Here is a 57,671-nt window from a genome sequence, read left to right on the forward strand (position 1 = left end):
GGTTATTTCTCTCCACAAATAAAAAAACCAGGTCTATGGCCTGATTTCTGCATTTCGCTCCCTCAACTACTTATCCCTGCCATCTTATCCCGTCAATCACTGACAAATAATCCTGGCAGGGACACCTATCCAACTGACACGACCTGGAATGTTGTAGCAACCTTAGTAACAGGCACAAATAACATCACTGCTACTGCCACTGATACAGCTGGCAATGTTGGCACAGCCACAGCGACTATTGTTGTAGAAGTTCCTGTCACCAGCGTGACGGTAGCGCCGGCTGCAGCCACCATCAATGTCGGCGCCACCCGGCAGCTTACCGCCACGGTAGTGCCTGCGGACGCCACGAACAAGGCCGTCACCTGGACATCCGGCAATACAACGGTAGCCACGGTAGTTTACGACGGCGACGGCCGGCTCGCTACTGTCACCGGTGTTGCGGCCGGCAATGCCGTGATCACCGCCACTACGGTTGACGGCAACCATACCGCGACCAGTACGATAACCGTAACAGTTCCGGCTGCTGCCCCGCCCTCCCCGGGCGACTGGGGCGATGTAACCCCTGCCGTGCCGCTTGTTGTGCCGCCTGCCGCTCCGGCTGTTACCGCGACGGACGTCCGGGGAGCAACGGGCGCGGCCTTTACGGAGGACTTTTCCGCCGAGGAAGCCGAACAGGGCGTGACGGTGGGCGCGGACGCTCTTGAGGGAATGCGGGATCTTGGCCGCGAAGTGCGGATCAATACCCCGCAAGCCGCGGTTGTTCTCCCGCCCCGTCTGGCACAGGCCGTCCTGGAGCAAGATGCCGGCAGCATGATTGTCATTAGCGTTACTCCGGGCGTGGGTGATTTGCCGCCATCTCCGGCGCACCTCCGGCCGGCCGGTGCGGATGTGGAGGTTAGCGCCCGCGTAAAACAGGATAACCGCGAAGTGGGCCTGGAAGGAGAACGCCACCTGATTTTGCCTTACGACCCGCAGCGGGTGCAGAACCCCTCCCGCCTGGGGATCTACCGGTGGGAGAATGGAAGGTGGCGCTATGTGGGGGGCAGGGCGGACACCGCCACCAACACCGTCCGGGTCAGGCTCACGGGCTTTTCCCGCTACGCCGTGTTTGAAAATGTTCGTACCTTCAGCGACTTAGCGGTCCATTGGGCAACCAACGATATCCATGTACTGAGCACGCGGTATATTGTAAGCGGCCTGCCCGGCGGCAGTTTTGCCCCGGACAGAACCGTCACCCGGGCGGAGTTCGCCGCCATGGTGGTCAATGCCCTGGAGTTCGCCGGGCACAAAGCACAGGACGCGGTGGCAAAAACCTTCACGGACATACCTTCCGGCGCCTGGTACGCCCAAGCGGTGAGTACCGCCGCAGCGGCGGGGCTCGTGGGCGGTTACGCGGACGGAACCTTCGGGCCGGAGAGGAGCATCACCCGTGAGGAGGCCGCGGTTCTGACGGTCAGGCTCCTTAAGCGCCTGGGCGTCGAGGTGCCCCCGGCGCCGGAAAGCATCCTGGAATCCTACCGCGATGCCGGTGCAGTGGGTGCTTGGGCGCGCACCACAATGGCCGCGGCGGCGCAAACCGGGATCATCGGCGGAACCCCGGAAGGAAAGCTTGCTCCCGCCGACAGGCTCACCCGGGCGCAGGCCGCGGTGTTGCTCAAGCGGGCGCTGGCGAAGGCGGACCTGCTGTAAACCCTCACCGCTAAACAATGGCGGTTCGCCGACCGGCGAACAAGGTCACTGAGCTTCTTGGACAATAATCAGTTGGATTGGAGTTTCTAAAGATCAATGCAAGGGGCGGCCCTCCGGTCAGGGCGGCCCCTTTTTTACCGGTTGAGAAGGGGATGGGGCCGGGGCGCGTTTTCTGCGGCGTGAACAGTAGCGGGAGAACGACAGGATGAAAAGCAGAAGGGCAAGGCCGAACACGGTCCTGACCACCAGGGGAATTTCCGCCGGGGGGGCCGTATCCTTATAGCGTCCGTTCTCCCCATCCGCATCGACAAAAGGGGGGTTGTCAACCCTTTTTTCTCCCGGGGGAATCTCCGCTGGGGGGGCTGCTTCCAGACGGATGACGGCCCGGTGTCCCATCCCGTCGTCAACCACGGCCTTCGCCGCCGGAAACCGGGTGCGGTCATAGCGGAAAAACCCCTGTGCGTCCACCCGCCCCTCCAGGAGCAGTGCCTCCCCGGCATCGTACAGTTTCACCACGGCCGACGGGGACGGGATTTCACCTTCGTAATAGGTGCGCAGTACGCCCGGCTCTTCCTCTCGGATCAGTACGCGGTGGGCCCAGGCCGGGTCGGCGGCGGCCAGGGCGATCAGCAGCACCACTGCCAGCCGGAGCACCTTCCACCCCGCGTTTATACACCGGCTCGATCCCCTGCGTTCCACTACTTTGGCACACCTTTCTCATTAAGGAATTTCTTTGTCAACGCATACCACTCTTTCGGTTTAGTTGGTTTCACCACTTTGGCACAGCTTTCTAATTTAAGGATTTTTTTTCTGGCCCGAAAACAAAAGGCCACGAGATGCTGGCCCGCTTCGGCGGGCCGGAACCTTCGTGGTCCCTCCGTTTTTGCGCTTTTGCTTGCCGTCCGGGTGGGAGCGCTTTCCATGCACCGGGATGCGGCTTCGTGCCGGCATTTCACCCGGTCATTCCACATCCGGAACGCTGATTCCTTCTAAAAAATGAAGGTCAGTCGAAGGCGTTGATCACAAGCCCGGTGCTGAGCTTCGGGTAGAAGTAGGTGGACTTTTGGGGCATGCGTTCCCCGTCCTCGGCCACGGCCACCAGTTCCTCGACCCGGGGCGGGTTCAGGAAGAAGGCGAAATCATACTCCCCGGCGTCGACGCGGGCCAGTGCGCCCTCCTCCTCCCGGGTGTACTTGAGGTGGTCCCCGTGGGCGCGCTCAGCGCCGCCGATGCCCAGGAGCTTTTCCAGAACAAGGTGGTGCAGGACGGATACCTCCAGCCGCCGCCAGTTGGGCGAGCGGTCGGCCGGCATCAGGAGTTCCAAATCTAGTTCCGGTCTCAAGGTCACGAAGTGCAGGCGGCCGGCCCCGGTGTAGAGCCCGAAGGTGTAGGGCGGACGGCTTTCCAGCTCCGCCATGAAGACTCTGAAGTCGGCGGTTGCCGCCGGGTACGGTTGCACCTCGAAGTGGGTCTCCAGCGCAGCCGACAGAGTGGCCGCGTCCAGGCCACGCCGGTTCTTGACCAGGCGGTGGGTGGGGAGGATCACCAGCCCGGGGTCGTACAGGCTGACCAGCACGGTCAGCACGCAGTTGTGCAGGCCGGGGGCGCCGAGTTCATCACGGTAGGCCAGGGCGGTTTCGTACCGGTGGTGGCCGTCGGCCAAGAACACGGGGTGCTTTTCCAGCGCGAACAGCACTTGGTTGATGGCCCGGGGGTCGCTGACCGGCCAGAGCCGGTGCGTCTGGCCCTGCTCATCGCGGAAATCAGCGGCTGGTTCGGGTGCGGCGGCCTCCATCAGGGTCTCTACCGCAGCCAGTTCCTTTTCGGCGTACATACCGAAAATCGGACTGAAATTCGCCCGGCAGGCGCGCAACAGTTTCAGGCGGTCCTGCTTGGCTCCGGCCAGGGTTTCCTCGTGCGGGCGCACCGAACCGGTGCTGTAGGGCTCCAGATAGAGGGCACAGAAGAAACCGCGGCGTTTTAGCGTCCGCCCGCGCAGCGTGAATTCCTGTTCGTACAGGTACAGGGCCGGCTGCTCCTCACGCACCAATACGCCTTCGCGGCGCCACTGACGGAAGGTGGACGCGGCCCGGGTGTACCGGTTGTCGGCCTCGCTGTCCCCGGGATAAATGCGGTTGTATTCCAGCCGGATGATATTGTACGGGTTTCGACCGTAATAGCGGGTTTGGGCTTCCTCGTCGATTACGTCGTAGGGTGGCGTAACGACCAGGGACAGGTCTTCGACCACTGCCGGGTTGTAGCGCAGTCCCCGGATGGGCAGGATTCTGGGCAAGTCGCGGGACCTCCTCGTACAGATTGACTTCACGGCCGGAATTGTCCCTGTTCAATTATAACGCAAAACAACCGGCGGATAAAGGTGGCGCTTGTTGGACGCCCCGGCATATTCACCGCCCGTCCTGCGTATTTATGTCTAAGCCTTGAGCGCAGCAGGGCGCGCAAATTTCGGTGGGCCGGAGACTCAAACAGGTCAACCTCGTTGTCCGGGTCTAAGCCTTGAGCGCGGCAGGGCGCGCAAATTTCGGCGGGGGGTGTCCGGATGCGGTGGGTGGTGATGCCGCGGAAAAGGCTCTGGCTGATGCTGGCGGCGGCGGTGGCGGTGCTGATCCTGGCGTTCTGGGTGCTAAAGGGTTTGCTCCCGGCTTCGGGGCTGGAGAGAGAAGCGCTGCTGGCCGAAGCTCTGGAAAAGACCAGGGCCAGCGAATCGTACCGGTTCCGCATCGACTCCCGCCTTGAGACGCCTGGTGAAGAACCGCGTTACTTCAGCAAGGTTGAAGGGGCCACGGTCGTGCCCGGCCGGACCCAAATCAAGGGCACCCTGATCAACAGCCCGATTGAACTGGTTCAGATCGACGACACCACCTACATGCGGGACCAGATCACCGAGAAGTGGATGGTTTTGAAGGGCAACCGTCTGGCCCAGTCGGAACTCTTTATCACCGAACTGAACCCCCTAAGCCTGTTCAATTTCAAGGACGTGCTCGAAGTATCGTACGAAGGCCGGGACGGACGGATCGGCCGGACCAACGAAATTCTGACATTCAGCCCGACGGTGATGAACCCCTTCCTCGAGATGCAGTTTGTGAACTTTGACTACCGGCTGTGGATCGACTCCCGCGACCACCTGATCACCAAGGCCGAGGTCTCCGCGGAGAGCAAGAGCGCTCAGGGCCAACGGCTGCTGGTGGAAATTGAGCTCTGGGATCACAACGGCAAGATCGTGATTGAACCGCCTGATACGGCGCCCGAAGAGAAGAAAGAATAGACAACCATGCCGCTCTAGCGGCACCATCGGAAGGATGAAAATACCCCTCACCCTGACCCTCTCCCAGAGGGAGAGGGGATTTTCAGGGTAGGTGGGAATACGGCTCCTCAAGCGGTATTCCAGCTGCGCTGCTTCTCCGGCGCCCGGCGCCCGGTTGCGTTGACATCCGGGCGTTTTTCCTGCTATAATCAGGCCAGATTTTTCCCGTTATTTCGCGCGTGAACGGAGATGAACGCATGCACGCCGACCTGGACCGGATTCTGGTTCCGGGGCGGGATATCGAGGCCAAGGTCGCCGAATTGGGCTGGAGAATCTCCAGGGACTACGCGGGAAAGCGCCTCTTGACCGTCGGCATCCTGAAGGGTTCCACCATCTTTATGGCTGATCTGGTCCGGGCCGTTTCCATACCCGTCTCCTTCGATTTCATGGCCGTAGCCAGCTACGGCCTTTCCCCTTCCTCATCCGGGGTGGTTCGCATCCTCAAAGATCTGGATGAGAGCATCGAGGGCCAGGACGTACTCCTGATCGAGGACATCGTCGACACCGGCCTCACCCTGAACTACCTGCTGGAGACTCTCCGCACCCGGAGCCCGGCCAGCCTGCGGGTCTGTGTGCTGTTTGACAAGCCCGACCGGCGGCGGGCGGAGGTGCCGGTCGATTACCTGGGCTTTTCGATTCCTGATGAGTTCGTGGTCGGGTACGGGCTGGACTACGCGGGGCTCTACCGTAACCTCCCCGACGTCTGGGTGCTGAAGCCGGAGGTCTATGGGAAAAAGAAGTTGGAAGCCGGAAGTCAGAAGTCGGAATGAGAGCCGGAATGAATTCTATATTCTATCCCCCAAGGAGGTTCCCCCGTGCAGGCACCCGTTGATGAGTTTGTGCTGGTACTCGACTTCGGCGGGCAGTACACTCAGCTGATCGCCCGGCGGATTAGAGAGTGCCGGGTTTATTGTGAAATCCTGCCCTACCATACCCCCGTGGAGGACATCGTCGCCCGGCGGCCCAAGGGGATTGTCTTTTCCGGCGGCCCGTCGAGCGTCCACCAAGAGGGCGCGCCCCAGTGCGCGGTTTCGCTGTACCACGCCGGGATCCCCATCCTGGGGATCTGCTACGGCATGCAACTGATGGCCCGCCAGCTTGGCGGCACAGTGTCGCCGGCCCAGCAACGGGAATACGGGAAGACCGAGCTGGAGGTGCTGGCGCGCGCCGGCCTGTTCCGGGGACTGGAGGACCGTGAACGGTGCTGGATGAGCCACGGCGACCGGGTGGACGCGCCGCCCCCGGGCTTTGCGGTGACGGCGCGCACCGCCCACTCTCCCGTAGCGGCGATGGCCGATCCGGACCGAAAATTGTTCGGGCTGCAATTCCACCCCGAGGTGCGGCATACCCCCCGGGGCGTTCAGATTCTGCAGCAGTTTCTTTGCGAGGTGTGCGGTTGCCGTGGGGACTGGACCATGTCCTCGTTCTTGGAAGACGCGGTCGGTCAGATCCGGCGGGAGGCCGGTGACGGACGGGTATTGTGCGCCTTAAGCGGGGGCGTGGACTCGTCGGTGGCGGCGGCACTGGTGCACCGGGCCGTGGGGGACCGGCTGACCTGCGTGTTCGTCGATCACGGCCTGTTGCGGCAGGGTGAGTCCGAACAGGTGCGGGAGACCTTTGCGCGCCGTTTTGGGATGCGGCTGGTGCATGTGGAGGCCCGGGACCGTTTCTTGGGCCGCTTGGCCGGGGTGGAAGACCCGGAGGCGAAACGGCGGATTATCGGGACCGAGTTCATTCGGGTCTTTGAGGAGGAAGCGGCCAAGCTCGGCCCGATCGACTTTTTGGTCCAGGGGACCATCTACCCGGACGTGGTGGAGAGCGGGACGGCCACCGGGGCGGTGATCAAGACCCACCACAACGTCGGGGGGCTTCCCGAAGACATGCGCTTCCGGCTGATTGAACCATTGCGTTGGCTTTTCAAGGATGAAGTGCGAGTGCTTGGTGAAGAATTGGGCCTGCCGGAAGAGATCGTGTGGCGGCAGCCTTTCCCGGGGCCCGGGCTGGCGGTGCGCGTGCTGGGCGAGGTCACCCGGGAGAAACTGGAGCTTCTGCGGGCGGCCGACGCGGTTGTGGACGAGGAGATCCGGCGGGCCGGGCTGTACCGGCAGATCTGGCAGTCCTTCGCCGTCCTGCCTCCCATTCGGAGCGTGGGCGTGATGGGGGATGAGCGGACTTACGGCTACACGATTGTGATCCGGGCGGTGGAGAGTGTAGACGCCATGACCGCCGACTGGGTGCGGTTGCCGTACGAAGTGCTGGAAGCGATGTCGCGGCGGCTGGTCAACGAGGTGAAAGGCATCAACCGGGTGGTGTACGACATCACGTCCAAGCCGCCGGGAACCATAGAGTGGGAGTGAGGCGCCGGTGATTGCACGGTACACCTTGCCGGAAATGGACCGGATTTGGTCGGACGAAAACCGTTTCGCCAAGTGGCTGGAAATAGAGGTGCTGGCGGCCGAAGCCATGGCCGAACTGGGCCAGGTGCCCCTGGAGGCCGTGCGGGTGATCCGGGAGCGGGCCGGCTTCGACGCGGCCCGGATCTTGGAGATCGAAAAGACGACCCGCCACGACGTGATCGCCTTCCTGACCTGCGTCGGGGAATACGTGGGCGCTGAAGCCCGCTACCTGCACCTGGGGCTTACTTCGTCGGACGTGGTGGATACGGCGCTGGCCGTGCGGATGCGCGAGGCGGGCCTTTTGATCCGGGGGCGCCTGGAGAAGCTGCACGCGGTGCTCCTGCGGCAGGCCGCGGCGCACCGGGACACCCTGATGCCCGGCCGGACGCACGGCGTCCACGCCGAGCCGACCACGTTGGGCCTGAAGTTTTTGCTCTGGGCGGCCGAGGTGGAGCGGGGGCTGGAACGGATGGACCGGGCGGTCGCCGAGATCAGCGTGGGTAAGCTCGCCGGGGCGGTGGGCACCTACTCGACGGTCGACCCCTTTGTGGAGGAGTACGTCTGCGCCCGGTTGGGCCTGACTCCGGAGAAGGTGTCCACCCAGGTGGTCCAGCGGGACCGGCATGCCGCCTTCCTGGCGGCGTTGGCCGTCATCGGGAGCGGGTTGGAGAAATTCGCGGTGGAGGTCAGGAACCTGCAGCGCACCGACCTGCGGGAGGTGGAGGAGCCTTTCCGGGCCGGGCAGAAGGGGTCCTCGGCGATGCCCCACAAGCGCAACCCCATCGTTTGCGAGCGGATCTCGGGCCTGGCCAGGCTCCTGCGGGCGAACGCGGTGGTGGGGCTTGAAAACGTGGCCCTCTGGCACGAGCGGGACATCTCCCATTCCTCGGCGGAGCGGGTGGTGATTCCGGACAGCACCACGGTGTTGGACTACATGGTCTTCCGGTTCACGGACGTGGCCGCCGACCTCCTGGTGTACCCGGAGAACATGCGCCGGAACCTGGAGCGCACCCACGGGCTGGTGTTTTCCCAGCGGGTGCTCCTAGCCCTGGTCGAGAAGGGGCTTTCCCGGGAAGAGGCTTACGCGCTGGTGCAGGACAACGCCATGCGCTGTTGGGAAACCGGGCGCCCCTTGCGGGAACTGCTGGGCGAAGATCCCGGGGTGCGGGCCGTCCTGGAGGCTCACGAGCTGGACACGCTGTTTGACTACGGCTATTTTACCCGGCGGATCGGCCGAATTTACGGCCGGTTCGGGCTGTCCGAATAAACAACGATGAATAACGATGAGTATGGAGGATCGGCTTGGAAAAGGGAGAATTTCTGTACGAGGGTAAGGCCAAGAAGATCTACCGGACGTCCGACCCGGGGCTCTACCTGGTGGAATACAAGGACGACGCCACGGCTTTCGACGGCCTGAAGAAAGGCACGATCATGGGCAAGGGTGTCGTGAACAACCGGGTGTCGGCGCACTTGTTCCAGTTGTTGGAGGGCCGCGGAGTACCGACGCACTTCGTGGAACTGGTGAGCGACCGGGAGATGGTCGTCCGGGCGGTGCGGATCATCGCCCTGGAAGTGGTGGTGCGGAACATCACCGCCGGCAGCCTGGCGAAGCGCCTGGGGCTGGAGGAGGGCCTGGTCCTGGACCAACCGGTGGTGGAGACCTATTACAAGAGTGACGAGTTGCACGACCCGCTGATCAACGACGACCACATCCGGCTCCTGGGCTTGGCCGCGCCCGAAGAGGTCGAGGCCATGCGGGCCCAAGCGCTGGTCGTGAACCGGGTCTTAACGGAGTACCTGGCCGGGCGGGGGATCGACCTGGTAGACTTTAAGCTGGAGTTCGGGCGGACGCTGGACGGCGGGCGGCTGGTGCTTGCCGACGAGATTTCGCCGGACACCTGTCGGCTGTGGGACCACGACACCAAGAACAAGCTCGACAAGGACCGGTTTCGCCGTGACCTGGGCGGCGTGGAGGAAGCCTACGCCGAGATAATGAGGCGCCTGACCGGATAGGGGTGGGGTTTCAAGTTGCGCACCGAAGACCGGCCGCGGCACTACTGCGGTGTGTTCGGTATTTACGGGCCCGGACTGGACGTGGCCCGGTTGACCTTTTACGGGCTGTACGCCCTTCAGCACCGTGGGCAGGAAAGCGCGGGGATGGCGGTGGCCGACGGGTGGCGCATCGACTTGCACAAGGGGATGGGCCTGGTCCCGGAAGTGTTCAATGACCGGGTGATCAACGACTTGCGCGGGCACCTGGCCATCGGCCATGTCCGCTATTCGACCACCGGAGCCAGCCATCCGGTCAACGCCCAGCCCCTGGTGTTTCACTACGGGCGGGGCCAGATCGGGCTGGCCCACAACGGGAACCTCACCAACACCGAAACCCTGCGCCGCCGGCTGGCCGCCGAAGGCGCCGTCTTTCAAACGACCACGGACAGCGAGGTGATCGTCAACCTGATCGCCCGCAGCCGCGGGCACGACCTGGAAGAGGCGCTGGCGCAGTGTGTCCGCGAGATCCAGGGCGCCTATTCCCTGGTGATCCTGGCCGAAAACCAGTTGCTGGCCGTGCGCGACCCGTACGGCTTTCGCCCCTTGTGTCTCGGCGAGTTGGAAAACGCCGTGGTGGTCGCGTCCGAATCCTGCGCCCTGGACACCGTCGGCGCTCGTTTCGTTCGGGACGTGGCGCCGGGGGAGATCGTGGTCCTGGACCGGAACGGGATGGACTCCATCCAGGCCGCCGTACGGGAACGCCGGGCGCACTGCGTGTTCGAATACATCTACTTCGCCCGGGCGGACAGCTGCATCGACGGCTTCAACGTGAACCGGATCCGCCGCAAACTGGGCGAGCAGTTGGCCCGGGAGTGCCCGGCGGACGCCGACATCGTGCTCCCCGTGCCCGACTCCGGAATCCCGGCCGCCCGCGGCTACGCGGACGGTGCGGGCATCCCGCTGGAGGAAGGCTTGATGAAGAACCGCTACATCGGCCGGACTTTCATTCAGCCCTCCCAGAATCAGCGTGATCTGGGGGTCCGTTTGAAGCTGAATCCGATCCGGGAAGTGCTCGACGGGAAGCGGGTGGTCCTGGTGGACGACTCCCTGGTGCGCGGCACGACCAGCGGCAAGATTGTGCGGATGCTGCGGAAAGCGGGAGCGCGCGAGATTCACCTGCGCTTAAGTTCGCCGCCGATCACCCACCCCTGCTATTACGGCATCGACACTTCGAACCGGAAGGAGTTGATCGCCGCGGAGAAAGAGATGGAGGAAATCCGCAAGTTCACCGGCGCCGATACTCTGGCCTACCTCAGCCTGGAGGGACTGTTGGCGCCGTTCGGGGACTACGGGCGCAATTTTTGCGCGGCCTGCTTCGACGGCCGCTACCCGGTCCCGGTCGACGGCGGGGGCGGCTGTACAATCTACCAATGCAAATAGAGGCTGAGGCGCAAAATGAAAAAGAATGAAAAGGGTTTGACCTACGCCGAGGCCGGCGTGGATATCGCGGCCGCGAACCGGGCCGTTGAACTCATGCGCCAGGCGGTCCGCCGGACTTTCAGGCCTGGAGTCCTGACCGATATCGGGGGATTCGGCGGTCTTTTCGCGCTGGACACCGAGAAGTACCGGGAACCGGTGCTGGTTTCCGGAACCGACGGGGTGGGCACCAAACTGCGCGTGGCCTTTATGGCGGACCGCCACGATACGGTAGGCATCGACCTGGTGGCCATGTGCGTGAACGATATCCTGGTGCACGGGGCCGAACCGCTGTTTTTCCTGGACTACCTCGCCGTCGGCCGCCTGGAACCCGAAAAGGTGGCTGCGATTATCGAGGGCGTGTCGTGGGGCTGCCGCAAGGCCGGCTGCGCGCTTATCGGCGGGGAGACGGCCGAGATGCCCGGTTTCTACGCCCCGGACGAGTATGACCTGGCCGGCTTCGCGGTGGGCGTGGTCGAACGAAGCCGGGTGATCAGCGGGGCGGACATCCGTGCCGGAGACATCTTGATTGGCTGCGCCTCCGCCGGGCTGCACTCAAACGGTTACTCGCTGGCCCGGAGAGTGCTTTTTGACCTGGCGAATTACGAAATCGACAACTACCTCCCTTCCCTGGGCCGGACGGTGGGCGAAGAACTTTTAGTGCCCACCCGGATCTACGTGCGGCCCGTGCTGTCCGTCCTGAAGCGGTTCAAGGTGCGGGGCATGGCCCACATCACCGGGGGAGGGCTTTTGGAGAACATTCCGCGCATTCTGCCCCGGGGCGTGGCCGTCCGGCTGCGCCGGAGAGCTTGGCCGGTGCCGGGCATTTTCAACCTGATTCAGGAACTGGGCCGGGTTGAGGAATCCGAAATGTACCGGACGTTTAATATGGGAATTGGTTTCGTGCTGGTGGTGCCGCCCGCCGAGGCCGACCAGGTGATCGCGGCGTTGCGGGAACACCGGGAACCGGCCTTCCTGATCGGAGAGGTAGTACGGGGTCAAAACGAGGTGCAGTTGGGTTAGAATAACCGCCGGGTAAAAGCGTCCGGCCGGTGTTTTATCGGCCTGATTACCGCCCTCAACTTCTTGCCTTGCACCTCTCTAGAAGGGGTCACCGGCGATGAAACTCCGACGGCAGCGGCCGCAGCAGGGAGGAAGAGGAAATAGAAAACACCTCTCCAAGAGGGGGTTACCGGCGATGAAACGCTTCATACTGGTGCTGCCCGCGCACATGGATGTCAGCTTACACCTCTTTAGAGGGGGTTGCCGGCGATGAAACTGAGACTGGGAGTGTTGGCTTCGGGCCGGGGCACCAACCTGCAGGCGATGATCGACTCCACCAGAAGAGGCGATCTGGAGGCACAAGTCACCGTGGTGGTGGTCGACAAAGCCGGGGCGCAAGCCCGGGAACGGGCCCGCCAGGCCGGCATTTCCGAGTTCTTTGTCGATTACGGTGCTTTTCCGGATAGAGAGAGTGCGGAGCGCCGGATAATCTCCATTTTGGAGCGGTACGAAGTGGAATTGGTGTGCTTGGCCGGGTTCATGCGCATCCTGACCCCGGTCTTCCTGAACGCTTACAAAAACCGGATCATGAACATCCACCCTTCCCTGCTGCCGGCTTTTCCGGGGACTGAAGCCCAGCGGCAGGCCTTGGAGCATGGTGTGCGCTATACCGGCTGCACCGTGCACTTTGTGGATCAAGAAGTTGATGACGGCCCGATTATTATGCAGGCCGTGGTGCCCGTGCGCCACGACGATACGGTCGAGAGCTTGTCCGAACGGATTCTGGAGCAGGAACACCGTATTTACCTGGAAGCCGTTCAGTTGTACCTGGAGGGGCGCCTGGAGCTGGATGGCCGCCGGGTGCAGATCTATCCCAAGGAATTCGTGACGTTGCGGCGGGACCGCCGGTAATCATCAAGGAGGGTGGAAGCCAAATGGCGGCACAGCGGGCACTGATCAGTGTTTCCGACAAGCGGGGGTTGCTCGAGCTGGCTCGGGGCCTGAATGAACTGGGGATGGAGATCGTTTCCACCGGCGGTACCGCCCGGGTGCTCCGGGAGATGGGCTCCCGCGTGGTGGAAGTGTCCGAGGTCACCGGGTTTCCCGAGATCCTCGGGGGCCGGGTGAAAACGCTGCATCCCCGCATTCACGGGGGAATCCTGGCGCGGCGCACGCCCGAGCATTTGGGGCAGTTGGCCGAGTTCGGGATCGCTCCGCTGGACCTGGTGGTGGTCAACCTCTACCCGTTCAAGGAGACCATCGCCCGGCAGAACGTGACCCTGGAGGAAGCCGTCGAACAGATCGACATCGGCGGGCCGGCCATGCTCCGGGCGGCGGCCAAGAATCACCGGCACGTGCTGGTGGTCGTGAACCCGGACCGGTATCCGGAAGTGCTGGCCGCCCTCAAGGCGGGAACGGTCGACGACCGGATGCGCCTGACCCTGGCCCGGGAGGCCTTTGCCCACACCGCCCACTACGATGCCGTCATCGCCGCTTACCTGGGCGAGTTCGCCGATGAACAGGACCTCTTTCCGGCGGAGATCGCGCTGCCGTTTGAGCGAAAGGGGCTTTTGCGTTACGGTGAGAATCCCCATCAGGAGGCGGCGTTCTACCGCGACCCGCGCCGGCGGGGGGCATCGGTGACCTCCGCCGTGCAGCGGCAGGGCAAGGAGCTTTCGTACAACAACATCCTTGACCTGAATGCCGCCCTGGAGCTGGTCCGGGAATTCAGCCAACCGGCGGCGGTGATCGTTAAGCATAACAACCCTTGCGGAACGGCCTGCCGGCCGTCTCCGGCCGAGGCGTACCGCCGGGCCTTCGCGGCCGACGAGGTATCGGCCTTCGGCGGGATTGTCGCCTTTAACCGCCCGGTGGACGAGGAGACAGCGCACGAGGTGGTCAAGGTTTTCCTGGAGGCGGTCATCGCCCCGCAGTTCACGCCCGAGGCGCTGACGGTGCTGGGCGCCAAGAAGAACCTGCGTCTGCTCGAAACCGGGGACCTCACTCCGCTGACCCTGGATTGGATGGACGTCCGGAAGGTGAACGGGGGCCTTTTGGTGCAACAGGCCGACCGGCAGCTCTTTCCCTTCACCAACTTCCGGGTGGTGACCCGGCGTGCGCCGACGCCTGAAGAGCTGGCCGAGATGGGGTTTGCCTTTAAGATCGTCAAGCACGTCAAATCCAACGCCATCGTGGTGACCCGTGAGCAGACGCTTATCGGCGTGGGGGCCGGGCAGATGAACCGGGTCGGGGCGGCGCGGATCGCCCTGGAACAGGCCGGGGGCGAGGCTCTCGGCGCCGTGCTGGCGTCCGACGCCTTTTTCCCGTTTGCGGATACTGTGGTCGCGGCGGCCGAGGCGGGCATTACGGCCATCGTCCAGCCGGGCGGCTCGATGCGGGACCAGGAGTCGATCGAAGCCGCCGACGGCCGGAGGATCGCCATGGTATTCACCGGCGTCCGCCACTTCAAACACTAAAGGAGACTCGACGGTGAGGATTCTGGTGATCGGCGGGGGCGGGCGGGAGCACGCCCTGGTGTGGAAACTGAGCAAGAGTCCGCGGGTGGGGGAAATCATCGCCGCCCCGGGTAACCCGGGGATGGCGCGGCTGGCCGAGTGCGTTCCGGTGCCGGCCGGCGACATTCCGGGACTGCTGGCTCTCGCCCGCAAGCGGGGCGTCGACCTGACGTTTGTCGGTCCTGAAGCGCCGCTGGTGGACGGTCTGGCCGATATGTTTGAAGAGGCGGGCCTGAAGGTGTTCGGGCCCCGCCGCCAGGGGGCGGCGCTGGAGGGCAGCAAGGCCTTTGCCAAGGACCTGATGGCCGCCTACGGGATTCCCACGGCGGCCCACCGGACCTTTGAGGACCCGGCTTCCGCGCGCGCGTACGTCCACCGTCTGGACGGGCCGTGCGTGGTCAAAGCCGACGGCCTCGCCGCCGGCAAGGGTGTCATTGTGTGCGACCGGGTCGAGGAAGCGCTGGCTGCCGTGGAAGAGGTGATGGTGGCTCGGGCTTTCGGCGCGGCCGGAAACCGCGTGGTGGTGGAGGAACGGCTTTCCGGCGAGGAGGTCAGTGTCCTGGCGTTCACCGACGGGCAGACCATTCTTCCCATGCTGCCGGCTAAAGACCACAAGCCGGTGTTCGACAATGATCTCGGACCCAACACCGGCGGGATGGGCGCCTATGCCCCCGCACCGGTGTGCACGCCCGAAATCTGCGCCCGGGTGACCGAAGAAATCCTGGCGCCCACGGTACGCGCACTCCGGGAGACCGGTACGCCTTACCGGGGGGTGCTCTACGCCGGGCTGATGCTCACGCCCGAAGGACCGAAGGTGCTGGAGTACAATGTGCGTTTCGGCGACCCGGAGGCGCAGCCGCTGTTGGCCCTGCTGGAAACCGACCTGGTGGGTATCGCCGAGGCGGTGATTGAAGGCCGCCTGCACGAGGTCGACCTTTCGTGGCGTCCCGGCACGGCCGTTTGCGTCGTGCTCGCTTCCGGAGGGTACCCTGGAAATTACCGGAAGGGCCTGGTCATTGGGGGTCTGGAGGCCGCCGAACTCACCGGGACGCTGGTCTTCCACGCCGGTACGGCCGAGCGGGACGGGCGGCTGGTGACCGCCGGGGGCCGGGTGCTGGGAGTGACCGCCGTGGCCGGCGAGCTTCCGGAAGCCATCCGGCAAGCGTACGCGGCGGCGCGGCTGATCAGCTTTGAAGGAATGCATTTCCGGGAGGACATCGGCCGCAAAGCCCTCGGCAAAAACCGACGAGAGTAAAAAAGGGGGACAGTCCCCCTTTTTCAAACGAGGCGTTTCCCCGCTGTCTGCCTCAAGCCGGTGGAGACCGCCGCTTGGCTCCACCGGCTCATATTGGACCTCCTGCGGCAAGAACTCCGGCCACGACAATTTTCTCGCCTTTTTACGCCCGGGTATAGTAAAATGGTGCTATCGACGAGCCAAGGGGGCTTTTTGTGTTGCTCAAGACGGTGGCCGCGGGGGAAGCCGCCCTGAGAGGGTTTACCCGCGAATTCGTCGTGCCGGACGAGATTGCGCTCCGGGTGGACGAGATTATTCAAGCGGTCCGGGCGGAGGGTGACCAGGCCCTGTGTGCTTTTACGGCCCGGTTTGACGGTATCGAGCTTGAGCCCGCCGACCTGCGGGTGTCCAAGGACGAGGTGCGGTTGGCTTACCGCGAAGTGGACGACGGTTTTCTGGAAACCATCCGCCTGGCCCGGGACCGGATTCTGGCCTTTCACCGCCGGCAGCTGCCGTCTTCCTGGTTCGATGCCGGAGAGGGCGCCTGGCTCGGCCAGTTGGTGCGGCCCCTGGACCGGGTCGGCATCTATGTTCCCGGCGGCACGGCTTCCTACCCGTCATCCGTGCTGATGAACGCCATCCCGGCCGTAGTGGCCGGGGTGAAGGAGATCGCGATGGCGACCCCCCCGGCGCGGGGCGGCGGGATGCACCCGTACACCCTGGTGGCGGCCGCGGAAGCCGGAGTGGGGGAGATATACAAGGTGGGCGGCGCCCACGCGGTGGCCGCCCTGGCCTACGGGACGGCGAGCGTCCGCCGGGTGGACAAGATCACGGGTCCCGGCAACATCTATGTGACCGTGGCCAAGCAGCAGGTGTTCGGCCGGGTGGACATCGACATGCTCGCCGGCCCTTCGGAGGTGCTGATCATCGCCGACGCCGGGGCCGACCCGGTTTACGCGGCCGCCGACCTGCTGGCCCAGGCCGAGCACGACGTGCTGGCGCGCGCCGTGCTGCTCACTCCGAGTTGGGAGTTGGCCGGCAAGGTGCGCGACGAAGTGGTCCGCCTCCTGGACGGGCTGGAGCGGCGGGAGCTTCTGACGAAAGCCCTCGGCGACGGCGGCCTGATCGTGGTGACCCGCGACCTGGACGAGGCCTTCGGGCTGGCCAATTGCTTCGCGCCGGAACACCTGGAATTGATGGTGGCCGATCCGGAACAGTGGTTGGACCGGGTGAGGAACGCCGGCGCGGTGTTTTTGGGTCCCTACTCCCCGGTGGCGGTGGGGGATTACGTCGCCGGGCCGAACCACGTGCTGCCCACCGGGGGCACGGCGCGGTTCTTCTCCGGCCTCGGGGTGGATACTTTTTTGAAGCGGATCAACGTGATCCACTGTTCACGCCGCAGCCTGGAACACCTCGGCCCGAAGGCCGTCGAACTGGCCGGGGCGGAGGGACTGCCGGCCCACGCCCTGGCGGTCCGGGTCAGGCTTGGGGAACGGGGGAAATGAAATGGGTGGTCGGTGGTCGGTGAACGGGGAACGGGGGAATGAAGGCCATGCGTCCCATGGATGAACTGGTGCGCTCGGAACTGTTGGCTCTTAAGCCCTACCACGTTCCGGTGTATCCCGGAATGGTCAAGCTCGACGCCAACGAAAATAATTATGACTTTCCCGAGGAGGTCCTTGAAGAGATCCTGGGCAGCGTCGGGGGGCAAACCTTCGGGCGCTATCCGGACCCTTCGGCGCAGCAACTGCGGGAGCACCTGGCCCGGTACACGGGAGTGGACCGGAACCGGATCACGGTCGGCAACGGGTCGGACGAACTCATCCTCGACCTGATGCTGGCTTTCGCCGCCGGGGGCAAGGTGGTGATCTCCACGCCGACTTTCGCGATGTACGGGATTCACGCGGTTATCGCGGGAGCCGAGCCGGTGTTCCTGCCGCGCAAGGCTGATTTCGGCGTGGACCCGGACGCGGTTGCCGAAGCGGCCGCCCGGCCCGGAGTTAAAATGGTGGTGCTGTGTTCTCCGAACAACCCGACCGGCAACACGATTCCCCTGGAGGCGACGGAGAGAATTTTGGCCAACACCGGGACGGTGGTGGTGCTGGACGAGGCCTACTACGAGTTCTGCGGCGAAACGGCGGTGTCCCTGTTGGCGAAATACCCGCAGCTGGTGCTCCTGCGCACCTTTTCCAAGGCTTTCGGCCTGGCCGGGCTCCGGCTCGGCTACATGCTGGCCGGTCCGGAGGTGACCGGGATGATCCAGCGGATCAAGCAGCCCTTCAACGTAAACGCTTTCACTCAGCAGGCCGCCATCCGGGTCCTGGAACGGCAGCCGCTGTTCGAGCGCCGTGTCCGGCGGATCTGCGTGTCGCGGGACGAACTGTTCGCGGCGATGTCTCATTTGCCGGGGCTTACAGTCTACCCGTCCCGGGCGAATTTCCTGCTCTTCCGGACCGGGATACGGGCTCAAGCGGTGTTCGGCGGGCTTTTGCAGCGCGGCGTGCTGGTGCGCCTGCTGGACGGCCCGGACCTGCCGGGTTGCCTGCGGGTGTCGGTCGGCCGGCCCGAGGAGAACCTGCTTTTCTGCAACCAGTTGGCCGACGTGCTCAAGACCGGGTAGCAGCAACAGCCCGCCTTATTGGACCAATCGCGCTTCAGGGGGCCCGTGGCGAAATGTAAAGGAGATGGTTTTGGGTGTTGATCAGAAAGGCGGAAGTGCGCAGGCAGACCAGGGAGACCGAGATCCGGGTGCAACTGCAGGTGGACGGAACCGGAGAGTACGCTTTCGACACCGGAGTGCCCTTCCTGGAGCACATGTTGGCCCTGACGGCCAAGTTCAGCGGGTTTGACCTGCAAATCCGGGCGCGCGGGGACCTGGATGTCGACGACCACCACACGGTGGAGGACATCGGCATCTGTCTGGGTGAGGCTCATGTGAAGGCGCTGGGCGACAAAGCCGGAATCGGGCGGTTCGGGCACGCGATCGTGCCGATGGACGACGCCTTGGCGTTGGTGGTCGTGGACTTAAGCGGCCGGGGATACCTGGCCTTTGACGTGCCGATGCCCTCTCCCCAGGTCGGCCGGTTCGACACCGAACTGGTGGAGGAATTCCTGCGGGCGCTCGCCTATAACGGCCGTTTCAACCTGCACGTCCGCCTGCTGGCCGGGACGAACACTCACCACATAATTGAGGCGGTTTTCAAAGGCTTGGGCGTGGCTCTGGGAGCGGCGGCGCGGATCAGTCCCGAGCGCGGAATCCCGTCGACCAAGGGGGTTATCAATTAATTAAGTGACTGATGACTATATTGCGGTAATCGACTACGGTACCGGAAACCTGAGGAGTGCTTTAAAGGGCCTGGAAACGGCCGGATGGGCGGCCAGGATCACGTCCGACCCGCGAGAGGTGGACCGGGCGGCCGGGGTGGTGCTGCCGGGCGTGGGGGCGTTCGCGGACGCGATGGCCAACCTCCGCGCGGCCGGGCTGGATGAGGCCGTTTTGCGGGCGGTCTCCGCGGGAAAGCCCTTCCTGGGGATTTGCCTGGGGCAGCAGCTCCTGTTCGAGGCCAGTGAGGAGTGGGGCTTAACACCCGGTCTCGGGGTTTTCCCCGGCCGGGTGCGGCGGCTGCCCGCCGGAGTGAAGGTGCCGCACATGGGCTGGAACCAGGTTTTTTTCCGCGATTCGCCGCTCCTGTTCGAGGGGATTCCGGACGGCAGCCGTTTCTACTTCGTGCATTCCTACTACGTGGCGCCCGCCGACCCCGGAATCGCGCTGGGCGAGACCGAGTACGGCGTGCGGTTCGCTTCGGTGGTGGGGCGGGGCAAGGTGTTCGGCATCCAGTTCCACCCGGAGAAGAGCAGTTCCCTGGGGCTGCAGATTTTGCAAAACTTTGGAAGGATGATTGATTAGTGCTGATCATCCCGGCGGTAGACCTGCGCGGGGGCCGTTGCGTACGGCTTTTTCAGGGGCGCGCGGACCGGGAGACGGTCTACGGCACCGACCCGGTGGCCGTGGCCCGGACCTGGGAGGAGCAGGGCGCCCGTTGGCTACACGTGGTCGACCTCGACGGGGCGTTTACGGGCGGGCCGCAAAACGACGGGGTGGTGCTGGACATCGTCAACAGCGTCAACATCCCGGTGCAGGTGGGCGGGGGCCTCCGCAACCTGGAGAACATCAAGCTCTACCTGGACCGGGGGGTGGACCGGGTGATCCTGGGTACGGCTGCGGTGGCCGACCCGGGGTTTCTGGACGCGGCGGCGGCAACCTACGGGGAGCGGATTGTGGTGGGCGTCGACTGCCGGGACGGCCGGGTCTGTGTGCAGGGCTGGGAGCAGACGGCCGCCAAAGACGTTCTGCCTTTCCTGGAGGAGTTGGTCCGGCGGGGCGTGCGGCGGGTGGTGTTCACCGACGTGAAGCGGGACGGCACCCTCCAGGGCCCCAACCTGGAGGAGATCGCGCGCGTGGCGGCGCATACGCAATTGAAAGTCATTGCCTCGGGCGGGGTTTCCAGTTTGGAGGACATCCGGGCCCTGAAAAAGCTGGAGCACTTGGGCGTGGACAGCGTGATCATCGGCAAGGCGCTGTATGCCGCCGCGTTCTCCCTGGCCGAAGCCCTGGCCGTGGCGAAAGGAGAAGGATGATGTTGGCCAAGAGGATCATTCCCTGCCTGGACGTGAACCGCGGGCGCGTGGTTAAGGGCGTCAACTTCGTGAATCTGCGGGATGCCGGTGATCCGGTGGAACTAGCCGCCGTCTACGACCGGGAGGGCGCCGACGAGGTGGTGTTCCTGGACATCACCGCTTCGTCCGAGGGGCGGGACATCGTGCTCGACATGGTGCGCCGGACGGCCGAGCAGGTGTTCATCCCGTTCGCCGTGGGCGGCGGCATCCGGGCCGTCGAGGACATCCGGGCGATCCTGAAGGCGGGCGCCGACAAGGTTTCCATAAACACCGCCGCCGTGAACAACCCGGCGCTGATCGGGGAGGCCGCCGAGAAGTTCGGCACCCAGTGCATCGTGGCGGCGATCGACGCCAAACAGACCGGTCCCGGCAAGTGGGAGGTCTACATTCACGGGGGCCGCACGCCGACCGGATTGGACGCGGTGGAATGGGCGCGCCGGGTGGAGTCGCTGGGAGCCGGTGAAATCCTGCTGACCAGCATGGACCGGGACGGCACGAAGGACGGGTACGACCTGCCGCTGACCAGGGCGGTCGCCGATGCCGTGCGGATCCCGGTAATCGCGTCCGGCGGGGTGGGCACGCTGGAGCACATCGCCGAGGGTCTGACCGAAGGCGGCGCGGATGCGGCCTTGGCCGCCTCGATCTTCCACTTCGGGGAGTACTCCATCCGGGAGGTCAAGGAGTATTTGGCGGCGCGGGGGATAGCGGTGCGCTTGTAGGGGGCGGTGGAGCCGCCGCTTGGCTCCGTGCTTCGCGTCGACAGCCCTTAGCTCCCAACAGTACTTATTAAGGTGCCCTGGAGGTGTTCTCTGCGGATGCGGTACAAACTGGACAAAATCAAGTTCGACAAGGACGGCCTGGTCCCGGCCGTTATTCAAGACGCGCGGACTTACGATGTGCTGATGGTGGCCTGGATGAACCGCGATGCCATCGAGAAGACCGTAACGACCGGTCACACCTGGTTCTGGAGCCGGAGCCGCCAAAAGCTCTGGCAAAAGGGGGAGACTTCCGGGCACGTGCAGATTGTGGACGAGATTTACCACGACTGCGACGCCGACACCCTGCTGATCAGGGTGAATCAGGTCGGCGCGGCCTGCCACGAGGGTTACCGCAGTTGTTTTCACTACCGGATGGATCCCACCGGCGGCGTGGCCATCGTGGGTGAACTGGCCTTTGACCCGGATGTGGTGTACGGACGCAAGCCGCCGCCCGGGGCCGGCAAGGTTGGAGATTCCGGCAAGCGGGTGCTCAGCGAAGAGGAGTTCCAGGCCTCCTGCGGGGTGTTGGAGACGCTGTACGCGCTGATCAAGGACCGCAAACAAAACCGGCCCGCCGGCGCCTATACCACCTACCTTTTTGACAAAGGGCTGGACAAAATCCTCAAAAAGGTGGGCGAGGAAACCACCGAGGTGATCGTCAGCGCGAAAAACAACATCCGTGAAGAAGTGATTAACGAGGCGGCCGATCTGTTCTTCCACGTCCTGGTGCTGCTCGCGGAGAAGAACGTGCACCTCGACGACGTCCTGCGGGAACTGCAGGCGCGGCGGAAATAAAAAACGGCGGGAGATGACTCCCGCTCGCGTTTATGAGGCCTCTGGTGTCTGTTATGATCCCGCTTCCTTCAGCCAGGCGACCAGTTGGTTTTTGGTCGGTGCTTTCCCGGCCAGCTTCACCTCGCCGTTGATCAGGAGCGCCGGGGTGATAAATATCCCGTAGTTCAAGAACTCGGCGATGTCGTCAATGTACTCCAGGTCGGCCGCGATGCCTTCCTCCGCCACCACGTCGCGCACCAGCTCGAATACCTGTTTGCAAGGGATGCAGCCCGCCCCAAGGATCTTGATCTCCAGGAGGCCGGGCACCGGGGCCCGCTTGGCCACGGGCATTCCCATCCGGACCCGGTAGTGGCGGGCTAAGTCGGCCCGGTACTCGTCCAGGGCGGCGTCGGGGATGTAGTTGTTTGGGCGCAGTAACTCCACCAGCGCGTCTCCTATCTCCGAGTCCGTTTCAAGGTTCCGCTTTTTGACGGCCTCCATGGCGTCATCCAGGCCGATGATTCCTACCCGGACGCCCCCGATTTTGACCTGGGTGGATTCCGCCTTCCGGGGCTCGTCCTGCCTTTTGAGGAACACCGCATCTTCCCCCTTGACAGTTTGTTCACTATACACTGGTATACTATGATGATTTGGCCCGTTCGTCAAGATGCGAGCAGGTCGGCATGCGGCGCGGCGCCGGGCAGGTTGCGGGCGGGTGGTGCCGAGCGTCTGCTTGTTTTTGCGCGTCCGGGATCGTGGACGCCGCATTATTTCTGTTATAATGAGGGAGATTCGTTTCTTTGGAGGCAGTGGAATTTGGATTTTTTGGCCGAACTCAACCCGGTCCAGGCCGAGGCCGTGTGTCATCCGGGGGGACCGCTTCTGGTTCTGGCGGGGGCCGGCAGCGGCAAGACCCGGGTGTTGACCAGCCGGATCGCCTACCTGGTGCGGGCCTACCGGGTCGAGCCCCACCGCATCCTGGCCATTACGTTCACCAACCGGGCCGCCCGGGAAATGAAGGAGCGGGTGGCGCGCCTGGTGCCCCACGCGGTGGACGACCTGTGGGTGATGACTTTCCACGCCGCCTGCCTGCGCATTCTGCGCCGGGAAATCGAGAAGCTCGGTTACGGCAAGAGCTTCGTGATCTACGATGAGTCCGACCAGCAGACGGTTATCAAGGGCTGCCTGAAGGAATTGAACCTGGAGCCGCGCCAGTACCCGCCGGCCATGTTCAGTGCCGCCGTTTCGTGGCAGAAGAACGCGCTGGTCGGCCCGGCGGACTACGCTGAGGCCGCCTTCGACCGGCACCAGGAGCTGACCGCGCGGGTGTACACCGCCTACCAGACGCGCTTGGAACGGAACAATGCGCTGGACTTTGACGATCTCCTGGTCCTGACGGTGCGGCTTTTCCGCGAATTCCCGCCCGTTTTGGAACAGTACCGGCGGCGCTTCCTGCACCTCCTGGTGGACGAATACCAGGACACCAACCACGCCCAGTACGTCCTGGTGAACGTGCTGGCCCAGGCGCACCGCAACCTGACGGTGGTGGGCGATCCGGACCAGTGCATCTACGGCTGGCGGGGAGCCGACCTCCAAAACATCTTGAATTTCGAGCGTGACTATCCCGACGCCCGGGTGGTGAAGCTGGAGGAGAACTACCGTTCGACGGGCCGCATCTTGGAGGCGGCCAACCACGTCATCCGGTTCAACCGGCACCGCAAGGAAAAAAGCCTCTGGACGGCGCGCGGCGCAGGGGAGGCGCCGGTGCTTTATCAGGCCCGGGATGAGAGGGCCGAAGCCCGGTTTGTGGCCCGGGAAATCCGGCGCCTGCTCGTCTCAGGCCGGGGTTTCCGTGATTTCGCGGTGTTTTACCGCACGCACGCCCAGTCCCGGGTGCTGGAGGACGAACTTCTGCGCCACGGGGTGCCGTACACGATCATCGGGGGCGTGCGTTTCTACGAACGCAAGGAAATCAAGGACCTCTTAGCTTACCTGAAGCTCGTTGTCAACCCGGACGACGACGTGGCGTTGACCCGGATCATCAACGTGCCTCGCCGGGGGGTTGGGAAGGCTTCCCTTGTCAAGTTCTTCGCCTATGTCCGGGAGAAACAAGCGGCGTGCGCGGACGCCTTGCAGGACGCCGGCCGGATCAGGGGTTTGGGCGCCAAAGTACGGGAGGCGATGGGCGTACTGGGTGGGCAACTCGTCCGCTGGCGCGAGCGGGAGGGCGGGGTGACCGGACTGACCGAGCAGGTGCTCGAGGAGAGCGGATACCTGGCGGCACTGGAAGCCGAGCGCACGGTGGAGGCCCGCACCCGGATGGAGAACCTGAGCGAGTTTTTGTCGGTTACCCGGGAGTTCGACCTCGAGCGCGGCGGAACCCTGGAGGAGTTCTTGAACGACCTGGCCCTGTACTCCGACCTGGACCGTTTCGACGCCCAATCCAGCCAGGTGGCGTTGATGACCCTGCACAGCGCCAAGGGCCTCGAATTTCCGGTGGTCTTTTTGACCGGAATGGAAGAGGGCGTGTTCCCGCACGCCCGTGCCTTTTCCGAACCGGTCGAAATGGAGGAGGAACGGCGCCTGTGCTATGTGGGTATCACCCGGGCCCGGGAGCGCCTTTTCCTGACGTTGGCCGAAAGCCGGCTGTTATACGGCAACGTTGTGTACGGTATGCCGTCACGGTTCCTGAGGGAGATTCCAGCCGAACTTCTGGCGGACGGGGAACCGGAAGCGGCCGCCGCCGCGCGGCCGGCGGAGGAAAGGCCGAAGGCCGGCTGGCCCGAGTTCCGGTTGGGGGACCGGGTCCGGCATGGCAAATGGGGTGAGGGCCTGGTGGTGCAGACCGGCGGCACCGGCCCGGACGCCCAGGTGACGGTGGCCTTCCCCGATCAAGGCTTAAAAACACTCATGGTCCGCTACGCGCCCTTGGAACTGCTCCGGGGCCGGGAAAAAGGTGTCTGATCCTTTTTCCCCGCGAGCGGGGGCGGCGGGACGTGAAGCTCGTAGTGATGTGGCTGGCGGTGGCGCTTTTTGGGCACTCTCTTGGTGCAGGTGCTGTTTATTCGGTGGCGCTTTTGATTTGCTGGGTCGCTCAACTGCTGGTCTAGAGATTGCTGTTTGAGCAGAATCCTGGTTGAGCCTCAAGGGTTTGATCCTGAAAGCGGGGGCTTATTAATGAAACCGGAGGACGCCCGGGAGCGGGTTGAAGAGCTTCGCCGCGCGATTGAATTCCACGACCACCGGTACTACGTCCTGGACGACCCCGTGATCGAGGACGCGGAGTACGACCGCTTGGTGCGCGAGTTGGTGGAGCTGGAGACGGCCCATCCCGAACTGGCGGCGCCCGACTCCCCGACACAGCGGGTGGGCGGTAGGGTGCGCGAGGGGTTTGCGACCGTCCGGCACCGGGTGCCGATGTTGAGCCTCGCCAACGCCTTCGACGCGGCGGACCTCGCCGACTTCGACCGGCGGGTGCGCGCCGGCCTGGCCGGCGAGGACGTCGAGTACGTGGTCGAGCTCAAATTTGACGGCGTCGCCGTTTCCCTGACCTACGAAGGCGGCCGCCTGGTCCGGGGGGCGACCCGGGGCGACGGAGTGACCGGTGAGGAGATCACCGCCAATTTGCGGGCCATCCGGTCCATCCCCCTGCGCCTGCGCCATCCCGAACCCCCGGACGTGATCGAGGTGCGGGGCGAGGTGTACATGCCCAAGGAAGCGTTCGCCCGCCTGAACGAGCGCCGGGAGGAGGCCGGGCGGCCCCTGTTCGCGAACCCGCGAAATGCGGCGGCCGGCAGCTTGCGCCAGCTCGACCCCGGGATTACGCGAGAGCGAAAACTTGACATCTGGCTCTACGGGGTCGGGTACGCGGACGGTGTGGCTTTCGCCCGGCACACCGAAGTCCTGGCCTGGCTCACCGCGCAGGGTTTCCGGGTCAACCCGCACACCCGCACCTTCCGAACCCTGAAAGACGTCGAACGGCACCTGGTGCACTGGCGGGAGACGCGGTTTGAACTGCCCTACGTGATCGACGGCCTGGTGCTGAAGGTTGACCGGCTTGACCAGCAAAAACGCCTGGGCGCGACTCTTAAGAGCCCCCGCTGGGCTTCTGCCTTCAAGTACCCGCCCGAACAGGCCCAGACGACCGTGGAGGACATCATTATCCGGGTCGGGCGCACCGGAGTCCTCACGCCGACCGCCGTGTTGGCGCCCGTGCCGTTGGCCGGAACGACGGTCAGCCGGGCCGCCCTGCACAACGAAGACCTCATCCGCGAAAAGGACATCCGGATCGGGGACGTAGTATTGGTGCACAAGGCCGGAGACATCATCCCCGAGATCCTCTCTTCGAAACCCGAAAAACGCACCGGCTCACGACCCCCCTTCGCCATGCCGCGCAGGTGCCCGGAGTGCGATTCGCTCCTGGTCCGTCCGGAAGGTGAAGTCGGAATCTACTGCACCAACGTGGCCTGCCCCGCCCGGCTCGAGCGAAACCTGCTGCATTTTGTGTCGCGAAACGCCATGGACATCAGCGGCCTGGGACCGGCTGTGATCCAGCAGTTGACTGAGCGCCGCCTGGTAGGGGATCCGGCCGACCTCTATGCCCTGTCCCGCGCAGAACTGATCGGCTTGGAAAGGATGGGGCCGAAGTCGGCCGACAATCTGCTCAAGGCGATTCAGAACAGCAAGCGCAACTCCCTGGCCCGGCTCATTCAGGCGCTCGGTATCAGGCACGTCGGTGAAAGGGCCGCACGGCTGCTGGCCGAGCGTTTCGGCTCGCTGTCCGGCCTGATGGCGGCCGGCCGGGAGGAACTGGAGGCGGTGCCCGAAATCGGGCCGAAGATTGCAGACAGTGTGTTGAGCTTTTTTGCCCGGGACTCCAACCGCCGGGTGGTGGCTAAGCTGGTGCAGGCCGGCGTGAATACGGTGGCCGCCCACCCGGCCGCCGCTCATCCCCGGCCGCTGGCGGGGAAGTCCTTCGTTCTCACGGGCACCCTGGAAGAGTTCTCCCGGGCGCAAGCCGCCGCCCGCATCGAGGAGTTCGGCGGCCGGGTGGTAGAAGGTGTCAGCCGCCAGACCGACTACGTGGTCCTGGGCAAAAACCCCGGCCGGAAATACGACAAAGCCGTAAAACTCGGGGTTATGATTATTGAAGAAAAGGAATTCAAAAACCTGCTTTCCGGTATCCAGCCACGATATTAATTGCCAATTCCCATTCAGCCGGCATTCAGCCGGTGTGACCACATTTTCCTGATATAATTGCGTTTTGACCCGGGCACTCTGAGTCCAAGAGAGGGGGAATCGGAGTGTCTGGGCCCATCAGAAAGAGAATTTCCCAGGTCGGCTTTGTTTTTTTTGCTATTCTGCTCATTTTCGGTTGTTTTACTCCTTTTTCACGTAGTTTTTTCGGCTTGCCCGTCTACCAGAACGTACTGGTGGGGGAGCCGATCGCTCCATCCCTTCAGGTGCCCGGATCATTAAAATCAGTTCTGTACTGGGAGTCAGACCGTCCGGAAGCGGTCCGGATGCCTGACGCCGGCGGTTCACCGGTTATCGGGGAGGCCGGTGAGTACCGCTTGAGCCTGAAACTATTCGGATTGGTTCCCCTGCGGCATTTAACCGTGAGCGCAGTGCCTGAAGTGAAGGTGGTGCCGGGCGGCCAGTCGATCGGCGTGCTGCTTCATTCGCGGGGCGTGAGGGTAATCGGTGCGGCGCCCCTTGAAAACAGTGAGCGGGAATACAGCCCGGCTTACCAATCAGGCATCCGGGAGGGGGACGTGATCCTGTCCATTAACGGCCGGGAGGTGCAATGCGAGGCCGACGTCCGGGAGATCGTGAATGAAGTGGGCGGAAAAGGCCGGAAACTGACCGTGCGCCTGAAGCGCAACGGCGTGGAGTTCTTGGTGGGAGTGACTCCGGGTTACTGCGAACGGACCGGCCGATACCGGGTGGGGCTGATGGTCCGCGACCACGCCGCCGGAGTCGGCACCCTGACTTTTTATGAGCCGGCGACCGGTGCCTACGGGGCCCTCGGGCACATGATCACCGACGGCCGTTCAGCCGAACGCCTGGAATTGACCGACGGCCGCGTCGTGGAAGCTGAAATCCGCGGGGTACACCCGGGGATGCGCGGCCGGCCGGGCGAGAAACTGGGGGCTTTTGCGGGAGAAGGGTCTTTCACCGGCTCCATTGACCAAAACACCACTTACGGGATTTTCGGCATCCTGGAAGGAAAGACGTACAACCCGTATTTCCGGGAACCGATCCCCGTGGCGCTCTTGCATCACGTTAGACCGGGTCCGGCCGAAATGCTGACGGTGCTTCACGACCGGCAGATTGAACGGTTCAACTTGATGATCGAGGAAGTGCGGCCGGAAAGCGGCGGTAATGGAAAGGGCCTGGTAATCAGGATCGACGATGAACGGCTTTTGGAACGTTCCGGCGGCATCATCCAGGGGATGAGCGGCAGTCCGATCATTCAAAACGGCCGGTTGGTCGGCGCGGTAACCCATGTGTTTATCAATAATCCCTCCCGGGGTTACGGAGTGCCTGTGGAGTGGATGCTCCGGGAGTCCGGCCTGTTGAAGAAACCGGATAGCGGAGTATCCGTCCAGTGGCGTAAGGCCGGATAATGACTCGTAATGAAGACCCAAATTGCGTCAAAAGCGCAATTTTGGGTCATTTCTATTGAAGGAACACCTTACAAAAACTTTTTAGAGCAGAAGGATATTTTTGCCTGCCGTCGAAAAGTTATTTACTGGAAAAAAATAAGTAGTTGGGAGGCGGGCTGGTACATGCCTAGAGAGAGCATTAGAATCTTGATTGCGGATGACAACCGTGAGTTTTGCGAAACCCTCAAGGATTTCATCCAGCAGCAGGACGACTTCGAACTGCTCGGGATTGCTCATAACGGTCTGGAGGCCGTTGACCGAATCGACCAAGGAAAACCGGACGTTGTGGTGCTGGACATCATCATGCCGCACCTCGACGGCATCGGGGTGCTGGAAAGATTGGCCTCGAGCAACAGTGGCCACCGTCCTAAGATCGTCATGTTGACCGCTTTCGGGCAACAAAACGTGACCCAGCGGGCAGTGGAACTGGGGGCGGACTACTTCATCCTCAAGCCCTTTGATTTTTCGGTCTTGGCCACCCGCATCCGCCAGTTGGCGAACGGCGTAACCGTGATGCCTTACGTGGCCGTCGTGAAAGAGAAGAATATGGACGTGGCGGTCACCAACATCATCCACGAGATGGGGGTGCCGGCCCACATCAAGGGCTACCACTATTTGCGGGACGCGATTTTGATGGTGATTGACGAAATCAGCCTTTTGGGCGCGGTGACCAAAGAGCTTTACCCGATGATCGCCCAAAAGTACAATACGACGGCGAGCCGGGTGGAACGGGCCATCCGTCACGCCATCGAGCTGGCCTGGGACCGGGGCAACGTGGAGATGATGAACAAGTTCTTCGGTTATACCATTAATCTGGAGCGAGGCAAACCCACCAATTCGGAATTTATTGCCATGATCGCGGATAAGCTGCGTATTGAAAGTAAAGTCAGCTAGGAATCGTGCCTGATACAGCATACAAACCTGGTGGTAAAACGCCAGGTTTTTTGTTGGCACTGGGACGGCTTGCCCAAGTCCAGGCCGGTATACTATACTTGGGATGATTGGCTTAGAGGCAGGTCTTGGTTCTATGACCGTAATCAGGGGACGAGCCCGTGTCGACCGCCGCACCAAAAACCTGGTCAAGCGCCTGCAGCCCCACGATATTGCCGTAATTGACCACGAGGGCATTGACAAATTGGCGGCTGAAGCATTGGTCGCTTCGCGTCCCAGGGCCGTGATCAACTGCAGTTCCTCGGTCAGCAATGAGTATCCGAACAGCGGGCCGATGATTATTGTCGAGGCGGGTATCCACCTGCTGGACACCGTGGGCGCGGAGTTTATCGACCGGGTGCCGGAGGGTTCACTGCTCGAAATCGTCAACGACACCGTCTACTATGACGGCCGGATGGCGGCCCGGGGCCGGGTCATGACCCCGGATATCATCGACACGGAGCTTGAGGCCACCCGCGGGCGCCTGGACGAAGTGCTGGAGCGCTTTGTGGAAAATACGCTGACCTATGCGCGCCGCGAGGTAAGCCTGCTGACCGGAGATCAGATCGAAATTCCTGAGGTTTCGGCCCGCATAAAGGGCCGGCACGCGTTGGTCGTGGTCCGTGGAGACAACTACCGTGAGGACTTGCGCACGATCCACTCGTATATTATGGAGGTCCGCCCGGTCCTGATCGGGGTCGACGGCGGCGCCGATGTCCTGCGCGAATTCGGCCTTACCCCCGACATCGTCATCGGGGACATGGACAGCGTGGAGGACCGGACTTTGACCGCCGCCCGGGAGATCGTCGTGCACGCCTATCCGAGCGGGCGGGCCCCGGGACTGCAGCGGGTGAGGCGGCTGGGCCTGAAGGCCAAAGTTTTTGCGGCTCCCGGAACGTCTGAGGATATCGCCATGCTGCTGGCCTATGAAAAAGGAGCCGAGCTGATCGTAGCGGTGGGGACCCATTCCAACCTCTTTGACTTCCTCGAAAAAGGACGTAAAGGAATGGCCAGCACCTTTCTGGTCCGGCTGAAGGTCGGGTCCCGGTTGATCGACGCTCGGGGGGTCTCGCAGCTCTATCGCAGGCGGTTGCGCCCGAAGCACGTGGCCATGATTGTATTGGCGGCTTCCGTGCCGTTGGCGGCGGTGCTGGTCATGGCTCCGGCCACCCGCGAACTGCTCCAGCTGCTGTACATCCAGTTAAGGGTATTCTTAGGGATTTGAGGGAAGATTAGATGATTATTGACCTGCGTTACCATATCGCTTCGCTGGTGGCTGTTTTCCTGGCCCTGGGGCTCGGTATCCTGGTGGGCAGTACCATATTGAGCGTGGACACCCTGGAAAAGCAGCAGGAACAAATCGCCGAGCGGCTGGAGAACCACCTGCAAGAACTCCGTGAGGAGAATCAGGCCGTGCGGGCCCAAGTACTCGCGATCGAAGCGGAGATGGAACTCCAGAAGCAGTTTCTGCGGGAGAGCCTGCCCCGTTTGGTGGCCGGGCAACTGGAAGGCCGCCGGATCGCCCTGGTGCAGACGGCCGCCTACCCGGTGGAGACCGAGCTGCAAAACCTCTTGAAAGCGGCGGGGGCGGAAGTGGTCTCGGTGACCACCATCCCCGGCGGTCTGGAACTCGCTGACCACGAGCAGCACTTGCTGGCCCTGGGCGAGTGGCGGCAGGTGCCGAAAAACGAGCTGCAAAGCCTGGTGGCCGATGAAATGGCCCGCTCCTTGGTGGAGGGTCTGTCACCGGTGGTGGAGTACCTGGTTAACGAAAGGCTGGTCAGTATTGACGGTGAGTACGGGCGTCCGTTTCACGCCGTGGTGCTCATCGGGGGCGGGAAGGACCCCGCGGACGACGCGGTCCGGTGGCTGGACATGACCATGATTGAGCGGTTTCAGAGCTACGGCCTTCGGGTATGCGGCGTGGAGACGCGCGGGGCCCCGGTATCGTATATGAAGGAATACCAGGCCAAACTGAGCTGCACGGTCGACAATGTGGACGCCGTTCCCGGCCAGTTCACGCTGGTCCGGGTACTGGCCGGACAGGACGGTCACTACGGGGTCAAGGACACGGCGCAACGGTTTATCCCGCCGCTGAACTAGGGGTGGTCGGGTTGTCTGCGGCCATGGTGAGTATAGTCATCCCCGCCTTCAACGAGAGCCGGGCGGTTGCCCGGACGGTGTCGACGGTCCTGAACCTGCCGGGGGTCTGGGAGGTGATTGTCGTCGATGACTGTTCCACGGACGACACCGCCGCCCGGGCGCGGGAGGCCGGAGCGCGGGTGGTTTCGCTGCCGGTGAACCGCGGCAAGGGCGCGGCGTTGACCGCCGGAATCAAGGCCGCCGGCGGTCAGGTGATCGTGCTCCTGGACGCCGATCTCGGGGAGAGCGCGGCCGAAGCCCAAAAGCTGATCCTGCCGGTCCTGGAGGACCGGGCCGACCTGACGATCGCCCGCTTTCCGGCCGCGCGGCGCCGCGGCGGGTTCGGCCTGGTCAAGGGTCTGGCCCGGAGGGGAATCCGCCACTTCACCGGGCTGGAAATGGAGAGCCCGATCTCCGGGCAGCGGGCGGTGCGGCGGGAGTTGCTTTCCCAATTGCTGCCCCTGGCCGGGGGCTACGGCGTCGAGGTGGGGATGACCATCGACGCGGCCGTACGGGGTTACCGGCTAATGGAGGTTCCGGTTGAAATGCGCCACCGGGAGACCGGGAGGGACTGGCGGGGTTTTGTGCACCGGGGCCGCCAGTTCCGGGACATCCTGGCGACTCTCGTACGCCGCCGTATCCGGCACCGAAAGCGGATGGCAAGGTGAACTGATTGGAAGTCCTCGTTTTCTTCGCGTTGGGGCTGGCGACGGCCGCCCTCTTTATCCCCTTGCTGATCAGGATTATTGTCGCCGCGGGGCACATCGGGTACAACTACCGCGGGGACCGCATACCCGTGAGTGTGGGCGTGGCGTTTTTCATCGTGCCGTCCGCACTGCTGCTGGGTGCTTTGAACGCGCACCCCGGCGGCGCGTATCAGGCGCTGGTTCCCGCCTTCGTCATGGTCACCGGGGGCATGACCTTTCTCGGGCTGGTTGACGACCTGTACGGAACACGCCGGACGACCGGCCTGCGCGGGCATTTGCGGCTGCTTTTGCGTGGGGACTGCACCACAGGCGCCCTGAAAGCGATCGGGGGTTTGGCGATCGCTTTCCTGGTCAGCTGGGTTACCACCCCAAGGGGTGGAGCCGAGGTCCTTTTGAACGCCCTGGTGATCGCGTTGGCAGCCAACGCCCTTAACCTGCTTGACCTGCGGCCCGGGCGGGCCGGCAAGGGGTTTTTCTTGGGCGGCGGCCTGCTTTCGGCGGTCGCTTGGGGGAGCCCGTTCTTGGTATTTCCGGCGGTGGTCGCCGGCGCGCTGGCCGCCTATTTGCCCACCGATCTCAAGGCCAGGGGGATGATGGGGGACGCGGGCGCCAACGTCCTGGGGGTGACGCTGGGCCTGACCGCGGCCTGGGTGCTGGCCTGGCCCGCAAAGCTCGGCGTGCTGGGGTTCTTGATCGGACTGCACCTCCTTACCGAGCGTTACTCCCTGACCCAACTTATCGCCCGCAACCGGGTTCTGGATTTTGTGGACCGGTTGGGCCGCAAACGGGAGGAATTCCCCAAAAAGTAGCGAATGGTTAGAATCGTGGGCCGATATTTCTACCCGGACAAGCGGGTCAACATCTTTGTGGGTCCCCTGGGAAGCGGCAAGACCGAACTAGCCGTCAACACCGCCCTGGTACTGGCGGAAAAGAGTCCGGTCACGCTGGCGGACCTGGACGTGATCAACCCGTACTACCGCGTGCGCCGTGTGAAAGCGGAACTGGCCGCCCGCGGGGTGAACGTGGTGTGCCCTCCTGATGAAGTGTCGCCGGCCGACGTGCCGGCCCTGCCCCCGGCGATTTCCGCCGTGCTGGTGCGCGATGACCTGCGGGGAGTCTTCGATGTGGGGGGCGACGATATCGGCGCTCGGGTATTGGGCCGCTTCCGGCCCTATTTGCCGGCGGGACAGTATGCTGTTTTTTTTGTCGTCAATACCTGCCGGCTAAAAGCAACCGTAACCGACATTCACCGGATGGTGGACCGGGTCGAGCACGCGGCCCGGGTACGTATCAATTACCTGGTGAATAACACTAATCTGGGATTGGAAACGGAAGCGGCGACCGTGATGGCGGGGCGCCGGATGCTGGAGCGGGTGGTGCGGGAGCGCCAAGTCCCTCTGGCTTTCACCGGGGTGCGCGCGGAGCTCGCCAAAGACGTGCGGGCTCTTGATCCCGAGACGCCGGTTCTGCCGCTTAATCTTTTCATGCGGCCGCCTTGGGAATAGAACCGGAGGGGGATGGATTAGTTTGGGCATTGTCACTTTCCGGGAGGAGCGGTGCAAAGGCTGCGGCCTGTGTGTGCTGTTTTGTCCCAAGAAAATCGTGGTCCTGGGGAGCAATTTCAATTCCTTGGGCTTCCACCCGGCGATGGTCAACAACGGGGCGCAGTGCACCGGTTGCGCGGTGTGCGCCTGGATGTGCCCCGACCTGGTGATCGAGGTTTCCAAGGTACAGAGACCACCGGCGAGGAGGGCGTCAATTGCCTTCTAAGGTACTCATGAGGGGGAACGAAGCTTTCGGCGAGGGCGCGCTCCGGGCGGGCTGCCGTTACACCTTCGCCTACCCGATCACCCCGCAGTCGGAAATTGTGCATTTCCTGGCCCGGCGCCTGCCTGAGGCCGGCGGGGTTTTCCTGCAGGTTGAGAGCGAGGTGGCGGCGGTCAACATGGTTTTCGGGGCGGCGGCGGCCGGGGCGCGGGTGGTGACTTCGTCGTCGAGCCCCGGCATGAGCCTGATGCAGGAGGGTCTTTCCTATCTCGCCGGCGCCCGCCTGCCGTGCGTGATCGTCAACGTGATGCGGGGCGGGCCGGGACTGGGGAACATCGCTCCCGCCCAGGGAGACTACCTGCAGGCGGTCAAAGGCGGGGGGCATGGCGACTACCGCCTGATCGTGCTGGCTCCGTCTTCGGTTCCGGAGATCATTGAACTTATGGAACTGGCCTTCGAACTGGCCGATACCTACCGCAGCCCGGTCCTTGTGCTGGGGGACGGGGTGCTGGGCCAGATGATGGAACCGGTCACGGTGCCGGAAGGGGACAGTCCCTCTGAAGGGGACAGTCCCCTTGGGGCCCAAAGGGGACAGTCCCCCTTGGTATCCCCCTTGGTATCCCCCTCAAAACCCTGGGCCGTCACCGGGCAGGGAGACCGGCCGGAGCGGAACATCATCAGCTCGCTGCATATTGTACCCGAGGATAACGAACGCTTTAACCGGGAACTGGAGCAGGTGCAAATGGAAATCCGGCGCCGGGAACAGCGCGTGGAGGAATACCGGGTGGACGATGCCGAACTGGTCCTGGTGGCCTTCGGCACCGTGGCCCGCGTCGCCAAGGCGGTGGTGGACCGGGCCCGCGCCGGGGGCTTGCGGGTTGGGTTGATCAGGCCCATCACCCTGTGGCCGTTTCCGGACGAGACCGTCAGCCGGGCCGCGGCTAGGACGGAGAGCTTCCTGGTGGTGGAGATGAATCTCGGTCAGATGGTGGAGGATGTGCGGCTGGCGGTTAACGGGCAAAAGCCCGTGCACTTTTACGGACGGCCCGGCGGAACGGTGCCCACGGTACGGGAGGTTTGGAATGAAGTCAGGCGGATAAGGGAGGTGAGCGGCGGTGAAGAAGATCTTCGAACGGCCGCAGGCCCTAACGGATAAACCCATGCACTACTGTCCGGGGTGTACGCACGGGATCATCCACCGGCTGGTGGCCCAGGCCATCGACCAGCTGGGCGTGCGGACCCGAACCATCGGCGTCGGCCCCGTGGGCTGCGCCGTGTTCGCGTACGAATACTTCAACTGCGACATGATCCAGGCGGCCCACGGCCGCGCCCCGGCGGTGGCCACCGGTGTCAAGCGGGTGCACCCCGACCGGGTGGTGTTCACCTACCAGGGAGACGGCGACCTGGCGGCCATCGGAATGGCGGAGACCGTCCACGCGGCCGCCCGCGGCGAGAAGTTCACCACGATTTTTGTGAACAACGCCATCTACGGCATGACCGGGGGCCAGATGGCGCCGACCACCCTGGTGGGGCAAAAAACCACCACCACCCCGTATGGGCGGGACGCGGAAGAGACCGGTGAGCCCATCAAGGTGTCGGAACTTTTAAGCACAATTGACCGGGCGGTGTATGTCGCCCGGGTATCGGTGCACAACCCGCGGCACGTCATCCAGGCCGGGCGGGCCATCCGGAAAGCATTTGAATTCCAGCTCAGGGGCTTGGGATTCACCATGGTGGAGGTGCTGTCGACCTGCCCGACCAACTGGGGTTTGAGTCCCCTGGAGGCCCTGGGCTGGTTGGAGGAAAAGATGCTCCCGGTTTTCCCGTTGGGCGAGTTTCGGAAACCGGCGGAAGAGGAGGCGGTTTAAGTTGCTCGAAGAAGTCTTGATTGCCGGTTTCGGGGGGCAGGGCATCCTGTCCACGGGCCAGCTCCTGGCTTGCGCCGGAATGCGGGAGGGTTTGCACGTGGCCTGGATCCCCTCGTACGGTCCGGAAATGCGGGGCGGTACGGCCAACTGCGGGGTCACGCTTTCCGATGCCGAGATCAGTTCTCCCCTGGTCACGGAGCCCAACGTCCTGATCGCGATGAACGGCCCTTCTCTTGAAAAGTACGGCTCCGCAGTGGGGCCGGGGGGCGTGATTCTGTATAACAGTTCACTGGTCAAAGACTACCGCCCGCGGCCGGGGGTCTTGGCGCTGGGCGTGGACGCCAACCGGGTGGCTGAAAGAATCGGCAGCGTCCGGGTGGCGGCCAACGTGGTTCTGGGCGCCTACATCGGACTGTCGGGCGTGATCAGCGTAGCGGCGGCGGTGGCGGCGCTCAAAGAAGTCCTGCCCGTACACCGGCACAAACTGATTCCGGCCAACCAGAGGGCCCTTGAGCAGGGAGCGGCCCTGGGGGCGGCAATAAAGGGCGGGCCGGCCGAGGAGAGACTGGCCGGTGGTTAACCGGGAACGCTGCCTGGACACCTTCCTGGAGTTGGTGCAGATCGACAGCCCCTCCTACCGGGAACGGGAAGTGGCCGATTATCTCCGGACCAAGTTTGAGGGGCTGGGGTGCCGCGTGTTCGAGGACCGGGCCGCCGAGCAGGTCAACGGGCAGGCGGGCAATCTGTACGTCCGCAGGGTGGGCACCCGGGAAGGGCCCGCCATTCTTTTCTGTGCGCACATGGATACGGTTGAACCGGGCTGCCGGGTAAAACCCCAGGTGAGAAACGGCACGGTGTACAGTGACGGCCAGACCATCCTGGCCGCCGATGACAAGGCGGGAATCGCGGCCTTGCTGGAGGCCGTACGGGTGCTTGAGGAACGTGGATTGCCGGCGCCGCCGCTAGAGTTTTTGTTTACCGTCGCCGAGGAACAGGGGCTGGTCGGCGCCAAGCACCTGGACCGGGAGCTGGTGACCGCCGAATTCGGGTACGTGCTGGACAGTGACGGCCCACCTGGGAAAATTGTCATCGAGGCTCCGTCTCAGGACCGGATCACGGCTTCTGTCCGGGGGCGGGCGGCTCACGCCGGGATTGACCCGGAAGCCGGCATCAACGCCATTCAGGCGGCCGCCCGTGGTATCTCGTCGATGAGGCTGGGGCGGATCGACTCCGAGACCACGGCGAATATCGGGGTGATCAGGGGCGGGCAGGCCACGAACATCGTCCCGGAAGTGGTGCATGTCGAGGGGGAAACCCGCAGCCTTGACGACGCCAAACGGGCCGCTCTGACCGCCGAAATTTGCCGCCTGCTCGCCGAGGGGGCGGAAAGCGTAGGGGGGCGGGCGGATATTGAGGTGGAGCTGGTGTACCCGTCATTCCGGCTGTTGCCGGAAGAACCGGTGGTGCAGGCCGCCCGGCGGGCCGCGGCCCGGCTGGGGCTGGAACCCCGTCTGGAGCAGACCGGCGGCGGGAGTGACGCCAATATCCTGAACGGGCTGGGCGTATCCACGGTTAACCTTTCCTGCGGCATGCAAAGGGTACACACCACCGGAGAGTTTATTGTGATCGAAGACCTGATCAAAAGCGCGGAACTGGTGCTGGAGATTATCACCGCATAAGGGGGCGCGGGATGGAATTTACGAAAATGCACGGTCTGGGCAATGATTTTGTGGTGGTGAACGGGTTTGACCAATCCCTTCCGGACGACCCGGGGGCGCTGGCACGGCGGGTTTGCGACCGGCGGCTCGGGGTGGGCGCGGACGGGCTGGTGTTGGTTTTGCCTTCTGCAGCGGCGGACTTTTTGATGCGGGTGTTCAACCCGGACGGCAGCGAGCCCGAGATGTGCGGCAACGCCATCCGCTGCGTGGCTCTTTACGCTCACCGGCGCGGTCTGACCACCAAAAGGCGGCTTGCAGTGGAGACCCTGGCCGGACCCATCCGGCCGGAAATCCTGTCTGACGGCGGCCGGGAAACGGTGCGGGTGGATATGGGCCGGCCGCGGCTGGACCGGGCCGAGATCCCCATGCGGGGCCCGGCGGGGCCGGTGGCCGGTGAGGTGCTGGACGCCGGGGACCGGTCGTTTGCGGTGACGGCCGTCTCCATGGGCAACCCGCACTGCGTGGTGTTCGGCGCGGACCTGGACGACGCCGGGTTTCGAAAATACGGCCCGCTGCTGGAGGCCCACCCGGCATTTCCGGCGCGGACCAACGTAGAATTCGTTGAGGTGTTGGGTCCCGGGGAAGTGGCGGTGCGGGTCTGGGAGCGGGGGGCCGGGCCGACGCCGGCCTGCGGCACCGGAGCCTGCGCGGTGGTGGTGGCCGGGGTATTGAACGGTAAGACCGCCCGCAGAGTGAATGTGCGCCTGCCCGGGGGCGTGCTGCTGATTGAATGGCCGGACAATACGGGGCCGGTGTACATGTCCGGTCCGGCCGAGGAAGTCTTCACCGGAAAACTGGGGTCAAACTTTTAGTTTCTTGGTTGGTCAAAGCGCTATTGTTTGGGTCATTTCGGTTCCCCCGGCTGCTGGTTTTTTGAAAATGATTTCAGGCGATTTTGAGATAAGGAGGAGTCTTTGGTGCCGTTTGCGGAAGCCAGGCGGATTCAGAACCTGCCGCCCTATCTATTCGCCCGGATCGAACGGTTGATCGCCGACAAAAAGGCCCAGGGAGCGGACGTGATCAGCCTCGGAATCGGTGACCCGGATATGCCGACTCCCGGGTACATTATCCAGGCCGCGGAGAAAGAACTGCAGAACCCGGCGAACCACCAGTACCCCAGTTCGGCCGGCCTGCCCGCTTACCGGCGGGCGGTGGCGGACTGGTACGCGCGCCGCTTCGGGGTGGAACTCGATCCCCAGCGGGAAGTCGTGTCCCTGATCGGTTCCAAGGAGGGCATCGCGCACCTGCCGTGGTGTTTCGTCGATCCGGGGGACGTCGTGCTGGTGCCCGATCCGGGCTATCCGGTGTACGCCGGGGGCACCATCCTGGCCGGCGGGGAACCCTACCCGTTGCCGCTGACCGCCGAAAACGAGTTTTTGCCCGACCTGGCGGCAATCCCTTCGGAGACCGCGCGCCGGGCCAAGGTATTGTTCATCAACTACCCGAACAACCCCACCGGGGCGGTCGCCTCGAAGGAGTTCTTCGCCCGCGTGGTGGACTTCGCCCGCGAATACGGCCTCCTGGTCTGCCACGACGCGGCCTACTCGGAAATCGCCTTCGATGGTTACCGGCCGCCCAGCTTCCTGGAAGTCCCGGGGGCACGGGAGGTGGGGATCGAATTTCACTCGGTCTCCAAGACCTACAACATGACCGGTTGGCGGGCCGGATGGGCGGTGGGGAACGCCGATGCTGTTGAAGCCCTTGGCCGGCTGAAGTCCAACCTGGACTCGGGAGTGTTCCAGGTGGTGCAATACGCGGCCATCGCGGCGCTCTCCGGGCCGCAGGACGGGGTACAGTCCCTGGGCGAGATCTACCGGGAACGGCGCGATCTGGTGGTGGATACCCTGAACAGCTTGGGCTGGCAATTGCCGAAGCCCCGGGCGACCTTCTACATTTGGGCGCCGGTACCGGCCGGGCACGACGCGGCGTCGTTCGCCGAGATGATTTTGGAGAAAGCGGGAGTGGTGATTACTCCCGGCACCGGCTACGGTGCCTACGGAGAAGGCTACTTCCGGATTTCGCTGACGCTGCCGGCTCCTCGGGTTGTGGAGGCGATGGAGCGGCTGCGCGGCTGCCTGGGGCGGGTCACGTTCTGAGCATGCGTTGATGGAGGAGGACTGAGGACGTCACGTTTTGAGCATGCGTTGATGGAGGAAGGGGATGAGACTCGGTATGGAGCTGGCGGAACGGGCCCGGCGGATAAATCCGTCGCCGACGCTGACGATTGACGCCCGGGCCAAGGAAATGCTGGCCGCGGGTATAAACGTACTCAACTTCGGCGCCGGCGAGCCGGATTTCGACACCCCGGAGCACATCCGGGAGGCCGCGCGGCAGGCGATCGAACAGGGGTTGACCAGGTACACGGCGGTGGCCGGGATGCCGGCCCTGAAGAAAGCCATTCAGGAGAAGCTCTGGCGTGACAACGGGCTTGACTACGGAGTGGACCAGATCGTGGTCTCTGTGGGGGCCAAACACTCCCTCTACAACGCCTTTCAGGTTTTGTGCCAGGCGGGGGACGAGGTGATCCTGCCGTCCCCGTACTGGGTAAGCTACCTGGAACAGGTCCGGCTGGCGGAGGCGCAAGTGCGTCTGGTGACCACCCGGGCCGAGAATGGTTTTAAGCTCACGCCCGGGGAATTGGCGGCCGCGATCACTCCGAGGAGCAAAGTGCTGGTCCTGAACAGCCCGTCCAACCCCACCGGGGCGGTCTACAGCCGGGCCGAACTGGAGGCTCTGGTCCCGGTGGTCCTGAGGGCCGGCCTGACCGTCATTTCGGACGAGATTTACGAAAAGCTGGTTTACGACGGCCACGAGCACGTGAGCATCGCCGCCCTCGGCCCGGAGATCAAGGAGCGGACCGTGCTCATCAACGGGGTGTCCAAGGCTTACGCCATGACCGGTTGGCGCCTGGGTTACGCGGCGATGCCGCAGGCGGTGGCCTGCGGGATGACCAGTCTTCAAGGGCACAGCACGTCAAACGCCGCTTCGGTCTCCCAGGCCGCGGCGATCGCCGCGCTGAACGGGACTCAGGAACCTACCGCCCGCATGGTGGCCGAATTCGCCGCCCGTCGGACCTGCATGCTGGAAAAGCTCCAGGCGGTGCCGGGGGTGTCCTGTTTTCGTCCGGGCGGTGCCTTCTACCTGTTTCCGGACGTACGGGCCTTCTGGGGCAGATCCTATCGCGGGCGGCCGGTCACCGACGCCACCGGGTTGGCCGCTCTGCTCCTGGACGAGGTGCAGTTGGCGGTGGTGCCGGGAATCGGCTTTGGAAACGATAACTATATCCGGCTTTCCTACGCCACGGACATGGAGACGATCCGTGAGGGCATGGATCGGCTGAGCGGGTTTTTGGGGGCGCTCGCCGGGTAGAAAACATTTGAGGTATCTGGAGCCAAGAATATGCTCAGGTGGTGTAGATTTGCTGCGAAGCATGACCGGATACGGGCGCGGCGAGGCCCAGTACCTGGAAAGGCGTTTTACGGTGGAGATCAAGGCGGTGAATCACCGTTACCGGGAGGTGGTCCTGAGGCTGCCCCGGTACATGGCCGTTTTGGAGGACCGTTTTCGAAAGTGTGTGCAGGAGTACGTACACAGGGGCCGGGTTGATGTTTACTGCTTGGTGGAAGAGGGTGAGAGACTGCTAGGCAATACGGTAAAAGTTGACAAGACACTGGCCGTGGCTTATTATAAGGCAATAAGCGAAATCAGGGGCCATCTTGGTTTGTCTGACGCGATTAGGGTGGAGCACGTGCTGTCCCAACCGGGGATCCTGATGGTGGACGAGTCCGGCCCAAACCCCGAGGAGTGGTGGCCTGCCGTTGAGGAGGCGCTGCTGAAAGCCTGCCGCGGGCTGGTCGCCATGCGGGAGACCGAGGGTGCGGTTTTGCGGGATGACCTGGCTGGAAGGGCGAATCGGTTGACGACTCTGGTTGAGGCCATTTCCGTCCGCGTTCCCGGTATGGTTCAGAACTATCAAGTGCGATTGCACCGGCGGATCGAGGAGTTGATGGGGGAACCAATTGTCGACCCGGCGCGTTTGGCTCAGGAAGTGGCCTTCTTTGCCGAGCGGGCGGATGTTTCCGAGGAACTGGTGCGTTTGGGCAGCCATCTGATCCAATTGCGGGGTATGTTGCAGGCCGATGAGGCGGTGGGACGCAAACTGGATTTTTTGATGCAGGAGATAATCCGGGAGGTCAACACCGTCGGCTCCAAGGCACAGGACGAGTTTATCGCGGGCCTGGTTGTTGATTTTAAGAGCGAACTGGAAAAGGCGCGCGAGCAGATTCAAAATATTGAGTAGAACAAGGGGGGTTTACTCTTGGATATCAGATTGATCAACATCGGGTTCGGCAACATCGTGTCCGCCAACCGCATCGTGGCCATCGTGAGCCCGGAATCCGCGCCGATCAAGCGGATGATTACGGAGGCCAGGGACCGGGGAATGTTGATCGACGCCACGTACGGCCGGAGAACGCGTGCGGTGATCATCACCGACAGTGACCACGTGATCCTTTCCGCCGTCCAACCCGAAACGGTGGCGCACAGGCTGGTAAGCAAAATGGAGCAGGCCCAGCATCACCATCACGGTGACAACGGCAAGGATTAGGGGGCACGGGAGGAGTGCAGGGACTCCTGGTCGTTATTTCCGGCCCTTCGGGGGTAGGCAAGGGCACCATCTGTGCGGTGCTTTGCCGCCGGAACGACCGGATCAGTCTTTCCATCTCGGCTACGACCCGGTCCCCGCGGGTTGGCGAGGTCGATCAAGTGCACTATTACTTCACCAAACCGGAGCGTTTCCGGGAAATGATCGCCCGGGACGAACTCCTGGAGTGGGCCGAGGTATACGGGGACTTTTACGGGACACCGCGCGGGCCGGTGGCCCAAATGCTTGAGCTGGGCCGCGACGTGATCCTGGAAATCGACGTTCAAGGGGCCTTGCAGGTCAAGGAAAGGGCGCCCGAGGCGGTTTCGATCTTTGTATGGCCGCCGTCCCTGGCGGAACTCGAGCGCCGGCTGCGCGGACGGGCGAAGGACTCCGATGAGCAGATCGCCAGGCGGCTGGACTGGGCGCGGAATGAACTGCAGGCGGTTGCCAAGTACGACTATGTAGTCGTGAACGACCGGGTCGAAGAGGCGGTTTGCAAGATTGAAGCGATAATGGTCGCCGAAAAGTGCCGGCCCGTGTATTTTACGGGCCTAGGAGAGTGTTGCAGAACCAGAAATTGGACAAAGAATCAGATCTGAACGCCTTTTGTGGATAACTATTGAAGGATGGTGGCGGGAGATTCCTTTCTTGTACTATGAGGAGAGTGGTTACCGATTGCTGAACGAACCTTCGCTGGACGAACTAATCAAGAAGGCGGACAGTCGTTACACGCTGGTGGTGGCTGCGGCGAAGCGGGCCCGCGTCCTAACCGAACAGAACCAGCAGGGGTTGCTCGGTCCCGCCACCAAGCCCGTTACACAAGCTCTGGAGGAGATCGCGAACAACAAGGTGCGTTTCAAGGCCCTTAGGCAGGGGCCCAAGTAAGTCCTTTTCTAATTGAGAACCGGGGTGCGGTCTGGGGGGCAGTTTCTTGCTGGCCGGGAAACAAGTGATCCTGGGGATCACGGGAAGCATCGCCGCTTATAAAGCGGCCGATATCGCGGGCCGACTGGTCGGACACGGGGCTCAAACGCACGTGGTAATGACCCGGGCGGCCCGCGAATTCATCTCGCCCTTAACGCTGGAGGCTCTTACGGGTCGTCCGGTTTACACCGGCATGTTCGGCGGGCGGGGCGGACCGTTGGTTCACCTGGATCTCGCGCGCACCGCACACCTCTTGGTGGTCGCACCAGCCACAGCCAACGTCATCGGCAAAGCCGCTTCCGGAGTGGCCGACGACCTTCTGAGCACGTTGATCCTGGCCTTCCGCGGCCCGGTGTTGTTTTGCCCGGCAATGAACCCGGCCATGTTTGACAACCCGATCGTCCAGAAGAATATCGGGACCCTTAAAGCGGTGGGCTACAGTTTCTGCGGGCCGGAGAGCGGCCGAATGGCCTGCGGTGACGAGGGTCGGGGGCGTCTGGCCGCGCCTGAGTTGATCCTGGAGCGCATCACCGGGCTCTTACGCGGGCAGAACGATTTTGCGGGTTTGCGCGTGCTGGTGACGGCCGGACCGACCCATGAGGCCTTGGATCCGGTGCGCTATCTAACCAACCGGAGTTCAGGCCGGATGGGTTATGCGGTGGCCCGCGCGGCACGGGACCGCGGCGCCGCGGTGGTGCTGGTCAGCGGCCCAAGCAATCTCCCCGTTCCGGACGGGGTGGAACTGGTGGCGGTGACCACGGCTGCCCAGATGTCGGTGGCGGTGAAAGAGCACTTCCCCGCCAGCGACGTGCTGGTGATGGCGGCGGCGGTGGCCGACTACCGGCCTGAGGCTTCTTTGCACAAGCTCAAGAAAGGGGACGGGGTCCTGACCCTGACTCTTAAGCCGAACGAGGATATCCTCACCCACGTTGCGGCCCGGGGCAGAAACCCGGGGCAGGTAGTGGTCGGCTTTGCGGCGGAAACGGGCGATCCCCGGCCGGCGGCTCTGGAAAAAGCACTCCGGAAAGGGGCCGACTTGATGGTCGGGAATAATGTGACCCAACCGGGGTCGGGGTTTTTTACGCCCACCAACCAGGTGGTCTTCGCGTATCCGGACGGACGCTCGGAACAACTGCCGGAACTGGACAAGTACGAGGTGGCCTGGCACCTGCTGGACCGGGTATTGACAATCAGGGGGGGCAGGGGCCATGCCTGAACGGGCCTACGCCGAAATAGTGGTCGACCTGCCGCTGTCCCGGGTGGATCAGGTTTATCACTACGCGGTGCCGGAGAGGTTTAGGACCGAGCTCTGCCTGGGCTCGCGGGTGCTGGTCCCGTTCGGGCGGCGCCGGTTGGCCGGTTATGTGGTGGGCTTTCGTTCCCACACGGCCGTGGAACAGGTGAAAGACATTCTGGAAGTCTTGGATGCGCACCCGGCTTTCACGTATGAGCTCTATGCCCTGGCCCGTTGGATGGCGGAGCGGTATCTTTGCACCACGGCCCAAGCCCTCCAGTGTATCGCCGCTCCAGCCCGCGGGGCGGGGCCGCGTTACGAGGATGGCGTATATCCTGCTCCGGGCGGTGGTCCGGCCGACCAGGAGAGACTGTCGCCCAAGCAGCGGCAGGTGTTGCGCACGGTCCGGGAACATCCCGGCCTGACGCGGGCGCAGGCGGCCGCTCTGTCCGGCGCTACTCCGGGGGTCGTGGCCCGGATGCTCGACAAGGGTGTTTTGACCACCTCGCGGCGTTCGGTGACCAGGGACCCCTATCCGGTCAGCCGGACCGTGACCGAGCTGCCACGGTTGAACCGCGAACAGCTGCAGGCGCTGGAGACAATTGAAAAGGCTTTTCAGACCCAACGCAAGGAGGTCTTTTTGCTGCACGGCGTGACCGGCAGCGGGAAAACCGAGGTTTACCTGCGGGCGGCCGCTTCGGCGCTGGTGCGGGGCCGGCAGGTCCTGGTCCTGGTGCCGGAAATCACCCTGGCCACCCAATTAATTTACCAGTTCAAAGCCCGTTTCGGTGACCTCGTGGCCGTCCTGCACTCCCGGCTGGGGGCCGGTGAACGTTACGACGAGTGGAACCGGATCTTCCGTGGGGAGGCATCCATAGTGGTCGGAGCCCGGTCGGCGGTCTTTGCCCCGTTGCAGAACATCGGTCTGTTTGTGCTTGACGAGGAGCACGAGCCCGGATACAAACAGGAAGAGGCACCCCGTTACCTTACCGGGGATGTGGTCAGGGCGCGGGCTGCCCTTTCGAAGGCGGTGGTGGTGCTCGGCTCGGCGACTCCGGCGTTGCGCACCTATGCCGGGGCCTTGACCGGCCAACAGCACCAGCTCTTGAAACTTACCAGCCGGGTGGACGGACGGTCCCTGCCGCAGGTCCGGGTGGTCGATCTGCGAGAGGAACTTCAGGCTGGAAACCGGCACGTCTTCAGCCGCTATTTGGCGGGCAGAATAAGGGAGAAACTCGTTCAGGGGCAGCAGGTGCTCCTGTTCCTGAACCGGCGCGGCTTGGCGACCATCGTGCTGTGCCGGGCCTGCGGCGAGGCTCTGTCTTGTGCGCACTGTGCAATCAGCCTGACTTATCACCGGGACGAGTCTTTGCACTGCCATTACTGTGGTTACCGGAGGCAGATGCCTGCAGCCTGCCCGTTCTGTGGCAAAAAGCGCCTGAGCCGGTTCGGCGCAGGCACCCAGAGAGTGGAGGAGGAAACACGACGGCTTTTCCCGGGAGCGCGGGTGGTACGCCTGGACGGGGACACCGTGACCGCAAAGCGGAGCCATGACCGGCTGCTGGATAGCTTTCGCGAGGGACAGGCGGACATCCTGATCGGTACGCAGATGATCGCCAAAGGTCTGGACCTGCCCGGAGTTACGCTGGTCGGGGTGGTGAATGCCGACACCACCCTGCTTTTGCCGGACTACCTGTCCGCCGAACGCACCTTCCAACTGATCACCCAGGTAGCGGGAAGGGCGGGCCGGGGTTCGGTACCGGGCGAGGTGGTCGTGCAGACTTACCGGCCCGGCCATTACAGTATTGAAGCGGCGGCGGACCAGAACTACGAACTGTTCTTCATCCGGGAAATGGCCTTGCGCCGGGCAATGGGCTACCCGCCCTTTTCAACGCTGGCCCGGGTGCTTTTCCGGGGGCGCCTGGAGTCTCAGGTGGAACAGGCGGCGCTACGGTTTCGGGAGCTTTTGGCACCCGACGCCGAAGCGCGGATTGAGATGATGGGGCCGGCGCCGCCGCCCGTGTCCAAGATCAAGGATTATTACCGCCGGCACCTGATTTTGAAGGCGCCCAAACGCAAGGAACTGCGTACGCTGTTGGCGGAGACGCTGGATAGATTTGAGGCCGTGGAAGGAAGCAAGGTGCTGGTGACGATTGACATCGACCCCCAGAGCCTCTTTTAGCGGCTTCTGAATTCTGAATTCTGGTCTCCTAGGAGTGGTATCTTGGCGGTATTCCAGATAGTCCAGTACCCGGATCCGATCCTTAGAGAAAAGGCCCGCGAAATCCAGAAGATCACTCCGCAGATTGAGCGCCTGGCAGTGAACCTGGTGGATACGATGCGCATAAGCGGGGGTGTGGGATTGGCCGCCCCCCAGATCGGGGTATCCAAGCGGATGATCGTGGTTGAGGATCCGGAAAAGAACCCGATCATCCTCATCAATCCGGAAATCGTGAAGCTCGAGGGCGACAAGGAAACGGCCGAGGAGGGCTGCCTGAGCGTTCCGGGAGTCTGGGGGGAGGTGGAACGCCGGGTGTCCATGACCGTACGGGGGTATAACCTGGAGGGCAAATCGGTGGCGTACCTCGTTGAGGGGTTTACCGCCCGGGCCTTCCAGCACGAAATCGACCACTTGGACGGGATCGTGTTTCTGGACCGGGCGGCGACGGTTTACAAGAGAAAGGAATGAACAGCTTCGGGAAGCCGGCCTTAGTGTTCATGGGCACGCCGGATTTCGCCGTGCCTTCACTCCGGGCCCTGGTGGAATCGGAGTTCCGGGTGTTGCGGGTGGTAACTCAGCCTGACCGGCCGCGGGGCCGGGGAAACAAGCTCACTCCCGGTCCGGTGAAGGCGTACGCCCTGAAGCAGGGGCTCGAGATCCTGCAACCCGCGAGAATCCGCGACCAAGTGTTCGTAGACCTGATTCGGGAACTTGATCCCGACTTCATCGTGGTGGTGGCCTTCGGCCGGATTCTGCCCCGGGTGGTCCTGGAAATCCCGCGGCTGGGCTGTGTGAATGTGCATGCCTCGCTGCTCCCTCGCTTCCGGGGTGCTGCGCCGGTCCAATGGGCGGTGATGAACGGCGAACCGGAAACCGGGGTGACCACGATGCTGATGGACGAGGGACTGGATACCGGTGACATTCTCCTGCAGGAAAAAACAGTAATCGGTCCGGACGACAATGCCGGCGTGGTTCACGACCGGCTGGCCGAACTGGGAGCGTCTCTTTTGGTGCGGACCCTGGACCGGATGACGGCGGGGGAGCTGGTTCCCCGGCCGCAGGACGAGACCAGGGCGACCTATGCGCCGCCGCTCCGGCGGGAGCACGAGGTCATCGACTGGACTCGGCCCGCGGAGCAGATCAAAAACCAGGTCCGCGGCCTCGACCCTTGGCCCGGCGCCCATACCATCCTGGACGGACGGGTGCTCAAGGTGTGGCGGGCCGAGATTGCCGGGGACCGGGACGGAGGGCGGCCGGGGCAAGTGTTGCGGGCCGACCCGGTGCACGGTCTGGTCGTGGGCACGGGAGCCGGTGCGGTGCGCCTGCTTGAGGTTCAACCGGCCGGGCGCCGGCGCATCAGGGCTGAGGATTTCCTGCGCGGTTGCCCCCTGCCGCCGGGTAAAGCATTCGGGTGGGCTCCAATCCGGAGCCAATGATTAATACTGTTGAGGGGATCTGATGGCGGAAGTATCGGCAAGAGAGATCGCGTTGCACGTTCTAAAGGCGGTGGAGGCCGACGGTGCCTACGCCAACCTCGCCCTTAACCGGGCTCTGGAAGAATACCATCCCTCAAAACTGGACCGGGCCTTTGCCACTGAGTTGGCCTATGGAACGCTACGCACCTTGAACACCCTGGACTGGATAATATCCCGCTATGTGCAGCAGCCCCTGGGAGATCAGACGGTTTGGAACCGTAACATCCTGCGTCTGGGGGCCTACCAGATTTTCTACATGGACAAGGTGCCGACCGGTGCCGCCTGCTTCGAGGCCGTGGAACTGGCCAAAAAATTCGGCACCCCGGGTACGGCCCGTTTCGTAAACGGGGTGCTGCGCAATGTGGCTCGCCACAAGGACAAGCTTCAATTTCCGGATCCGGAAGCCGACCTGGTCACCCACATCAGCCTGAAGTATTTCCACCCGATCTGGCTGGTGAAACGCTGGCTGACCGAGTTGGGCCCGGCGGAAACCATTGCCCTGTGCCGGGCTAACAACACCATTCCTCCCAACACCGTCCGCGTCAATACTCTGCGTTTGGACCGGGATACCCTGACGGTGCGGCTGGAAGAGGAGGGTTTAACCGTGCGCAAGACACGCTTTGCGCCGGAAGGACTGGAAATCGGCGGTTTTGTGTCTATGCGCGCGCTGGCGTCTTTCCAGGAGGGATTGTTTCAGATTCAGGATGAAAGTTCCATGCTGGCCGCCCACGCCGTCAGCCCGGCACCGGGCGCCCGTACACTGGATGTTTGCAGCGCACCGGGAGGAAAGACCACCCATCTTGCCCAATTGATGGGAAACCAGGGCGCAATCAAGGCCCTGGACATACACCGGCATAAATTGAAGCTGGTGGTCGACAACTGCCGCCGGCTGGGCATCGATAATGTGGAGACCGGGCTTTTGGACGCCCGCGATCTCCCGGGTGAGTTCGAGGGTTGGGCCGACTTCGTGCTGGTGGACGCCCCGTGCTCCGGTCTGGGTGTGCTCCGCCGCCGACCCGACGCCCGGTGGCGCAAGGAACCGGGCCAGATTACCGGTTTGGTCCGGCTGCAGGAGGGGATCTTAGCCGGGGCGGCCCAGTGTGTCCGGGCGGGAGGGGTGCTGGTCTACAGCACCTGTACGATCACCTACGAGGAGAACCTTGGTCAGGTGCAGGCCTTTCTGGCCCATCACCCCGACTTTTCACTGGAAGACTTGCGGCCGTTCTTGCCGGCCGGACTGGGAGAGGAGCAGACGGCCCGGGGTTATATTGAGATTTCTCCGCACACCCACGAAGGGATGGACGGGTTTTTCATCGCGCGGATGCGGCGGCGGTGAGGCCGCCGCTTGGAGGTGTGAACTGATATAATTGACTTGAAGGACCTGACGCTGACCGAGTTGGAAGCGCTGGCGGCCCGCCGCGGCGAACCGCGATACCGGGCGCGGCAACTGGCCGAATGGGTGTTCAAGCATGGGGTGCTCTCCCTGGCGGAGATGACCAACCTCCCGGCCGGGTTCCGGGAACGGCTGGCCGGGGAGGCGGTGGTGGGCCGCCTGGAGATGCTGGACTCCCGGGTTTCGTTGGCGGGGGACACTGTAAAATATCTGCTCGGGCTTGATGACGGTCACGCCGTCGAAACGGTGCTGATGCGCCACGACTACGGCCGGACGGTGTGTGTTTCCAGCCAGGTCGGCTGCCGCATGGGTTGCCGGTTTTGCGCCTCGGCTCTGGGAGGCTGGAAGCGCAACCTGCGGCCGGGTGAGATTTATGAGCAGGTATTGGCCGTCCGGAGGACTTCAGGCGAGCCGGTTACACACGTGGTGCTCATGGGAATGGGTGAACCCCTGGACAACTACGAAAACACCCTGAGGTTTATCACCAACGTGACGGCCCCATATGGGCTCGGCATAAGCGGGCGGCGGATCACCCTTTCGACGTGCGGCCTGGTGCCGGAGATTAAAAAGCTGGCCCGGGAACGGTTCGCCTTGACGCTGGCGGTATCATTGCACGCACCTGACAACGCGCTGCGGGACATGCTGGTGCCGGTTAACCGCAAGTATCCCCTGGAGCAGCTTATGCCGGCCTGTGCGGACTATGCGCGCCGGACCGGACGCCGGGTGTCGTTTGAGTACATTTTGCTGGGCGGCGTGAACGACTCGCCCGAGTCGGCCCGGAAACTGTCCGGCCTCCTGAAGGGGACGTTGGGGCACGTAAACCTGATCCCGGCGAACCCCGTCCCGGGAAGCGGCGGCCAGGCCCCCGGTCCGGAAGCCGTCCGGGCTTTCCGGCGGGTCTTGGAAGAAGAAGGAGTACCAGTTTCCCTGCGCCGCGAATTAGGGGCCGACATCGGGGCGGCCTGCGGTCAGTTGCGGTGGCGTTACCGGACGGAGGCGTATAAAGAGTGAAGCGATTGCGGTGGAGCGCGGTCACCGACACCGGACTGGTCCGGGTCAACAACGAGGATAGCCACCGGGTAAACGAGGCGCTCGGCTTGTTTGCCGTGGCGGACGGAATGGGAGGGCACCAGGCCGGGGAGGTGGCCAGCCGGATCGCTCTGACGGTGCTGGAGGAGCGGTTTCGGGAACTGGCGCGACAGGGTGAGGAAATCGGCAATGCGCTTCTGTACGCCGTTGAGGCCGCCAATCACCAGGTATTTAAGGAATCGTGTCGAAACAATAAATGTAACGGCATGGGAACCACCCTGTCAGCGTGTCTCGTGTCCGAGGACAGCTTGGTTCTGGCGCACGTCGGCGACAGTCGCGTGTACTTGTTGCGGGCCGGGGAAATCGTTCAGCTGACCGAGGATCACTCGGTGGTGCAGCAACTGCTGAACGAGGGCCGGATTACGGCCGAGGAGGTGCCGCAACATCCGTACCGGAACGTATTGAGCCGAGCCCTGGGAACAGGGGAGCAACTGGAAATCGACCTCTTGCGGGTGCCGCTTGAGGCCGGGGATCAAGTGCTGCTCTGCACCGACGGGCTCACCAACCTGGTCCCGGACACCGCCATCCGAGCCGCGGTTGCGGGGCACAGCGCTCCCGAACCGGCAGTCCGGGAACTGGTGCGCTTGGCCCTGGAGCAGGGCGGCAGCGATAATATTACCCTCGTTTTGGTGGTGCTGTAAGAAGCATGATCGGCAAAGTCCTGGGAAACCGCTACCAAATAACCGAGATTTTGGGCGTCGGCGGCATGGCCGAAGTGTTCAAGGCCTATGATTCCCTGCTGCAACGCCCGGTAACGGTGAAGGTGCTCCGGTCCGAGTTCAACACCGATGAAGAGTTTGTGGCCCGCTTCCACCGGGAGGGCCAAGCGGTGGCCAGCCTGTCCCACCCCAATATCGTTAACGTCTACGACGTCGGCCGCGAGGGTGACCGGCATTACCTGGTCATGGAGTACGTGGACGGGGAAGACCTGAAGACGGTCATCAAGCGGGAAGGGCCACTGGCGCCGCACCGGGTCGTCGCCATTGCCCGCCAGGTGTGCGACGCCCTGGAGCACGCCCACTACCAGAAGATCATTCACCGGGACGTTAAGCCCCACAATATCCTGATCACCAGGGACGGACAGGCCAAACTCGCCGACTTCGGGATCGCCCGGGAGAGCAACGCGGCCACCCTGGTGCAGACGAAAAGCCTCGTGGGTTCGGTGCACTACATTTCCCCGGAGCAAGCCCGGGGCGATACGGCCGATGCGCAGTCCGACATATATGCTCTGGGGGTTGTGCTGTTCGAGATGCTCACCGGGTCCGTCCCTTTCAACGGCGGCAACCCGGTGTCCGTGGCTTTGAAGCACATTCAGGACGAAGTCCCGCCCCTGAAGGAACGTAATCCGGCCGTGAACCCGGAGTTTGACCGGATCGTCCGGCGGGCCATGTCAAAGTTCCCAGTCGACCGCTACGCTTCAGCCCGGGAAATGGCCCGGGAATTGAAGTCCATCAAGACCGGCGTCGGCGAAGAAGGAGAGTTGACCGACTCGTCGACCCAGGTCTACGAACCGGTGCGGGTGCCCCGGAGGCGGCTGGGCAACTGGACGTTGGCCGGTATTATCGTCGCTGTGATTGGGCTGACTATCGGCGGGTTCTTCGGCTTGCGCGCCTATTTGCACGTGCCCGAGGTGACGGTGCCCGGCGTGGAGGGTGAACTCCTGGCCGACGCCCAGCGCGAACTGAAGCGGGTGGGCTTGAGGGCCTCGGTGTCGGAGGAGTACAGCTCGGAAGAACCGGGTGTGGTCATCAGTCAGGATGTGAAGCAGGGGAGCCGGGTGAAACGGCAACGGGTGATCTTTTTGACCGTAAGCCGGGGGCCGGAGATGATTCGCGTACCGGATGTAAGGGGCCGGACCCGGGACGAGGCCGCCTCAGTCCTGGAGGCCGCCGGCTTTTTGGTCGGGGAGAAAGAAGTCATCGACGAACTATCTCCTGCGGGTACGGTGATTCAGACGGAACCCGGACCGAACGCGGCCCATCCAAAGGGGGGCGAGATCAGGCTGGTAATCAGCAAGGCGCCGGGTCCCCAGTTGATTATCGTCCCCGACCTGATCGGGGAGGAAGAGGGCGCGGCGCGGGCGAGAATCGTCGCGGCCGGTTTGCTTGCGGCACCTAACGTGCAGGAGAGGCAAAGCCACGAGCACCCTGCGGGACGGGTGATTGCCCAGGAACCTCGGGGCGGCGCGGAGGTTGAGGAACTTAGCGAAGTCAGACTCACGGTGAGCAAGGGACCCGGCCCTGAAGGGCGGTCCGTGGTGGTTTACGCTTCGATGCCCAATGACGGCCGGACCCACCTCTTTCGGATCGTGGTCACCGACCTTCAGGGGCAGCGTGAGGCCTATTCAGGCGAGCATGAGTCCGGGGAGCGGGTGTCCCGGCCCGTGGGGTACTACGGGCCGGCCCGCATTCAATCTTACATCGACGGCGAGCTAGTGCGGGACCAGACTTTTGACTAGGTTCGGCGGCGCAAATTGTGGCCAAACGAAGTCCTTCTTGGTTTCCTCATTCTTCTGACTCCTGAATTCTGGATTCTGAATTCTGGTTGTCCGGATTAGGGGCGTTTACTGAATGCCGGAGGGTTTGGCAATCAAAGTCTATGGGGGTTTCTGTTTCGTCTGGTTTGAAGGGAAGGCCGGGAAGTGTACCTTGCGCGGTAAGTTGCGCACCAAAGGGCGGGTGCTGGCCGGCGACGAAGTCGTGTTCAAGGATCTTGCCGGGGGACGCGGGGTGGTAGAGGATGTGAAACCGCGCCGCTCGGAGTTGGTTCGCCCCCCGGTGGCCAACGCCGACCAGGCCCTGGTGGTCACCTCTTTTCAGGACCCGTCCCCGGCGCTCAATCTTCTGGACCGGATTCTGGTGCACTGCGAGGCTGCCGGAATCCGGGCCGTTATTTGTGTCAACAAGTTGGACCTGGCGGATCCGGGGGCCGAGGGCGAGGCTTGGATCCAGACCTACCGCGGCGCCGGCTACCCCACACTGTTGACCAGCGCGGTCACCGGCGAGGGGGTTCTTGCCGTCCGGGAGGTGCTGACCGGGCGAATTACGGTGCTGGCCGGTCCGTCAGGCTCGGGGAAGTCAAGTCTCATTAACGCGGTGCAGCCCGGCCTGAACCTCCCTACGGGGGAAATCAGCGCCAAACTTCAACGAGGCCGCCACGTGACCCGTCACGTCGAACTGCTCGTGCTGGACGGGGGAGGATGGGTGGCCGACGCCCCCGGTTTTTCAGTATTGAGGCTGGAAGGGATTGACCGGATGGAACTGGCCGGACTGTTTCCCGAATTCGCTGAGCATGCCGGCGGTTGCCGGTTTACCGATTGTATCCACTACCGGGAACCGGATTGTGCCGTGCGCCGGGCGGTGGCCGGCGGGTCGGTGGCGCGGTTCCGGTACGCTCACTACCTGGGGTTTTTGCGTGAGATTCTGGTGCGGGAGGGGAAGAACAAGCCGTGATCAAGATCGCGCCCTCCATCCTGTCGGCCGATTTCGGCCGGCTGGCAGAGGAGATCCGCAAGGTGGAGCAGGCGGGGGCCGACTATCTGCACATCGACGTGATGGACGGGCACTTTGTGCCGAACATCAGTATCGGGCCGCCGGTGGTGGCTTCGCTGCGCCCGCGAAGCAGCCTGGTTTTCGATGTGCACCTGATGATCGAAGCTCCGGAGCGTTACGTGGCGGCGTTTTCAGAGTCCGGGGCCGACATCCTGACCGTGCACTGCGAGGCCGTCCGGCATCTGGATCGTACCCTACGCCTGATCCGGGAGCACGGGATGCGTGCCGGAGTGGCCTTGAACCCGGCCACCCCCCCGGTAATGGTTGAGTACGTCCTTCCGTTGGTGGACCAGGTGCTGGTCATGACGGTGAATCCGGGTTACGGGGGCCAGAAGTTCCTGCCCGGGGTTGTGCCCAAGATTGCCGTCCTGAGGCGGATGATCGAGCAACAGGAACTGGAGGTCGACCTGGAAGTGGACGGAGGGATCGACCCGGATACAGCGCCGGTGGTCGTGCGGGCCGGAGCAAACGTACTGGTGGCGGGATCGGCGGTTTACGGGGCTCCGAACGCGGCGGCGGTGGTGCAGCGGCTGAAAGCCGCCGGAAATCGCAAGTGATTTTCTTAACAAAACCATTGACCCCCTGTAAACCCGCTGATATAATAGACCAGAGTTTTTTAACTTTTCAAAAATGTTATCCGCAACTGGTAATAGGCTATTTGGGAGGCTTTACGGCTTGAAAGCACTAAGAATTCCCGAAGCTACGGTGACACGGTTGTCCATCTATTCCCGGTTTCTCGAACGCATGGAACAGCGGGGAGTCACCACGGTATCGTCCAGCGAGATCGCCAAGGGTGTGGGTGTAAGCCCGGCACAGGTGCGCAAGGACCTGGCCTATTTTGGGGAGTTCGGCACCCGGGGCGTCGGCTACAACGTGAAGGACCTCATTCATTACATCCTGAAAATTCTTGGACTCACCCGCCCTTGGAACGTAATCTTGGTGGGCGCCGGTAATCTAGGCACGGCTTTGTGCACCTACCGGGGCTTCATCGACCGTGGTTTCAATATCGTCGGGGTTTTTGACAACGACTTGACCAAAATCGGCAAGCGGATTCACGACCTCGAAGTTCTCCCGCTCGAGCGGATGGCCGAGGTCATCGAGCAGCAGGACGTCAAACTCGCGATCATCGCCGTTCCCCTGGGCTCAGTTCAGGATATCGCCGACCAGTTGGTGGGGTACGGCCTGAAGGCGCTTCTGACATTTGGTCCGGTGGCGGTGGATGTTCCGGGCGACGTTGTGGTCCGGAACGTGGACCTGGCGGTGAAGCTGGAAATCCTTACCTTTAACCTGGTGTTCAAGGAACTGCATTCCATCATCTGAACAAGGCGGTTGAAGCGAGGGGTCGGAACAATCCGGCCCCTTTTTGTGTCCCTTTCTCCGGTCCGGATTGGTGTGCCGGCCCCTCATTTTTATCAAGAAATTGCAAGGCTCAAGGGTTTGTGAGCATTTTTCGTGCGTCAGCCCTGCAGGCCGGGTGGAAATGTTGACAGGCCCAAGTTTTATGTGTTATATTTGGGAGCAATAGAGATAGATAGAGATAGATATGAAAAACGGAGTAAGCCCCTTGTGAAGTAGCTCGCTGAGGTATTAGCGAGATGGGGGGTGTTTGCTGCGTTTTTTTGATTTCCAGTTAATTGTTTAGATGAAGTCAGGAAGTCAGGAATACTGAAGGGGGGTCCTGAGTTTTCTATGAAGAAGCTTAGCAGGCGGGCTTTCCTGAAATCCGTCGGTCTCGGCGCGGCGGGCCTAACGGCGCTGGATGTGATCGGCGGCGGAAAATCTGCCCAAGCGGCGACGCTGCTTCTCAAGTCGCGCACGGACATGCCGGAGTTCAAGCTCCAGTACGCCGAAGAAACCTACACCATCTGCGGCTGGTGCTCCGGCGGATGCGGCGCGATCATCTACACCAGGGACGGAAAGGTAATCGACAGTATCGGCGACCCCGACCACCCGATCAACGAGGGCGGGATGTGCCCCAAGGGACGCGCCCTCTCCGACCTCCGGCACGTCGTCGGCCAATCCGAACGCCGGCACTCCATGTGGCCCAATCCCCGCATCGACAACCCGCGGCGCCTGACCAAGCCCCTTTACCGTGCGCCCTACAGCACCGAGTGGCAGGAAATCAGCTGGGACGACGCCATCACGGAGATCGTGAAGCGGGTCAAGGCGACGCGGGACGCCACTTTCGAGACCACCGACGCCAACGGCGTAACGGTGAACCGCACCCAGGCCATCGCCCAACTGGGCAGCGCCACCATCAACTGTGAGGAAAACTACCTGATGCAGAAGTGGGCGCGGGTCCTGGGGCTGATCAACATCTGTCACCACGCCCGTCTCTGACACTCAGTCACCGTGGCCGGTCTGGCCAATACCTTCGGCAGAGGCGTGATGACCAACCACTGGACCGACTACCAGTTCGCGGACGCCTGGCTGGTAATCGGCGGCAACCCCGCGGAGAACCACCCCATCGCCTTCAAGTGGATCACCAAGGCCCGGGAAACCCGGGGCGCCAAGCTGATCGTCGTCGACCCGCGCGTCTCCAAGACCGCGTCGCTGGCCGACATCTACGCGCCCTTCAGGCCCGGCACCGACATTCCGTTCTTCAACGGTTTCATGAAGTACATCCTGGACAACAACCTCTACCACGAGGAGTACGTGGTCAACTACACCAACGCGTCGTACATCATCAACCCCGACTTTAAATTGGAAGACGGTGTTTTTTCCGGTTTGTTGGAGGGTGGAAAGTACGACAAGGCCACCTGGTCTTATACCGACGAGAAGGATGTTACCTTGCAGCATCCGAACTGCGTGTTCCAACTGCTCAAAAAGCACGTTGCCCGTTACGACCTGAAAACGGTGTCCCGCATCTGCGGCACGCCCCAAGACAAGCTGGTGGAGGTCTGGAAGGCCTTCGCCGAAACCGGCAAGCCCGGGAAGGCCGGCAGTATCCTGTACGCCATGGGTATGACCCAACACACCGTGGGTACGCAAAACGTGCGCGCCCTCGCCATGATCCAGCTCCTGCTCGGCAACATGGGCATGCCCGGCGGCGGCGTGAACGCGCAGCGCGGCGAGGCCAACGTGCAGGGCTCCACCGACCAGGGCATGCTGTTCCACATCACCACGGGTTACAATCCCATGCCCAGCGCGGCGGCGCACCCCACGTGGGCCGACTATGTGGAGAAGGCCACGCCGAAAGCCGGCTACTGGACCAACCGGCCCAAGTTCGTGGCCGCCATGTTCAAAGCCTGGTACGGCGGCGCGGCCACCGAGGAGAACGACTACCGCTTCGACTGGATGCCCAAGCTGGCCACCGGCGACCACTCGCACATGGCCATCTTCCGCGACATCGCCCTCGGGAAGATCAAGGGCCTGTTCGCCTGGGGCCAGAACGCCGTGGTCTGCGGTCCGTCGCAGATTCAGGCGCGCGCCGGCATGGCCAAACTGGAGTGGCTGGTGGCCATGGACCTGTTTGAGACCGAGACGGCCGCCTTCTGGAAGGC

54 protein-coding genes (1 of these 54 running past the window's edge) are annotated in these 57,671 nt (G+C 63.2%); 51 read left to right on the plus strand and 3 right to left on the minus strand.

Annotated features, from left to right (window positions below; all coding sequences use genetic code 11):
- Nucleotides 1-264 precede the first annotated feature (264 nt).
- Nucleotides 265-1,689 carry an S-layer homology domain-containing protein gene (locus AB1402_05945; protein MEW6541137.1) on the plus strand — a complete coding sequence of 475 codons (1,425 nt, stop codon included), beginning with the start codon at nt 265-267 and terminating at the stop codon, nt 1,687-1,689.
- Nucleotides 1,690-1,806: 117 nt separating this feature from the next.
- Here AB1402_05945 and AB1402_05950 read toward each other — a convergent pair whose 3' ends face one another.
- Complete coding sequence (locus AB1402_05950) at nt 1,807-2,388, minus strand: hypothetical protein (GenBank protein MEW6541138.1); 582 nt, start codon at nt 2,386-2,388, stop codon at nt 1,807-1,809.
- 304 nt (nt 2,389-2,692) lie between these two features.
- Complete coding sequence (locus AB1402_05955) at nt 2,693-3,982, minus strand: DUF1015 domain-containing protein (protein MEW6541139.1); 1,290 nt, start codon at nt 3,980-3,982, stop codon at nt 2,693-2,695.
- A gap of 264 nt (nt 3,983-4,246) precedes the next feature.
- Here AB1402_05955 and AB1402_05960 point away from each other — a divergent pair, with 264 nt between their 5' ends.
- From AB1402_05960 to hisIE, 17 genes are all read left to right on the plus strand, one after another.
- Entirely contained in the window at nt 4,247-4,972 is a 726-nt protein-coding gene (locus AB1402_05960) for a hypothetical protein (GenBank protein ID MEW6541140.1), read from the plus strand.
- 236 nt (nt 4,973-5,208) lie between these two features.
- Nucleotides 5,209-5,781 (plus strand): hypoxanthine phosphoribosyltransferase, encoded by a 573-nt coding sequence (hpt, locus tag AB1402_05965; GenBank protein ID MEW6541141.1) that lies wholly within the window; start codon nt 5,209-5,211, stop codon nt 5,779-5,781.
- A 45-nt stretch (nt 5,782-5,826) separates the two neighbouring features.
- Nucleotides 5,827-7,368, plus strand: a complete 1,542-nt coding sequence (gene guaA / locus AB1402_05970; protein MEW6541142.1) for a glutamine-hydrolyzing GMP synthase — start codon at nt 5,827-5,829, stop codon at nt 7,366-7,368.
- Between the two features lie 7 nt (nt 7,369-7,375).
- Nucleotides 7,376-8,674, plus strand: coding sequence for an adenylosuccinate lyase (purB, locus tag AB1402_05975; protein MEW6541143.1), 1,299 nt, complete (start codon nt 7,376-7,378; stop codon nt 8,672-8,674).
- A gap of 35 nt (nt 8,675-8,709) precedes the next feature.
- A complete protein-coding gene (gene purC, locus AB1402_05980; GenBank protein MEW6541144.1) occupies nt 8,710-9,420 on the plus strand; it encodes a phosphoribosylaminoimidazolesuccinocarboxamide synthase in 711 nt (236 codons plus the stop codon).
- A 15-nt stretch (nt 9,421-9,435) separates the two neighbouring features.
- Nucleotides 9,436-10,839 carry an amidophosphoribosyltransferase gene (purF, locus tag AB1402_05985; protein ID MEW6541145.1) on the plus strand — a complete coding sequence of 468 codons (1,404 nt, stop codon included), beginning with the start codon at nt 9,436-9,438 and terminating at the stop codon, nt 10,837-10,839.
- Between the two features lie 15 nt (nt 10,840-10,854).
- A complete protein-coding gene (gene purM, locus AB1402_05990) occupies nt 10,855-11,898 on the plus strand; it encodes a phosphoribosylformylglycinamidine cyclo-ligase (GenBank protein ID MEW6541146.1) in 1,044 nt (347 codons plus the stop codon).
- A 249-nt stretch (nt 11,899-12,147) separates the two neighbouring features.
- Nucleotides 12,148-12,789 (plus strand): phosphoribosylglycinamide formyltransferase, encoded by a 642-nt coding sequence (purN, locus tag AB1402_05995; protein MEW6541147.1) that lies wholly within the window; start codon nt 12,148-12,150, stop codon nt 12,787-12,789.
- Nucleotides 12,790-12,812: 23 nt separating this feature from the next.
- The gene (gene purH / locus AB1402_06000) at nt 12,813-14,354 is read left to right on the plus strand and encodes a bifunctional phosphoribosylaminoimidazolecarboxamide formyltransferase/IMP cyclohydrolase (GenBank protein ID MEW6541148.1); all 1,542 of its coding nucleotides are present in this window, start codon (nt 12,813-12,815) and stop codon (nt 14,352-14,354) included.
- A 13-nt stretch (nt 14,355-14,367) separates the two neighbouring features.
- A complete protein-coding gene (purD, locus tag AB1402_06005; GenBank protein ID MEW6541149.1) occupies nt 14,368-15,648 on the plus strand; it encodes a phosphoribosylamine--glycine ligase in 1,281 nt (426 codons plus the stop codon).
- A gap of 230 nt (nt 15,649-15,878) precedes the next feature.
- The gene (gene hisD, locus AB1402_06010) at nt 15,879-17,132 is read left to right on the plus strand and encodes a histidinol dehydrogenase (protein ID MEW6541150.1); all 1,254 of its coding nucleotides are present in this window, start codon (nt 15,879-15,881) and stop codon (nt 17,130-17,132) included.
- A 38-nt stretch (nt 17,133-17,170) separates the two neighbouring features.
- Complete coding sequence (gene hisC, locus AB1402_06015) at nt 17,171-18,247, plus strand: histidinol-phosphate transaminase (GenBank protein MEW6541151.1); 1,077 nt, start codon at nt 17,171-17,173, stop codon at nt 18,245-18,247.
- A 74-nt stretch (nt 18,248-18,321) separates the two neighbouring features.
- On the plus strand, nt 18,322-18,912 hold the full coding sequence (gene hisB, locus AB1402_06020; protein MEW6541152.1) for an imidazoleglycerol-phosphate dehydratase HisB: 591 nt from the start codon (nt 18,322-18,324) through the stop codon (nt 18,910-18,912).
- Between the two features lie 4 nt (nt 18,913-18,916).
- Nucleotides 18,917-19,534 (plus strand): imidazole glycerol phosphate synthase subunit HisH, encoded by a 618-nt coding sequence (gene hisH / locus AB1402_06025; protein ID MEW6541153.1) that lies wholly within the window; start codon nt 18,917-18,919, stop codon nt 19,532-19,534.
- A complete protein-coding gene (gene hisA / locus AB1402_06030; GenBank protein ID MEW6541154.1) occupies nt 19,534-20,265 on the plus strand; it encodes a 1-(5-phosphoribosyl)-5-[(5-phosphoribosylamino)methylideneamino]imidazole-4-carboxamide isomerase in 732 nt (243 codons plus the stop codon). The genes hisH and hisA overlap by 1 nt, the downstream gene beginning before the upstream one ends.
- Complete coding sequence (gene hisF, locus AB1402_06035; protein MEW6541155.1) at nt 20,265-21,023, plus strand: imidazole glycerol phosphate synthase subunit HisF; 759 nt, start codon at nt 20,265-20,267, stop codon at nt 21,021-21,023. Before hisA ends, hisF begins: the two co-directional genes overlap by 1 nt.
- Nucleotides 21,024-21,119: 96 nt before the next feature.
- Nucleotides 21,120-21,857, plus strand: coding sequence for a bifunctional phosphoribosyl-AMP cyclohydrolase/phosphoribosyl-ATP diphosphatase HisIE (gene hisIE, locus AB1402_06040; GenBank protein ID MEW6541156.1), 738 nt, complete (start codon nt 21,120-21,122; stop codon nt 21,855-21,857).
- Nucleotides 21,858-21,908: 51 nt separating this feature from the next.
- On the opposite strand, the gene AB1402_06045 is transcribed toward hisIE, so the two are convergent.
- Nucleotides 21,909-22,433 carry a thioredoxin family protein gene (locus AB1402_06045; protein MEW6541157.1) on the minus strand — a complete coding sequence of 175 codons (525 nt, stop codon included), beginning with the start codon at nt 22,431-22,433 and terminating at the stop codon, nt 21,909-21,911.
- A gap of 219 nt (nt 22,434-22,652) precedes the next feature.
- Between AB1402_06045 and pcrA the strand changes: the two genes are divergently transcribed.
- From pcrA to fdnG, 33 genes are all read left to right on the plus strand, one after another.
- Nucleotides 22,653-24,800: a DNA helicase PcrA gene (pcrA, locus tag AB1402_06050; GenBank protein ID MEW6541158.1), complete on the plus strand. Its 2,148-nt coding sequence runs from the start codon at nt 22,653-22,655 to the stop codon at nt 24,798-24,800.
- A gap of 213 nt (nt 24,801-25,013) precedes the next feature.
- Entirely contained in the window at nt 25,014-27,035 is a 2,022-nt protein-coding gene (gene ligA / locus AB1402_06055) for an NAD-dependent DNA ligase LigA (protein ID MEW6541159.1), read from the plus strand.
- Between the two features lie 323 nt (nt 27,036-27,358).
- Nucleotides 27,359-28,465, plus strand: a complete 1,107-nt coding sequence (spoIVB, locus tag AB1402_06060) for a SpoIVB peptidase (protein MEW6541160.1) — start codon at nt 27,359-27,361, stop codon at nt 28,463-28,465.
- 162 nt (nt 28,466-28,627) lie between these two features.
- Nucleotides 28,628-29,398, plus strand: coding sequence for a sporulation transcription factor Spo0A (spo0A, locus tag AB1402_06065; protein ID MEW6541161.1), 771 nt, complete (start codon nt 28,628-28,630; stop codon nt 29,396-29,398).
- Between the two features lie 133 nt (nt 29,399-29,531).
- Nucleotides 29,532-30,659: a putative cytokinetic ring protein SteA gene (gene steA / locus AB1402_06070; GenBank protein MEW6541162.1), complete on the plus strand. Its 1,128-nt coding sequence runs from the start codon at nt 29,532-29,534 to the stop codon at nt 30,657-30,659.
- Between the two features lie 11 nt (nt 30,660-30,670).
- A complete protein-coding gene (locus tag AB1402_06075) occupies nt 30,671-31,537 on the plus strand; it encodes a copper transporter (GenBank protein ID MEW6541163.1) in 867 nt (288 codons plus the stop codon).
- A 2-nt stretch (nt 31,538-31,539) separates the two neighbouring features.
- A complete protein-coding gene (locus AB1402_06080; GenBank protein ID MEW6541164.1) occupies nt 31,540-32,244 on the plus strand; it encodes a glycosyltransferase family 2 protein in 705 nt (234 codons plus the stop codon).
- Between the two features lie 5 nt (nt 32,245-32,249).
- Complete coding sequence (locus AB1402_06085) at nt 32,250-33,092, plus strand: hypothetical protein (GenBank protein MEW6541165.1); 843 nt, start codon at nt 32,250-32,252, stop codon at nt 33,090-33,092.
- 3 nt (nt 33,093-33,095) lie between these two features.
- Nucleotides 33,096-33,788, plus strand: a complete 693-nt coding sequence (locus AB1402_06090) for a hypothetical protein (GenBank protein ID MEW6541166.1) — start codon at nt 33,096-33,098, stop codon at nt 33,786-33,788.
- 22 nt (nt 33,789-33,810) lie between these two features.
- Nucleotides 33,811-34,053, plus strand: coding sequence for a 4Fe-4S dicluster domain-containing protein (locus AB1402_06095; GenBank protein ID MEW6541167.1), 243 nt, complete (start codon nt 33,811-33,813; stop codon nt 34,051-34,053).
- 7 nt (nt 34,054-34,060) lie between these two features.
- Nucleotides 34,061-35,206, plus strand: coding sequence for a 3-methyl-2-oxobutanoate dehydrogenase subunit VorB (locus tag AB1402_06100; protein MEW6541168.1), 1,146 nt, complete (start codon nt 34,061-34,063; stop codon nt 35,204-35,206).
- Nucleotides 35,166-35,918 carry a thiamine pyrophosphate-dependent enzyme gene (locus AB1402_06105; protein ID MEW6541169.1) on the plus strand — a complete coding sequence of 251 codons (753 nt, stop codon included), beginning with the start codon at nt 35,166-35,168 and terminating at the stop codon, nt 35,916-35,918. The genes AB1402_06100 and AB1402_06105 overlap by 41 nt, the downstream gene beginning before the upstream one ends.
- A gap of 1 nt (nt 35,919) precedes the next feature.
- Entirely contained in the window at nt 35,920-36,498 is a 579-nt protein-coding gene (locus tag AB1402_06110; GenBank protein MEW6541170.1) for a 2-oxoacid:acceptor oxidoreductase family protein, read from the plus strand.
- Nucleotides 36,491-37,597 (plus strand): M20/M25/M40 family metallo-hydrolase, encoded by a 1,107-nt coding sequence (locus tag AB1402_06115; GenBank protein MEW6541171.1) that lies wholly within the window; start codon nt 36,491-36,493, stop codon nt 37,595-37,597. Before AB1402_06110 ends, AB1402_06115 begins: the two co-directional genes overlap by 8 nt.
- A gap of 11 nt (nt 37,598-37,608) precedes the next feature.
- On the plus strand, nt 37,609-38,448 hold the full coding sequence (gene dapF / locus AB1402_06120) for a diaminopimelate epimerase (protein MEW6541172.1): 840 nt from the start codon (nt 37,609-37,611) through the stop codon (nt 38,446-38,448).
- Nucleotides 38,449-38,553: 105 nt separating this feature from the next.
- Nucleotides 38,554-39,732, plus strand: coding sequence for an LL-diaminopimelate aminotransferase (locus tag AB1402_06125; protein MEW6541173.1), 1,179 nt, complete (start codon nt 38,554-38,556; stop codon nt 39,730-39,732).
- Nucleotides 39,733-39,808: 76 nt separating this feature from the next.
- Complete coding sequence (locus tag AB1402_06130; protein ID MEW6541174.1) at nt 39,809-41,005, plus strand: pyridoxal phosphate-dependent aminotransferase; 1,197 nt, start codon at nt 39,809-39,811, stop codon at nt 41,003-41,005.
- 49 nt (nt 41,006-41,054) lie between these two features.
- Nucleotides 41,055-41,936, plus strand: coding sequence for a YicC/YloC family endoribonuclease (locus tag AB1402_06135; GenBank protein ID MEW6541175.1), 882 nt, complete (start codon nt 41,055-41,057; stop codon nt 41,934-41,936).
- Nucleotides 41,937-41,954: 18 nt separating this feature from the next.
- The gene (gene remA, locus AB1402_06140; protein MEW6541176.1) at nt 41,955-42,242 is read left to right on the plus strand and encodes an extracellular matrix/biofilm regulator RemA; all 288 of its coding nucleotides are present in this window, start codon (nt 41,955-41,957) and stop codon (nt 42,240-42,242) included.
- A gap of 14 nt (nt 42,243-42,256) precedes the next feature.
- Nucleotides 42,257-42,880, plus strand: a complete 624-nt coding sequence (gmk, locus tag AB1402_06145; protein ID MEW6541177.1) for a guanylate kinase — start codon at nt 42,257-42,259, stop codon at nt 42,878-42,880.
- A 76-nt stretch (nt 42,881-42,956) separates the two neighbouring features.
- Nucleotides 42,957-43,166, plus strand: a complete 210-nt coding sequence (gene rpoZ / locus AB1402_06150; GenBank protein ID MEW6541178.1) for a DNA-directed RNA polymerase subunit omega — start codon at nt 42,957-42,959, stop codon at nt 43,164-43,166.
- A gap of 46 nt (nt 43,167-43,212) precedes the next feature.
- Nucleotides 43,213-44,421: a bifunctional phosphopantothenoylcysteine decarboxylase/phosphopantothenate--cysteine ligase CoaBC gene (gene coaBC, locus AB1402_06155; protein MEW6541179.1), complete on the plus strand. Its 1,209-nt coding sequence runs from the start codon at nt 43,213-43,215 to the stop codon at nt 44,419-44,421.
- Nucleotides 44,414-46,621, plus strand: coding sequence for a primosomal protein N' (gene priA, locus AB1402_06160; GenBank protein ID MEW6541180.1), 2,208 nt, complete (start codon nt 44,414-44,416; stop codon nt 46,619-46,621). Before coaBC ends, priA begins: the two co-directional genes overlap by 8 nt.
- Nucleotides 46,622-46,663: 42 nt before the next feature.
- Nucleotides 46,664-47,128, plus strand: coding sequence for a peptide deformylase (gene def / locus AB1402_06165; protein MEW6541181.1), 465 nt, complete (start codon nt 46,664-46,666; stop codon nt 47,126-47,128).
- Entirely contained in the window at nt 47,125-48,096 is a 972-nt protein-coding gene (gene fmt, locus AB1402_06170; GenBank protein ID MEW6541182.1) for a methionyl-tRNA formyltransferase, read from the plus strand. Before def ends, fmt begins: the two co-directional genes overlap by 4 nt.
- Nucleotides 48,097-48,118: 22 nt before the next feature.
- The gene (rsmB, locus tag AB1402_06175) at nt 48,119-49,471 is read left to right on the plus strand and encodes a 16S rRNA (cytosine(967)-C(5))-methyltransferase RsmB (GenBank protein MEW6541183.1); all 1,353 of its coding nucleotides are present in this window, start codon (nt 48,119-48,121) and stop codon (nt 49,469-49,471) included.
- 27 nt (nt 49,472-49,498) lie between these two features.
- Nucleotides 49,499-50,539: a 23S rRNA (adenine(2503)-C(2))-methyltransferase RlmN gene (gene rlmN, locus AB1402_06180; protein ID MEW6541184.1), complete on the plus strand. Its 1,041-nt coding sequence runs from the start codon at nt 49,499-49,501 to the stop codon at nt 50,537-50,539.
- Complete coding sequence (locus AB1402_06185; GenBank protein ID MEW6541185.1) at nt 50,536-51,258, plus strand: Stp1/IreP family PP2C-type Ser/Thr phosphatase; 723 nt, start codon at nt 50,536-50,538, stop codon at nt 51,256-51,258. The genes rlmN and AB1402_06185 overlap by 4 nt, the downstream gene beginning before the upstream one ends.
- Before the next feature lie 5 nt (nt 51,259-51,263).
- A complete protein-coding gene (locus AB1402_06190; GenBank protein MEW6541186.1) occupies nt 51,264-53,075 on the plus strand; it encodes a PASTA domain-containing protein in 1,812 nt (603 codons plus the stop codon).
- A gap of 112 nt (nt 53,076-53,187) precedes the next feature.
- Complete coding sequence (gene rsgA, locus AB1402_06195; protein MEW6541187.1) at nt 53,188-54,069, plus strand: ribosome small subunit-dependent GTPase A; 882 nt, start codon at nt 53,188-53,190, stop codon at nt 54,067-54,069.
- Nucleotides 54,066-54,725 (plus strand): ribulose-phosphate 3-epimerase, encoded by a 660-nt coding sequence (gene rpe, locus AB1402_06200; GenBank protein MEW6541188.1) that lies wholly within the window; start codon nt 54,066-54,068, stop codon nt 54,723-54,725. Before rsgA ends, rpe begins: the two co-directional genes overlap by 4 nt.
- A gap of 118 nt (nt 54,726-54,843) precedes the next feature.
- Nucleotides 54,844-55,488, plus strand: coding sequence for a redox-sensing transcriptional repressor Rex (locus AB1402_06205; GenBank protein ID MEW6541189.1), 645 nt, complete (start codon nt 54,844-54,846; stop codon nt 55,486-55,488).
- Nucleotides 55,489-55,857: 369 nt separating this feature from the next.
- On the plus strand, nt 55,858-57,671 hold the 5' portion of the coding sequence (fdnG, locus tag AB1402_06210; GenBank protein MEW6541190.1) for a formate dehydrogenase-N subunit alpha. The gene runs 1,279 nt beyond the window's last position; only the first 1,814 of its 3,093 coding nucleotides appear in the window; the start codon lies at nt 55,858-55,860; the stop codon falls past the right edge of the window.

The sequence above is a fragment of the Bacillota bacterium genome, assembly GCA_040757205.1.
Classification (GTDB): Bacteria; Bacillota; Desulfotomaculia; order Desulfotomaculales; family Desulforudaceae; genus Desulforudis.

Bases quoted from the DNA above. Each gene is read 5' to 3' on its own strand.
- AB1402_05960 (MEW6541140.1), top strand. From the start codon at position 4,247: ATGCGGTGGGTGGTGATGCCGCGGAAAAGGCTCTGGCTGATGCTGGCG.
- hpt (MEW6541141.1), top strand. From the start codon at position 5,209: ATGCACGCCGACCTGGACCGGATTCTGGTTCCGGGGCGGGATATCGAG.
- purM (MEW6541146.1), top strand. From the start codon at position 10,855: ATGAAAAAGAATGAAAAGGGTTTGACCTACGCCGAGGCCGGCGTGGAT.
- purN (MEW6541147.1), top strand. From the start codon at position 12,148: ATGAAACTGAGACTGGGAGTGTTGGCTTCGGGCCGGGGCACCAACCTG.
- purH (MEW6541148.1), top strand. From the start codon at position 12,813: ATGGCGGCACAGCGGGCACTGATCAGTGTTTCCGACAAGCGGGGGTTG.
- hisC (MEW6541151.1), top strand. From the start codon at position 17,171: ATGAAGGCCATGCGTCCCATGGATGAACTGGTGCGCTCGGAACTGTTG.
- hisF (MEW6541155.1), top strand. From the start codon at position 20,265: ATGTTGGCCAAGAGGATCATTCCCTGCCTGGACGTGAACCGCGGGCGC.
- hisIE (MEW6541156.1), top strand. From the start codon at position 21,120: ATGCGGTACAAACTGGACAAAATCAAGTTCGACAAGGACGGCCTGGTC.
- ligA (MEW6541159.1), top strand. From the start codon at position 25,014: ATGAAACCGGAGGACGCCCGGGAGCGGGTTGAAGAGCTTCGCCGCGCG.
- spoIVB (MEW6541160.1), top strand. From the start codon at position 27,359: ATGCCTGACGCCGGCGGTTCACCGGTTATCGGGGAGGCCGGTGAGTAC.
- spo0A (MEW6541161.1), top strand. From the start codon at position 28,628: ATGCCTAGAGAGAGCATTAGAATCTTGATTGCGGATGACAACCGTGAG.
- steA (MEW6541162.1), top strand. From the start codon at position 29,532: ATGACCGTAATCAGGGGACGAGCCCGTGTCGACCGCCGCACCAAAAAC.
- AB1402_06075 (MEW6541163.1), top strand. From the start codon at position 30,671: ATGATTATTGACCTGCGTTACCATATCGCTTCGCTGGTGGCTGTTTTC.
- AB1402_06090 (MEW6541166.1), top strand. From the start codon at position 33,096: ATGGTTAGAATCGTGGGCCGATATTTCTACCCGGACAAGCGGGTCAAC.
- AB1402_06100 (MEW6541168.1), top strand. From the start codon at position 34,061: ATGAGGGGGAACGAAGCTTTCGGCGAGGGCGCGCTCCGGGCGGGCTGC.
- dapF (MEW6541172.1), top strand. From the start codon at position 37,609: ATGGAATTTACGAAAATGCACGGTCTGGGCAATGATTTTGTGGTGGTG.
- AB1402_06130 (MEW6541174.1), top strand. From the start codon at position 39,809: ATGGAGCTGGCGGAACGGGCCCGGCGGATAAATCCGTCGCCGACGCTG.
- priA (MEW6541180.1), top strand. From the start codon at position 44,414: ATGCCTGAACGGGCCTACGCCGAAATAGTGGTCGACCTGCCGCTGTCC.
- fmt (MEW6541182.1), top strand. From the start codon at position 47,125: ATGAACAGCTTCGGGAAGCCGGCCTTAGTGTTCATGGGCACGCCGGAT.
- rsmB (MEW6541183.1), top strand. From the start codon at position 48,119: ATGGCGGAAGTATCGGCAAGAGAGATCGCGTTGCACGTTCTAAAGGCG.
- AB1402_06190 (MEW6541186.1), top strand. From the start codon at position 51,264: ATGATCGGCAAAGTCCTGGGAAACCGCTACCAAATAACCGAGATTTTG.
- rsgA (MEW6541187.1), top strand. From the start codon at position 53,188: ATGCCGGAGGGTTTGGCAATCAAAGTCTATGGGGGTTTCTGTTTCGTC.